Source organism: Mesorhizobium sp. CA8 (assembly GCF_020164955.1).
Lineage (GTDB): Bacteria > Pseudomonadota > Alphaproteobacteria > Rhizobiales > Rhizobiaceae > Mesorhizobium.
In genome coordinates this window covers 1-57,671 of the sequence record NZ_JAIUHG010000011.1, presented here as the reverse complement: position 1 = coordinate 57,671, position 57,671 = coordinate 1, and the positions used below count along the sequence as shown (strand labels likewise).

Sequence of the window (57,671 nt, the reverse complement as noted above, 5' to 3'; positions counted from 1 at the left end):
CGGCCGCCTCGCGCAGAAGCCGATGGTCGTGGCGATGCAGGAGCCGATGGCCGAGCCGGACGCCTCGCGTTTCGGCGGCACGCTCAAGGGCCGCTACATCTCTTCGGTGCCCAGCGCGCCGCAGGAAGCGTCGATGGGCTTCCAGTCGACGCCTGAGAATACCGACGCCATCGGCGCGATGATCGCCAGCCAGGATCGGCCGCTCGAAACCAACTGAACCCGATTTCATCCAATACAGGGCCTGCCATGGCAGCATGGCAGGCCCTGTGCCCTTGCTGGCTGTTCCAAACCGCTCTGAAAAATCCTAGATCAGGGCGATGTCGAAGAGAATCGCCGGTCCGGAAATCGAACGCCTGATCCAGCTCCTGGCCAAGGTGCCGGGGCTAGGGCCGCGTTCGGCGCGGCGCGCCGCGCTTCATCTCATCAAGAAGAAGGAGCAACTGCTCGAGCCTTTGGCCGCCGCCATGGGCGAAGCGGTCGACAAGGTGCGCATCTGCTCGACCTGCGGCAACGTCGACACCTCCGATCCTTGCATGATCTGCACCGACCCGCGCCGCGACGCCGGCACGCTGATCGTCGTCGAGGACGTCTCGGACCTTTGGGCGCTCGAGCGCGCGGCGGCGATGAACGTGCGCTACCACGTGCTCGGCGGCACGCTGTCGCCGCTCGACGGCATCGGTCCCGATCAGCTCAACATCCGTTCGCTGGTCGACCGGATCGCCGGCGGCGAGGTGAAGGAAGTCATCCTTGCCGTCAACGCCACGGTCGAGGGGCAGACGACGGCGCATTATCTGACCGATCAGTTGTCGGGTTTCGAGGTGAAGGTGACTAGGCTGGCGCATGGCGTGCCGGTCGGCGGCGAGCTCGATTACCTCGACGAAGGCACGCTGGCCGCAGCGCTGCGGTCGAGGACGGCGTTTTGACGGGATCGGGGAGAGGGACGGCTGTGACCGGAATGCATCCTTTGAAGCCGGGGGGTGTGAAGGAACGCTACCTCCGCGTATTCGCCGTTGTGTTCTTTCTGGCAGCGTTGGCTTTTTTGTTCACCCTCCCCTCCCACGCCGCCCCCATCGACGACCAGTTCCAGGCCTGGCTTCAAAACGACCTCTGGCCCGAAGCCAAGTCCAAAGGCATCTCGAAAAAGACCTTCGACGAAGCCTTCCTCGGCGTGAAGCCGAACCTGAAACTGCCCGATCTCGTCCTGCCCGGCGAGAAACCGACGACGCCGCAGAAGCAGCACCAGGCCGAGTTCGGCCCGCCTGCCGACTATTTCGCCGAGAAGATCATCCGTGCCGTCACCTTGGGCGGGCGCACACGCGAGGGCGCCAACGCCCGGGTGCTCGGGCTGATCGAGAAGCGTTACGGCGTGCCGGGCGAGATCGTGCTGGCGGTCTGGGGTCGCGAGACCGGCTTCGGCGCGGCCAAGATGCCCTACGACGCCTTCGAGGTGCTGGGCACCAAGGCGTTCATGTCGACCAAGAAGGATTTCTTCCGCACCGAGGTGTTGGCGGCGCTCGAAATCGTCGAGCGCCGGCTGGCGCCGGTCAACGCGATGAAATCGTCCTGGGCCGGCGCGCTCGGCCAGCCGCAATTCATGCCGACCTCCTTCTTGATGCACGCCGTCGACTTCGACGGCGACGGCCGGCCCGACATCTGGAATTCGACGCCCGACGTGCTCGCTTCGATCGCCAACTACCTCGTCCATTACGGCTGGGTGCGGGGGCGCGGCTGGGGGACCGAGGTGACGGTGCCGACCAATGTCTCCTGCTCTCTCGAAGGACCCGACCAGGGCAAGAAGATCGCCGATTGGGTGGCGATGGGCATCCGGCGCGTCGATGGTAAGGCGTTTGCAGCGAGCGAATTGAAGGCCGAGGGTTTCCTGCTGATGCCGGCCGGGCGCAGCGGCCCGGCCTTCATCGTCACGCCGAACTTCTATGTGCTGAAGCAATACAACAACAGCGATCTCTACGGCTTGTTCATCGGCCATGCCGCCGACCGCATCGCCAAAGGCGACGCCAACTTCGTCGGTGCCTGGGGCGCGGTCGGCGATCTCCACCGCTCCGATATCGCCGCTCTGCAGCGGGCACTGGAGGACAAGGGCTACGATGTCGGCAGCGCCGACGGCCTGCCCGGCTTCAAGACCCGCCGCTCGATCGGCATCTGGCAGGCAAAGAAAGGCAAGCCCGCCACCTGCTTTCCCGATGCCGCGCTGGTCGCCCAGCTAAAATAGCTGCCTCCTAGAGACCGATCCTGGTAGATTTTTGCGGATCGGCGGTTCAATTAGCCGGCGCATGGGCCGACTCATCGCGATCCGTTTGGTTCGATACAGTGTCTCGCAAAATGCGCGTTGCCGGTTCGAAAACCGCTGAATAGGGTGTTGACCAACTGGACAAAAAACACGACGGTAAGCGGTCAAAGCCGCAGCCGGCTTGCAAGAATAATACAGCCCTGAGCCGGGAACTCAGGTCAAACAAAACAGGGAACGATCACCATGATGCTGGAAAAGTTTGCTCTCCGCTCTCGCGCCTTGCTGGCGGGCGCCGCGCTGTCCGCGCTGCTCGTCGCGCCCGCCTTCGCGGTCACGCCCGCCGACACGCTGGTCGAGGGCTTTGCCATCGACGACATCATCTCGATGGACCCTGGCGAAGCGTTCGAGCTGTCGACGGCCGAAGTCACCGGCAACACCTATGATCTGCTGGTCCGGCTCGACCTCAGCGACACCTCGAAGGTCAAGGGCGACCTTGCCGAGAGCTGGACCGTTTCCGATGACGGCCTGACCTACACTTTCAAGCTGAAGCCCGGCATGAAATTCGCATCCGGCAATCCGATCACCGCAGCGGACGTCGCCTATTCCGTCGAACGCGCCATCAAGCTCGACAAGAGCCCGGCTTTCATCATCAACCAATTCGGTATCACCGGCGACAACGTTACCGAAAAGGCCAAGGCCGTCGACGACACCACCTTCCAGTTCGTCGTCGACAAGGCCTATGCGCCGAGCTTCGTGCTCAACTGCCTGTCGGCCACCGTTGCTTCGGTCGTCGATGCGAAGCTGGTCAAGGAGCATGTCGCCGCCGTCGCGCCGAGCGCCGACTACAAATGGGACAACGATTTCGGCAATGCCTGGCTGAAGACCGGCTATGCCGGCTCGGGACCGTACAAGCTGCGCGAATGGCGCGCCAACGAGGCCGTCGTGCTGGAGCGCAACGACAATTACAATGGCGAGAAGGCCAAGCTCGCCCGCGTCATCTACCGCAACATGAAGGAAAGCTCGGCACAGCGCCTGGCGCTTGAAGCCGGCGATATCGATGTTGCCCGCAATCTCGAGCCGAACGATCTCGACGCCATTGCCAAGAATGCCGATCTCACCACCACCAGCGCGCCGAAGGGCACGGTCTACTACATCAGCCTCAACCAGAAGAACCCAACGCTCGCCAAACCCGAGGTTCGGCAGGCGTTCAAATATCTGGTCGATTACGACGCGTTGAGCACCACCATCCTCAAGGGCATCGGCGAGATCCATCAGTCTTTCCTGCCCAAGGGCGACCTCGGCGCCATCGATGACAATCCTTTCAAGTTCGACGTCGCCAAGGCCAAGGAGCTTCTGGCCAAGGCCGGGGTGCCCGATGGCTTCAAAGTAACGATGGACGTGCGCACCGGTCAGCCGACCACCGGCATGGCGGAATCGATCCAGCAGACGCTCGGCCAGGCCGGCATCAAGCTGGAGATCATTCCGGGCGATGGTAAGCAGACGCTGACCAAATACCGTGCCCGGAACCACGACATCTATATCGGCAACTGGGGTCAGGACTATTTCGATCCGAACTCCAACGCCCAGACTTTTGCCTCCAACCCGGACAATTCCGACAACGCCAAGATCAAGACGCTGGCCTGGCGCAATGCCTGGGACATTCCGGACCTGACCAAGGAAACCGAGGCGGCATTGCTGGAGAAGGATGCGGCTAAGCGCGCCGATATGTACAAGGACCTGCAGCAGAAGATCATGGACACCAGCCCCTTCGTCATCATCCACCAGCAGCTGGAAGTGGCGGGGCTGCGCAAGAACCTCCAGGGCTTCAAGCTCGGCCCGAGCTTCGATACCAATTTCGTCTGGGCGGTCTCGAAGCAGTAACCCCGGGCGCCACGCGTGAGCGTAGCTGAAAACCAGGCGGCGGCCGGGCGCGGCAGCGCCCGCGCCGTCGCCATCCTATCGTCGCTCGGCCGCTTTCTGGTCATCGCGGTCACGACCTATCTCGGTCTGCTCGCGGTGACCTTCTTTATCGGCCGGGTCATCCCGATCGATCCGGTGCTGGCCGTTCTCGGCGATCGCGCGCCCACCGCCGTAGTCGAGCGCACGCGCCGGGAGATGGGCCTCGATCTGCCCTGGATCGAGCAGTTCTACCTCTATGTCAAAGCTGCGCTGAGGGGCGACTTCGGCACGTCGGTGCTGACCACCAATCCGGTGATGTCCGATATCCGCCGCGTTTTCCCGGCGACCATCGAACTGGCGACGCTGGGCACGATCATCGGCGCAGTAATCGGCGTGCCGCTCGGCGTGTTGGCCGCCGTCAAGCGCGGCAGCCTGATCGATCAGGTCGCCCGCATCGTCGGTCTCATCGGCTATTCCGTGCCGATCTTCTGGCTGGGGCTGCTCGGGCTGGTGCTGTTCTACGCCAAGCTGCAATGGATCGCCTTCCCGGCGCGGCTCGATGTCGTCTACGAATACACCTTCACGCCGATCACCGGCTTCTACCTGCTCGATGCTGCGATCCAGGGGCAGTGGGATGTCTTCTACGATGCCTGGCGCCACATTGTCCTGCCGGCCGCGCTGCTTGGCTATCTGTCGCTCGCCTATATCAGCCGCATGATCCGCTCGTTCATGCTGAACGAGCTGGCGCAGGAATACATCGTCGCGGCGCGCGCCAAGGGCCTGTCGGAGCGTCGCATCATCTGGGGTCACGCGCTGCGCAACGCCGCCGTGCCGATGGTGACGGTGATCGCGCTTTCATACGCCAACCTGCTCGAAGGCTCGGTGCTGACCGAGACCGTCTTTTCCTGGCCGGGCATCGGCCTCTACATCACCAATTCGCTGCAGAATGCCGACATGAACGCCGTGCTCGGCGGCACCATTGCCATCGGCTCGGTCTTCATCGCCATTAATCTTTTCTCCGATCTGCTCTACCGGCTGCTCGATCCAAGGACGAAGACCGGATGAGCGGAGGTGTCGCACTTCTAGGCTTGGCAGCGGCCAACCATCCCCACTCCGGTCGTTCGGGCCACCTCTCCTCGTGCCCGGGGGAGAGGAACGGCTGGCCGCACGCATGGCGCCTTTCCTCTCCACCGTCGAACGGGGAAGAGGTGGTCTGCGAAGCAGACCGGAGTGGGGATCGACAGCTTCACGAGTCACCCTCATGACCGCCTCCGTTGTCCTCTCCCGTCGCGAATGGTTGCTCAGTGACCGGCCGGCCTCGCGCCTGCAGGCAAGGCTCGGCCGCGCCTATGTCGCCTGGCGCCGCTTCTCCGCCAACCGGCTGGCGCTGGTCGGCATGCTGATTATTGTCGCGCTGCTGGTGGTCGCCGCGTTTGCCGACGTGCTGGCGCCTTATTCGCCGACCGTTGGTGATCTCAAGAACGCCCGCCTGCTGCCGCCCGGCGCCGCGCACTGGTTCGGCACCGACGACCTCGGCCGCGACATCTATTCGCGCGTCGTCTACGGCGCGCGCTGGACGCTTTATGTGGTGATCCTCGTCGCCATCATCGCCGCGCCCATCGGCCTGCTGGTCGGCACGATCGCCGGTTATGCCGGCGGCTGGACCGACACGATCCTGATGCGCATCACCGATATCTTCCTCGCCTTTCCGAAGCTGGTGCTGGCGCTGGCTTTCGTCGCGGCGCTCGGACCCGGCATCGAGAACGCCGTGCTGGCGATCGCCATCACCTCCTGGCCGCCTTACGCGCGCATTGCTCGCGCCGAAACGCTGACGGTGCGCAACTCCGACTATATCAAGGCGGTGCAATTGATGGGCGCCTCGCCCTTTCGCATCGTGCTGCGCCACATCATGCCGCTCTGCATCTCCTCGCTGATCATCCGCGTCACGCTCGATATGGCGGGCATCATCCTGACCGCCGCCGGCCTTGGCTTCCTCGGTCTCGGCGCGCAGCCGCCGCTGCCCGAATGGGGCGCGATGATCGCGTCCGGCCGCCGCTTCATCCTCGACCAATGGTGGGTTGCCGCAGCGCCAGGTGCGGCCATCCTCATCGTCAGCCTCGGCTTTAACCTGCTCGGCGACGGCCTGCGCGACGCACTCGACCCCCGGAGCGGCGACCAATGAGTGGCGATCAATGAGCGACACCCTCCTCGAAGTCGACGATCTGCGCGTCACCTTCCCGACCCGTACCGGCCTCGTTCAGGCCGTGCGCGGCGTCTCCTTCTCGCTCAGACGCGAGCGTCTCGGCATTGTCGGCGAGAGCGGCTCCGGCAAATCGCAGACTGGCCGCGCCATCATGGGCGTCACCCCGCCGCAGGCCGAGGTGTCGGCGAAGAAGCTCGCCTTCGACGGTATGGACTTGCTCTCCATGTCGCCGCGTGAACGCCGGGCGCTGCGGGGAAGCCGCATCGCCATGATCCTGCAGGATCCGAAATATTCGCTCGACCCGGTGATGACCATCGGCCGCCAGATTGTCGAGACGCTGCGCACGCACGAAAAAGTCTCCAAGGCCGAGGCGCGCGAGCGCGCTTTAGCCATGCTGCAGGCGGTGCAGATCCGCGATCCGGCCCGCGTCTTCGACCTTTACCCGCACGAGGTCTCGGGCGGCATGGGCCAGCGCGCCATGATTGCCATGATGCTGGTCACCGGGCCGGAGCTGATGATCGCCGACGAACCGACCTCGGCACTCGACGTCACCGTGCAGCTCGACGTGCTCAAGATCCTCGACAAGCTCGTCGCCGAGCGCGGCATGGGGCTGATCTTCATCTCGCACGATCTGCGCCTGGTTTCGTCCTTCTGCGACCGCGTCGTCGTCATGTATGCCGGCAAGGTCGTCGAGCAGATCAAGGCTTCGGAGCTGCGCGACGCTCAGCACCCTTACACGCGCGGCCTGCTCAATTGCATGCCGAGGATCGGCTTCGAGCGCCATCCGCTGCCGGTCCTCGACCGCAAGCCGGAGTGGGCGGCATGACGGCTTCCATCACTGTCGAAGGGCTGGAAGTGGTCTTCGACCGTTTTCGCGCGCTGAAGGGCGTCAGCCTCGAGGTCAGGGAAGGCGAATCCTACGGCCTCGTCGGCGAAAGCGGTTCCGGCAAGTCGACGCTGCTGAGAGCCATCACCGGCCTCGCGCCGGTTTCCGCAGGCACCATTACCGTCAACGGCAAGACGCTCGGCAAAACCCGCGACAAGGCGTTCTATCGCGAGGTGCAGATGGTCTTTCAGGATCCTTACGGCTCGCTGCATCCGCGACAGACGGTCGACCGCCTGCTGCAGGAGCCATTGGCCATCCACGGCATCGCCGACGGCGAGAAGCGCATCGAGCGCGCGCTGGACGAGGTTGGGCTTGGCAAGGGCTTCCGCTTCCGTTACGCGCACCAGCTCTCCGGCGGCCAGCGCCAGCGCGTGGCGATCGCTCGTGCGCTGATCCTGGAACCTTCGATCCTGCTGCTCGACGAGCCGACCTCGGCGCTCGACGCCTCGGTGCAGGCGGAGGTGCTGAACCTACTCGAGGAGGTGCGGCGGCGCCGCAAGCTCACCTTCCTGATGGTCAGCCACGACCTCGCCATCATCACCCATATGTGCGAGCGGCTGATGGTGATGCAGAACGGCGAGGCGGTGGAGACGCTGACCGCGAGCCAGCTGATCGGGCATCGGGTGAGCGAGGATTATACGCGCAACCTGCTGAGGGCGAGCGAGGGATTTGTGAGGGCGTAATATTCCGCCCGAACGGTGCACGCCGACTGAGGAGGACCTCGCTCGCCGCCAGGCCCAATCGACTGGGCCAACGTGCCAACTTGAGGAAAACGTGAAATAAGGTCAGAAGGATTTCGATCAACGGAACGGGCGCGATCCCGAACAGGGATGCCCGATGAGGGACGATATGAAGAATTCAGCCATTTCCGAACGCAAGAACCAGTCGATCTCGCGCGGCGTCGGCATGACGACGCAGATTTACGCCGATCGCGCCGAGAATTCGGAAATCTGGGATGTCGAAGGCCGCCGCTACATCGACTTCTCGTCCGGCATCGCCGTCGTCAACACCGGCCATCGCCATCCGAAGGTGATCGAGGCCGTCAAGCAGCAGCTCGACCGCTTCACCCACACCTGCCATCAGGTCGTACCCTATGAGAGCTACGTGCATCTCGCCGAGCGCCTCAACGGCATGCTGCCCGGCAAGTTCGATAAGAAGACCGTGTTCGTCACCACCGGCGCCGAGGCGGTCGAGAACGCCATCAAGATCGCCCGCAACGCCACCGGCCGTCAGGCGGTCATCGCCTTTTCGGGCGGCTTCCATGGCCGCACCTTCATGGGCATGGCGCTGACCGGCAAGGTCGTGCCTTACAAGGTTGGCTTCGGCGCCATGCCGGGCGATGTCTTCCACGCGCCGTTCCCGGTCGCGCTGCATGGCGTGTCGGTCGCCGATTCGCTTGCCGCGCTCGACAAGCTGTTCAAGGCCGACGTCGATCCGGGCCGCGTTGCCGCCATCATCGTCGAGCCGGTTCAGGGCGAGGGGGGTTTCTACGAAGCGCCGCGCGATTTCATGGCAGCGCTTCGCAAGATCTGCGACCAGCACGGCATCCTGCTCGTCGCCGACGAGGTGCAGACCGGCTTTGCCCGCACCGGGAAGATGTTCGCCATGGATCATCATGACGTAGCGCCCGATCTCACCACCATGGCCAAGAGCCTCGCCGGCGGCTTCCCGCTGTCGGCCGTCACCGGCCGCGCCGAGATCATGGACGCGCCCGGCCCCGGCGGGCTCGGCGGCACCTATGGCGGCAGCCCGATCGGCGTTGCCGCCGCGCACGCCGTGCTCGACGTCATCGAGGAGGAAAAGCTCTGCGACCGCGCCAATGCGCTGGGCGCGCGGCTGAAGCAGCGGCTGGTATCGATCCGCGAGGACGTACCGGAGATCGTCGACATCCGCGGCCCGGGCTTCATGAACGCCGTCGAGTTCAACGACGTGAAGAAGGGGCTGCCCTCGGCCGAGTTCGCCAACACGGTCAGGCTGAAGGCGCTGGACAAGGGCCTCATCCTGCTCACCTGCGGTGTCTACGGCAACGTCATCCGCTTCCTGTCGCCGATCACCATCCAGGACGGCGTCATGACCGAGGCGATGGATATTCTGGAGACCTCGATCCGCGAGGCGCGGGCGGCCTGAAGGGCGCGTCCTAGCCCGTCGCCCTCGCCGGTTCGTCCTGACTGAAGGCCGCAAGCGCGGCCTTCAGCGCATCCGGCCCGCCTGCCACCGTCTGCGGGGTCGGCGAGAAGCCGGCGCCGAGCATCTTGCGGCCAAGCATATGGTCGGCCGGGCGGTTGACGGATTCGATGCCGAGCAGCCGGTCGCCCGCATAGTGGTAGATCGAGAACTTGTTCTCGGCGAGATCGCCCAGTACGACATGGTGATCGCCGCCTTGGGTCAGGCCCACCATCTGCAGCTTCATGTCGCCGATATCCGACCAGAACCACGGCACGGCCGAGAAGGGCTCCGCATGGCCGAGGACGGTGCGTGCGGCAAGCCTGGCCTGGTCGGTGGCGTTCTGCACCGATTCCAGCCGCACGTCGCCGCCGGTGAACCAGTGCCGGTAGGAAGCCGCGTCGCCGACGGCGAGGATTTCGGGAACAGAGCTTTGCATATGCTGGTCGACGCGAATGCCGTTGCCGATGGCCAGGCCGGCGGCTTCAGCCAATTCGACATTGGGCACCACGCCGATGCCGATGATCACCATTTTCGCCGGCAGGCGCTCGCCGCCTGACGTGATCGCGGCTGAGACGCGGTCTCCTTCGCCCTCCAGGCGGGCAATGGTGGTGCCGGTCAGGATGCGCACGCCGATCACTTCCAGGCGCTGGCGCACATGCGCGGCGATGATGGGCGCCACGGCGCGGCCGAGCAGCCGGTCGACCGCCTCGACCACGGTGACGTTGCGGCCGGCGGCCCTCAGCGTTGCCGCGATCTCCAGGCCGATGAAGCCGCCGCCGAGAATGACCACGTCCTCGCTTTGTGCGCTGAGCTCGCGGATCAGGCGCGCATCGGCCAGCGAACGCAGCGAGACCACGCCGGCAAGGCCGGCGCCGTCGAGCTTGAGCAGGCGCGGCCGCGAGCCGGTCGCCAGGATCACCCGGTCGAAGGCGAGCGTTCCACCGCCTGCGACATTCAACCGGCTCGCGCGGGCATCGATGCTGTCGATGCGCACGCCCGGCCGGTAGTCGATGTTGTTGCCAGTGTAGAAGGCTTCGCCGCGCAAGGGCTGCGGCTTGGCCCCGGCGTCCTTGATGAAGGTCTTGGATAGCGGCGGCTTGTGATAGGGCAATTCCTGCTCGTCGCCGACCAGGATGACCGGCCCTTCATAGCCCTCTTCGCGCAGGCTGGCGGCGGCCTGCACGCCGGCATGGCCCGCACCGACAATCACTACCCCGTTCGTCATCGCAATCCTTTTGGTCAGCAAATCTAGGCTCTTGCGCCAGGTGGCGATTGTCTGCCGCCGCCGCAAGAGCCGCGGATCGGGTCGCACCCAGAATGGCTATCTGTCAATCGGTCCAGCGAGGCAGTCCCGGGCCTAAAAGTTGATAGTGGTAGTTTAGAATAATTCTAAAGTGTTGTTTCAATTGATTTTTTCTGTCTGCCAGTTGACTCCAAGCCTCTCCATCGCTTTATGACGAGCTGCGCGCAAAGCGCATTCCTTTGATGTCTGGGCCTTGAACCCTTTCGATTGGAGGCAACTGGGTGTCTTTTTATCGCGAACCGCGCATCGGTGCGGCCACCGTTTTTCCCGGCATGCTCATGCCTCGGCGGGGATGGACGCCTTTTATTGAATTTCCAAGGAACTGGAGACGGATGATGACGGCACGTAATGGCGGCAGGCTGGCTGCGATCTGCGCCACGGCTGCACTGACCGCGGCGGTGTTCGTGTTGCCGGCGAAAGCCGAGACCGACGCCAAGGCGGTGATCAAGACCTATGCCGACATCGCTTTGGCCAAATACGAAGATTCGCTGACCACTGCGCAGGCGCTGGATAAGGCGGTGGATGCGCTGGTCGCCAGCCCCTCGGCCGACACGTTGAACGCCGCGCGCGAAGCCTGGAAGGCGGCGCGCATTCCTTACCAGCAGACCGAAGTGTACCGCTTCGGCAACAAGATCGTCGACGACTGGGAAGGCAAGGTGAATTCCTGGCCGCTGGATGAGGGCCTGATCGACTATGTCGCCAAGAGTTACGGCACCGAGTCGGACGAAAACGCGCTCTATACGGCCAACGTCATCGCCAACAAGGAAATCGAGATCAACGGCAAGAAGGTCGGTGCCTCGAAGCTGACGCCCGAGTTCCTGTCCGGCACGCTGCAGGAGGCCGGCGGCGTTGAAGCCAATGTCGCGACCGGCTATCACGCCATCGAATTCCTGCTCTGGGGCCAGGATCTGCATGGCACCGGCCCTGGCGCGGGCGAGCGGCCCTATACGGATTACGACCTCAAGAACTGCACGGGCGGCAATTGCGACCGCCGCGCCGAATATCTGAAGTCGGCAAGCGACCTTCTGGTGTCAGACCTGCAGGAAATGGTCGACAACTGGAGGGCGGACGGCGCGGCGCGCAAGAACCTCACCGACGGCGATGCGAATGCCGCCATCTCCACCATCTTCACCGGCATGGGCTCGCTCTCCTATGGCGAACTGGCCGGCGAGCGCATGAAGCTCGGCCTGTTGCTGCACGATCCGGAAGAGGAGCACGACTGCTTCTCCGACAACACCTACATCTCGCATCTCTATGACGCGGTCGGCATCCGCGACGCCTACCATGCCAGCTACAAGCGGCTCGACGGTTCCGTGGTTTCGGGTCCATCGGTGTCCGACATGGTGAAGGCGGCCGATCCGGCGATCGACAAGGAGCTGTCGGGCAAGCTCGACACCACCGTCGCCAAGATGGAGGCCATCCAGGCGCGTGCTCTTGCCGGCGAGGCCTATGACCAGCAGATCGCCGAGGGCAATACCGAAGGCAACGCCACCGTGCAGGCGGCGATCGACGCCCTGATCGACCAGACCAAATCGATCGAGCGCGCCGTCGGCTCGCTCAAGCTGAACCAGATCGCTTTCGAGGGTTCCGACAGCCTCGACGCGCCCGACAAGGTATTCAAGTAAGATCGGGCATGATCCCAAAACCGGTTTTTTGGACAAGATCATGCAACTGAGAAACCAGCCAAGCGGCGCCGGAACGGCTCCGTCAGCCAGAGCAAGTAGATGCTGATCTGCCATTGCAACATCATCACCGAAAAGGAGATCGAGCAGACGATCGTCGGCCTGCTAGATCAGGATCCCTGGCAACTGATCGTGCCCGCGAAGGTCTACCACGCGATGGCCAAGCGCGGTCGCTGTTGCGGCTGTTTCCCAAATGTGGTGGAAACGATCATTCGGGTCACCGAGCACTACCACGCCCGCTCAGAGGTGGGGGGCGTGGACATCGTTTCACACCTGGATCGCGTGCGAGGCTTGCGCGGCCAATACGGGAGCAGAACCCATGAAAGGCGAACCGCAGGTCATCGAGCGGCTTAATGAAGCTCTGTTTCTCGAGCTTGGAGCCGTCAACCAGTACTGGGTGCATTATCGTCTGCTCGAGGATTGGGGCTACACCAAGCTGGCAAAGAAGGAGCGGGCGGAATCGATCGAGGAGATGCATCACGCCGACCGGCTGATCGCGCGCATCATCTTCCTCGAAGGCCATCCCAACCTGCATTCCGTCGCGCCGTTGCGCATCGGCCAGAACGTCAAGGAAGTGCTCGAATCCGATCTCGCCGGCGAATATGACGCGCGCACCGCCTACAAGCGCTCGCGCGAGATCTGCCAAGACGAAGGCGATTTCGTTTCGATGAAGCTGTTCGAGGATCTTTTGACCGACGAGGAAGGACATATCGACTTCCTGGAAACGCAGCTCGATCTGCTTGCCTCGATCGGCGAGGAAAAATACGGCCAGCTCAATGCCGACTCGGCCAACGAGGCGGAGTAAGGACATGCGGGAATGCGGCGCCCCGTAGATTTTTCGCGCCGCGCGTGGCGGGCCGGGATTCACGGCTTGCCGTCCCAGACGACCCCGCGATACCGGATTGGTCGCGGGGCATGGCTTTTGCTGGCGATCACGCTTTCCGCATCGGCCGTAGCCGGTGAGCCCGCCGCCCTGCCGACAAGCCGCGCCGATCTGACGCCGAAGGACCAGGCGCGGGTTCTGGCCGTCACCAGGCCAACGACCAATTTCACCAGGCCGGAGCCGTTCGAGCTGATGCAGGGTGGCGCCGGCACGTCGCGCAAGGACGCCAACCGCGATGCCTTCTCGCAATCCTCCGCCAATATCACCTTCGAGGAAGAGGCAACCTTCAAGCTCGGCAACGCGCTGTTTCGCAAGACCTGGGTGTCGTCGCCGTCCTCGACCCAGGCTTCGGATGGTCTTGGCCCGCTCTTCAACGAACGCGCCTGCCAGAACTGCCATCTGAAGGATGGCCGCGGGCGTCCTCCGGAAAGCGATGCCGGATCGACATCGATGTTCCTGCGGCTGGCGCGCGACGCCGGCAGCGCCGAGGAAAAGGCAGCGCTTGCCGACCATAAGCTGCTGAATTTTCCGGACCCGGTCTATGGCGCGCAATTGCAGGACCTTGCGGTTCCCGGACTCAAGGGCGAAGGCCGGATGCGCGTCGATTACCAGGAGCAAAAGGTGACGCTCGGCGACGGCGCCGTCGTTTCACTGCGCAAGCCGAGCTATACGATCGAAAATCTCGGCTACGGTCCGCTCGATCCGCGCACCACGCTGTCGCCACGCCTGACGCCGCCGATGATCGGGCTGGGCCTGATCGAGCAGATCGCGCCGGCCGATATCCTCGCCAATGCCGATCCGGACGATCGCAACAGTGACGGCATTTCGGGCCGGCCCAACATTGTGCGCGATGCGTTGAGTGGCGCGGTGACCTTGGGCCGCTTCGGCTGGAAGGCACAGACCGCGTCGATCCGCCAGCAAGCGGCCGACGCCTTTGCCGGCGATATCGGCATCTCCACGCCGGAAATGCCGAAGCATTGGGGCGATTGCACCAAGGCGCAAACGGATTGCCTCGTCATGCCGGACGGGGTGCAGCAACGCCTCGGCACGGCCGAGGCGCCACCGCCGGTGATGGACCTCGTCACCTTCTATTCGCAGAATCTGGCCGTGCCGGCGCGGCGCGATATTGGCAAGCCTGACGTGCTCGCTGGCAAAAAGCAGTTCTACGAGATGGGCTGCATCTCCTGTCACACGCCGAAATTCGTGACCATGCGCGGCACGCCCGACAAGGTGCAGGCCTTCCAGCTGATCTGGCCCTATTCCGACTTCCTGCTGCACGACATGGGCGAGGGGCTTGCCGATGGGCAGCGGGTGGGTGAAGCAAGCGGCAGCGAGTGGCGCACCCCGCCGCTCTGGGGCATCGGCCTTACCGCGACGGTCAACGGCAATGCTTTCTATCTGCATGACGGCCGCGCCCGCACGCTTGCCGAGGCGATCCTGTGGCATGGCGGCGAGAGCCAGAAGGCGCGCGACCGTTTCGCCGGCGCCGCCGCGGCTGATCGTGAGGCGCTGGTCAAATTCCTGGAGTCCTTATGATGCCGAAACGCGTCGCTCTGATGTCGAAGCGCCTTGCCCTTGCTCTTCCGTTCCTTCTGGCCGCTGTGCTGCCGGTGTCGGCCGCGGCCAAGGCTTCCGATGTCATCGGCCGCGCCATCGACGGTTTCGTCCGCCCGGCCTATGCCAGCCTCGGCGAACATGCGGCGCGCCTCACTAAGGCGATGCACCGGCTTTGCGAGGCGCCGTCTGGGCAAAATCTCGAAGGGGCGCGCGCGGCATTTTCAGGCACCGTCGAGGCCTGGTCGCTGGCCGAGATCATCGCCTTCGGACCGATCAAGGAAAACAACCGGCTGGAACGCATGCTCTATTGGCCGGACCGCAAGAGCATCGGCCTGAGGCAAGTGCAGGCCACGCTCGCATCCAAGGACCCATCCGCCACCGATCCGGCGCAACTGGCGCAAAAGAGCGTCGCCATGCAGGGCCTCGGCGCGCTCGAATATGTGCTTTACGGCGACGGCGCCGAAACGCTTGCCGCGAAAGACGATCCCTACCGCTGCGCCTATGGCGCGGCGGTCGCCGGCAACGTCGAAACGATAGCGGGCGAGGTGCGCGAAGCCTGGCAAAAGCCCGACGGCTTTGCCTCGCTCTGGGCCAATCCGGGGCCGAAGAACCCGCTCTACCGCGACGGCAACGAAGCGGTCACGGAACTGGTCGGCGTCTTCATCAACGAGCTGGAAATGATCCGCGACGTGCGGCTCAAGGGTTTTCTCGGCGCCAAGCCCGATGCCGACAAGCCGAAGCAGGCGATCTACTGGCGCTCGCAGAACACGACGACTTCGCTGGCCGGAAATCTCTCCGGCATCGACCAACTGTTTCAGGCCTCCAGGCTCGGCGACGCTCTGCCCGCCGATGCGCAATGGATGGCCGAGTCCATCCACATCCAGCTCAGCAACGGCGTGATGATAACGAAATCCGTCGCGGGCCCGATCGACAAGGCGCTCGCCGACCCTGCGCTGCGCGGCAAGCTCGAGCATTTCGCGCTGATCACCTCCAGCCTGTCGACCTTGATCGGCACCAGGATGACCGCCGAGTTCGGCCTGACCGCGGGCTTTTCGTCGCTGGATGGAGATTGATACATTGACAACCGCCCTCATAGACCGCCGCGATTTCCTGCGAGCCGCGGGCGTGAGCTTCGCAGCCGCGATGGCGCCGCGCGCCTGGGCCGAGACGCTTGCCGCGGACGCAGTGTTTGCCACGGCTTACGTCAAGCGCGACGGCAGCTTCGGTGCCGCCGTGCTCTCCGAGGCGGGGAAAATCCTGCACACGGTCGATCTGCCCGACCGTGGCCACGACGTCACTTTCGATCCGGTGTCGAAGCGTTCGGTGGTCTTTGCCCGCCAGCCCGGCACCTTTGCCGTGGTCTTCGACCATGCCGGCCGCGACAAGCCGCTGACCATCGCCAGCATCGCCGGCCGGCATTTCTTCGGCCATGGCGTGTTCTCGCCCGACGGCGCCTTGCTCTATGCGACGGAGAACGATTTCGACAACGCGGCAGGTGTCGTGGGCGTCTATGACGCGCGGGAGAAATTCAATCGCGTCGGCGAGTTCCCGACCTACGGCATGGGCCCGCATGAGCTGCTCCTGCTCGGCGACGGCCGCACTTTAGCCATCGCCAATGGCGGCATCGAGACCCATCCCGACTATGGCCGCGCCGAACTCAACATCGCGACGATGAAGCCGTCTTATACGCTGATTGACCGCATCACCGGCGACCTCATCGAAAAGCACGAATTGCCGCCGGCGCTGCATCAGCTTTCGATCCGCCACATGGATTGCGACCAGGCGGGCACCGTCTGGTTCGGCTGCCAATATCGCGGGCCGGCGACCGACCCGCCGGCGCTGGTCGGCCGCGCCGCGCGCGGCAAGGAGCTCGAGCTCCTGGAGATGCCGCAGGGCGTGCTCTCAGGCTTCCGCAATTACATCGGCTCGGTCGCCGCCAACGCCGCCACCGGCACTGTCGCCGTCACCTCGCCGGAGGGCAATTCGCTTGCCGTCCTCGACGCCGCCAGCGGACGCGTGGTCGCGACCAAAGCGCTGGTCGAGGTTTGCGGCCTCGCGCCCGACCGCGCCGGCTTCATGGCGACGACCGGCGCCGGCGAAATCGTCGGCGGCGCCGGAGCTACCCGTACCGAACCGGACTATGTCTGGGACAACCACATGCTGCGCATCGCGGCGTCGGCGTGATCGCCGCGCGTGGAAGCAAAGCCGCTTAACATTTCTCGACCCTGGCCCTTGCGGCGGCCGCCTATGCCGGGCAGAGGGAATTGTGTTTCGATCCAGTTCTTTAACCGGCCGTATGAAGCTGCCTAAATGAAACTGCTTGCCATCGATTGCGCTGCCAGTCTCTGCGCCGCTTGCGTCTATGACGCAGGCGCAGGGGAGGAGCTTGGCCGCGAGGTACGCGACCTCGGCAAGGGGCATGCCGAGCATCTGATGGCCGTCATCGAAACTGCCTTGCAAGCCGGCGGCATCGGCTATCCTGACCTCGACGCCCTTACCGTCTCGGTCGGGCCCGGTTCCTTCACCGGCCTGCGTGTCGGCGTCTCGGCCGCGCGCGGCCTGGCGTTGGCGCTGAAAATCCCGGCGATCGGCGTGACGACGCTGGATGCCCTGGCGGTGGAGGGGGCGAGCGCGTTTCCCGGACGCGCGGTGCTTGCCGCGCTCGACGCCGGCCGTGAGGAAATCCATGCCGCGCTCTATGACGAAGTGTTAGCTGAAGCTTACGGACCTTCCGTGGTCACGCTTTCCGGGGCGACAACCATGGCCGTCAACGCCGAAGCGGTGCTGGTCGGCACCGCCGCGCCGCAGATTGCCGAGATGGCGGACCGTGCCTTCGACACCGGCCCGGTCGCCGCCACCGCCGACATCGCGACCTATGCCAGGCTGGCCTCGATCAGGGGGCCGGGCGAAAAGCCCAAGCCGCTCTATCTGCGCGGCGCCGACGCCAAGCCGCAGGCAGGCTTTATTCTTCCAAGGCAGGCCCCCAAGGGTTCAAAGGCAGACCATGATCCCAAAAAGGGGGACCCGGTTTTTGGAAAAGATCATGGCCCAAAGAGAAAAGACTCCTGATGCGCATACCGTTCTTTCAGCCGCGCCGCAGGGATTATGCCTTGGAACCGCTGACGGTTGCCGACAGCGCCGCCGTCTCGAAGCTGCATCGCGAGGATTTCGTGCGGCCCTGGACCGATGGCGAGTTCGCAGCACTGCTCGAACAGGACACCGTGTTCGGCTATGCGGCGCGCGAAACCGGCCAAGGCGCCAAGCCGCCGGTCGGCTTCGTGCTGGCGCGGCTCGCGGCCGGCGAGGGTGAGATCCTGACCGTGGCCGTCGCCCGTAGCCATCGCCGCCAGGGCCTTGGCTGGCAATTGATGGACGCGGTATTGCGCGAATTGCATGCACAACGCGCCGAAGCGCTCTTCCTCGAGGTCGACGAGACCAATGCGCCGGCGATCGGCCTCTACCGCAGGCTTGGCTTTGTCCAGGTCGGCCATCGCCCGAACTATTACCGTTCGACCGAGCACGGCCCGACCGGCGCGCTTGTCATGCGCCGCGATCTTCGCTAGCCACAGTCGCGCATGACCCCGAAAATCGGCTCCGATTTTCGGAAAGGATCATGCGCCAAGCGAGAGTGTTACAGCGTCCTTTTGCGCGCCCTAAGGCGCGCGGCGCTGTAATGTTGGGGCCGGAGCGAATGATCAAGAAATTACGGATTTTCCTGGCGCTCGGCTATGTCGTCGTCTGTTCACTGGTGCTGGTGCCACTGCAGATCCTGTCGATGAAGACGGGGCTCTGGCCCGATACCTTCATCCTGAAAATCTGGCACCGCATGATCCTGAGGGCGCTCGGCATGCGGGTGCATGTGAAAGGTGCGCTTGCCAGGGAACGTCCTGTGCTGGTGGCGGCCAACCACATTTCCTGGACCGACATCATGGTGCTCGGCTCCTTTGTCGACGTGAAGTTCATCGCCAGGGCCGACATGGAAGGCTGGCCGCTGATCGGCATGCTGTCCAAGCTGCAGCGCACCGTTTACATCGAGCGCGAGCGCAAGCGCACCTCCGGCGACCAGGCAAGCGAGATCGCCAAAAGGATGGCAAAAGGCGACGCCATGGTGCTGTTCGCCGAAGGCTCGACCGGGGACGGCAACCTCGTGCTGCCGTTCAAGAGCACGCTCTTCGGCGCGGCCTCGATGGCGATTTCGGAAGGCGCCGCGGACCAGGTCTTCATCCAACCCGTGGCGATCGCATATACGCGCCTGCACGGCATGCCGATGGGCCGCCGTCATCGGCCGATGTCCGCCTGGATCGGCGACCAGGATCTGATGCCGCATCTGAAGACCCTGCTCGCCGAAGGCGCGATCGATGCCGAGGTGTATTTCGGCGAGCCGGTGCCGTTCTCGAAGGGCTCGAACCGCAAGGAAACGGCAAGGCTGATGGAAGCCAAGGTGCGCCAGATGATGCAGGCTATCCTCGCCGAGCCGGCCAAGAGCCGGTGAGTCCGGGGCCGCATGACGCGTCGCAAGGCAGAATCGGCTGTTTTTTGTCATCGAAAGGCGCTAGAAGCCGCCCGATGGAATTGAACACGATTGAAAGCCCCGACATCGGCGCTGCCGCCGAGCACTCGGCCGGCACCGACCGGACGGCGAAAAAGGTCTTCGTCAAGACCTATGGCTGCCAGATGAATGTCTACGATTCCCAGCGCATGACGGATGCGCTGGCTGCCGATGGCTATGTTGCCATCGATGCCGTCGAAGACGCCGATCTGGTGCTGCTCAACACCTGTCATATCCGCGAAAAGGCGGCGGAAAAGGTCTATTCCGAGCTTGGCCGCATCCGCGACATGAAAGCCGAGCGCGCCGAGGCGGGCCGCGAACTCCTGATCGGCGTCGCCGGCTGCGTGGCGCAGGCCGAAGGCGCCGAGATCATCCGCCGCGCCCCTGCGGTCGATCTGGTCATCGGGCCTCAGACCTATCACCGGCTGCCCGACGTGCTGGCAAGGGTCCGTGGCGGTGAGAAGGTCGTCGAGACCGAATACGCCATCGAGGACAAGTTCGAGCATCTGCCGCAGCCGAAGCGCGCCGAGCTTGCCAGGCGCGGCGTCACCGCTTTCCTCACGGTGCAGGAAGGTTGCGACAAGTTCTGCACCTTCTGCGTGGTGCCTTACACCCGCGGCTCCGAGGTTTCACGCCCGGTGGCGCAGATCGTCGCCGAGGCCGAGCGCCTGGCCGAGGCCGGCGTGCGCGAGGTGACCCTGCTCGGCCAGAACGTCAACGCCTGGCACGGCATCGGCGAAAACGGCGAGGAATGGGGCCTCGGCCGTCTGCTGTTCCGGCTTGCGGAAATCCCCGGCCTGGCGCGGCTGCGCTACACCACCAGCCATCCGCGCGACATGGACGACGAATTGATCGCCGCACATCGTGACCTGCCCGCCTTGATGCCCTATCTGCATTTGCCGGTGCAGTCGGGATCCGACCGGATTTTGAAGGCAATGAACCGCAGGCACACGGCACGTGACTACCTGGCGCTCATCGAGCGCATCCGCGCTGCGCGCCCCGACATCGCCATGTCCGGCGACTTCATTGTCGGCTTCCCCGGCGAGACGGACGAGGATTTCGAGGCGACGCTGAAGCTGGTGGGCGAGGTGAACTACGCCTCGGCCTTTTCGTTCAAATATTCGCCACGCCCCGGCACGCCGGGCGCCGAGATGGACGGGCATCTCGCCGAAGCGGTGAAGGACGAACGGCTGCAGCGTCTTCAGGCGCTGATCAACGAGCAGCAGCGGAATTTCATCGCCGGCCTGGTCGGCCGCACCGTCAGCACCCTGATCGAGAAGCCCGGCCGCCGTGCCGGCCAGATCGTCGGCCGCTCGCCATGGCTGAACCCGGTTATTGTTGACGACAAGGCCGGTGGAATCGGTGACATTATTGACGTACGAATCACGAAGACAGGCCCCAACAGCCTGTTCGCCGAGTTGGCCTGATGCATGTCGCTAGAAAGTGCCCGCGGTTTGGGACGGCGAGACGCATAGCCACAAGCCTCGGCAGATGAGGAGAGACGGTTGAGCGCTGCCGAACTGAAGAATCCGCCCCAGAACCAGGCGTCCGGGGCTTCCGACATGGCGCACATCGTACTGACCTTCGACAACAACAAGCTTGCCAGCGCCCTTTATGGTCAGTTCGACGAGAATCTGGCCCGGCTCGAGCAGAAGCTCGGCGTGGATATCCGCTCGCGCGGCAACCAGCTTGCGATCAAAGGCTCGGCTTCGGCCGCCGAACAGGCGCGCCGCGCGCTGGATACGCTCTACGGCATCCTGCAGAAGGGCGTCGACATCGGCCAGTCGGATGTCGACGGCGCCGTACGCATGGCGATTGCCGCCGACGACCAGCTGACGCTGCCGACCCTGGAGCGCAAGGGCAAGGTTTCGGCCGCCCAGATATCGACGCGCAAGAAAACGATCTACGCCCGTTCGCTCACCCAGGACGCCTATATGCGGGCGCTGGAGCGCTCGGAAATGGTCTTCGGCATCGGCCCTGCCGGCACCGGCAAGACCTATCTGGCGGTGGCGCATGCGGCGATGCTGCTCGAACGCGGCATGGTCGAGCGCATCGTGCTGTCGCGCCCCGCCGTCGAGGCCGGCGAGCGGCTGGGCTTCCTGCCCGGCGACATGAAGGAGAAGGTCGACCCCTATCTGCGGCCCCTCTACGACGCGCTCTACGATATGATGCCGGCCGACAAGGTCGAGCGGGCGATCGCCGCCGAGGTCATCGAGATCGCTCCGCTGGCCTTCATGCGTGGCCGCACGCTGGCGCATGCGGCGGTGATCCTCGACGAGGCGCAGAACACCACGCCGATGCAGATGAAGATGTTTCTGACCCGTCTCGGCGAGAACTCGCGCATGATCGTCACCGGCGATCCGACCCAGATCGACCTGCCGCCCAACACCAAGTCGGGCCTGGTCGAGGCGCTGCGTATCCTCGACGGCGTGCCTGGCATCGTCACCGTCCGCTTCAACGAAGGCGACGTGGTGCGCCATCCGCTGGTCGCCGAAATCGTCAAGGCCTATGACCGCGACGGCAAGCTGGCGCGAGGCCTCGGCGCCGAAAGCTGATCAAGGATCCATGGCTGACGGTCCGGAATTTGGCGGCGAGACGCCGGTCGATATCGATATTTTCGTCGAGGCCGGCGACTGGCCTGCCGAAGCCGAGCTGACGCCTCTCGTCGATCGCGCCGTTGCGGCCGCCTTTGCCGAGACCGGCGCCGGCGGGGCGTCCGAGCTCAGCATCGTTTTTTCCGACGATGCCCATATCCAGACGCTCAATGCCGAGTGGCGCGGCAAGGACAAGCCCACCAACGTCTTGTCTTTCCCGGCTTTTTCCTTCCCGAAAGGCGGCCGGCTGCCGCCGATGCTGGGCGATATCGTGCTCGCCTCCGAGACGGTGTCGCGCGAGGCCGCCCTGGAAGACAAGCCGATTGCGAACCATATCAGCCATCTCGTCATCCATGGCCTGCTGCATCTTTTGGGCTATGATCACGAGACCGACGCCGAGGCGGAGGAGATGGAAGCGATCGAGCGCGCCGCGCTTGCGAGGCTTGCCATTCCCGATCCCTACGCGTAACAAAAAAGCTCAATTGACCGATGGCGATGAACGACACCCCAGAAACTGCCGCCCGTCCGGACGCCGGCAGTGCTGCCAAGCCTTCCGAAAAGACGGAAGAGGGCTCCAGTCCGAGTATTCCCACCGGCAGCGCGGCCGCCGAGCCGACGCATGCCGGTCCTTCCCTCTTCGATCGCGTGCTTGGCCTGTTCCGGCACCGCAACGGCACCAGCCTGCGCGAGGAGATCGCCGGCGCGCTTGCCGAAACGGCGACCGATGCCGAATCCTTCTCGCCTGGCGAGCGCGCCATGCTCAACAACATCCTGCGCCTGCGCGAAGTGCGGGTCGAGGACGTCATGGTGCCGCGCGCCGATATCGAGGCGGTCGAGATCAACACGACACTTGGCGACCTGCTCGGCCTTTTCGAGCAATCCGGCCATTCGCGCATGCCGGTCTATTCCGAGACGTTGGACGATCCGCGCGGCATGGTCCACATTCGCGACGTGCTCGCCCACATCACCAAGGTCGCCCGCGTCAAGAAGGGCCGCACCAGAGCGAAGGCGCCGGTGACGACGGCGCTCGACCTCGCGCAGGTCGATCTCGCGCGCACCATCGGCGATCTCAATCTGATCCGCCAGGTGCTGTTCGTGCCGCCCTCGATGCTCGCCTCCGACCTGATGGGCCGCATGCAGACGACGCGCACGCAGATGGCGCTGGTCATCGACGAATATGGCGGCACCGACGGCCTCGCCTCGCTGGAAGACATCGTCGAGATGGTGGTCGGCGACATCGAGGACGAGCATGACGACGACGAGCCGATGATCACGCAGACCGGCGACGGCGTCTTCGTCGTCGACGGCAAGGCCGAGATCGACGAGGTCGCCAAGATGATCGGCGAGGATTTCGCCGCCGGCGAGCATGGCGAATATGTCGACACCATCGGCGGCATGATCTTCAACACGCTGGGACGTGTCCCGGCCAGGGGCGAGGTCGTGCAGGCCATTCCCGGCTTCGAGTTCCATGTGCTCGATGCCGACCCGCGCCGCGTCAAGCGCGTACGGATCGTGCAGAGCCAGAAGGGCGAGCGGCAGCGCCGCCGCGCGGCTCGCACCGAGCAGGCCTGACACAGTCGCGACATGTCCGTCGACGATCCATTCAAGCATGCCGTTCTCGGCTCAGGCGTTTTCTATAAAGATCCGCGCGCTGCATTGACCTGGCTGCGGGCGGCCTTCGGCTTCGAGCCGAGCATGCTGGTGAGCGACGCCGAGGGCCGGCTTGTCCATGCCGAAATGCGTTTTGGCGAAGGCTACATCATCGTCGATTCCGAATGGGCCGAGCATATCGCCAGCCCGACCTCGGTCGGCGGCAAGAACACCCAAGCCGTCTATGTCCGTCTGCGGCAAGATATCGACGCCCATTGCGAAAAGGCACGTGTGGCCGGCGCGGAAATTTTTCAAGAACCGACGGATCATTTCTACGGCGAGCGCCAATACCGCGCCCGTGATCCCGAGGGTCATGTCTGGACGTTCAGCCAGACCGTGCGCGTTGTCCCGAAGGACGAGGCCGAGCGGCTGAGCGGGCTGCGGATCGAGGGCTGGCACAGATAGCGCGACCGTGCATCAGGCTGCGCCTATCCGGGTTTGGATCGGGTGGCGCAGCCTGTTAAACCTCTAGCTCCTGATTCGCGCGACTTGGGAAGCTTGATGCAGCGCTTTGCCGGCCGAATAATTCTGCTGTGGGGGTGGCGGCGGGCGCTGGTGGCCTTTGCCGCCGGGGCGCTGGCGGTGCTCGCCCAGGCGCCTTACGACTTCTTCGCCGTCTGCTTCGTCTCGTTCCCGGTCCTGGTCTGGCTGTTGGATGGCGCCACCGGCGAGGCATCGGATGGCTGGCTCAAGCGCCTGAGGCCGGCTTTCGCCACCGGCTGGTGGTTCGGCTTCGGTTATTTCCTCGCCGGCCTGTGGTGGATCGGCCAGGCATTGCTGGTCGAGGCCGACAACTTCGCTTGGGCCTTGCCCTTCGCCGTTGTCGGCATTCCCTTCGCGCTGGCCTTCTTCTATGGCTTTGCCACCATTGTGGCGCGCCTGTTCTGGAGCAGCGATATCGGCCGCATCGCCGCCCTTGCCTTCGGCTTCGGCCTCACCGAATGGCTGCGCGACTTCCTCTTCACCGGCTTTCCCTGGAATGCCGTCGGCTACGCGGCGATGCCGGTGCCGCTCCTGATGCAGAGTGTATCGGTAACCGGGATGATCGGCATGAATGCGCTCGCCGTCTTCCTGTTTTCGCTTCCCGCGCTGGTCGCGGCGCGCCGGCATCTGAGGCTGGGTATCGCGCTGTTTATCATCCTCGTCGCCGCCCATGTCGGCTTCGGCTATTTCAGGCTCGTCACCCCGGTTGAGACGACACGCTCGATCGATGTCCGCATCGTCCAGCCCGCGGTCGATCTCAGCGAGAAATGGGATGCTTCGGTGCGCGACCGCATCTTCGCAACTTTGCTGGGGATATCCGGGAAAGCGCCGGAGGATGGGCATGCCAAGCCGCAGCTCATCCTGTGGCCGGAAACGTCGGTGCCGTTCCTCTTCACCGGGCGTCCAGACGCGCTGACGGCGCTGGGCGACATGCTGGCCGACGGCCAGATGCTGATTGCCGGCGTCGTGCGCGAGGAGGGCGGATCGGCGAGTGCCGGCAGCCGCTATTACAATTCCGTGGTGGCGATCAACGATAAGGGCGAGATCGTCGATGCCGTCGACAAAGTGCATCTGGTGCCCTTCGGCGAGTATCTGCCCTTCGCCGACCTTTTCGAACGCTTCGGCATCGGCCGGCTTGTTGCCGGACCGATGAATTTCGCCGCCGGCAACGAGCGGCATCCGATCGGCCTGCCGGGCGGCCTGCGCGCTGCTCCGTTCATCTGCTACGAGGTGATCTTTCCCGATCTCGTCGGCGTCGACTCCGCATCGTCTGACGTTATTGTGAACGTCACCAACGACGCCTGGTTTGGCGACACGCCGGGCCCGTATCAGCACTTCAGGCAGACTCAGATTCGCGCGGTGGAGAATGGAATGCCGCTGTTGCGCGCGGCCAACAACGGCATCTCCGCAGTCGTCGATTCGCGCGGCCGCATCGTCGATGCGCTTGCCGTCGACGCGCGCGGCGCGATCGACGCGCATGTGCCGGTCTCTGGGCGTGCCTTCCTGTCTCCCGACCAGCGGCGCATTAACGGATTACTGATCATGTTGGTGTTTGCGCTGGCGGCCTTCACATGGAATGTAAGGCAGCGGCTACGGGTGAATTGACAGTCGGCACATTAGAAACTCATACTGTAACGCCTAAAATTTTCTCGAAGTCGGTTGGAGGGTTCTGTTGGGGCAGGTGGCTCCGGCTTCATATGGGCGGAACATAATAGAAAAAGCCGGAAAAATTCGGCGAGGAAAAAATGACAGAAGAGAACAAGAAGAAGCCGAATCCGATCGACATCCATGTCGGGAGTCGCATCCGGCTGCGTCGCAATATGCTTGGGATGAGCCAGGAAAAGCTGGGCGAAAATCTCGGAATCACCTTTCAGCAGATACAGAAGTACGAAAAGGGCACGAACAGGGTTGGCGCCAGTCGACTGCAGGCGATCGCCTCCATCCTGAGCGTTCCCGTCGCCTTCTTTTTCGAGGATGCCCCGGGCGAGGAGCCCGCCGGCGGCGCCAGGGGATTTGCCGAAGACTCCTCGATGGCCTTCGCCATCGAATTCTGCGGCAGTCCCGAAGGGCTTCAGCTCAACCGGGCTTTCGTCAAAATCGGCGACGTCAAGGTGCGCCGCCGCATCATCGATCTGGTGAAGGCGCTCTCCGCCGAAGACGCCGATTGATTTTTACCTGTGCCGCCGGCGGCGCCCCGCTGCTGGTGGCATAGCCGGCCTTGCCTACATTCATGCCAGAACCGTCGCGCCGCTTGACGAGCGGCGCCCGGCACCGCTAACACGTGGCGCCAAAATCGGCAGCCCTGCCGATCTTTTTTCAAGAGGGGACACCCGTGACGCGGCAGAATTATCTCTTCACCTCGGAATCCGTCTCCGAGGGTCATCCCGACAAAGTCTGCGACCGTATCTCCGATGAGATCGTCGATCTGGTCTATCGCGAAGCCAAGAAGACGGGCATGGATCCGTGGAAGGTCCGCGTCGCCTGCGAGACGCTGGCCACCACCAACCGCGTCGTCATCGCCGGCGAGGTCCGCGTCCCCGACACGCTTTTGAAGAAGGACAAGGCGGGCAACGTCCTCAAGGATGCGTCCGGCCACCCCGTGGTCAACCCGACCAAGTTCAAGTCTGTTGCCCGCAAGGCGATCCGCGAGATCGGCTACGAGCAGTCCGGCTTCCACTGGAAGACAGCCAAGATCGACGTGCTGCTGCATGGCCAGTCGCCCGACATCGGCCAAGGCGTCGACAACGCCGCCGACCGCCAGGGCGAGGAAGGTGCCGGCGATCAGGGCATCATGTTCGGCTACGCCTGCCGCGAGACGCCCGATTTGATGCCGGCGCCGATCTATTACAGCCACAAGATTCTCGAATTGCTGGCCGCGGCGCGCCATGAAGGCGATGGCGAGGCCGGCAAGCTCGGCCCGGACGCCAAGAGCCAGGTCACCGTGCGCTATGCCGACGGCAAGGCGGCGGAGGTCACGCAGATCGTGCTCTCCACCCAGCATCTCGATGCAAGCTGGGACTCCAAGAAGGTCCGCAAGGTGGTCGAGCCCTATATCCGCGAGGCGCTTGGCGACTTGAAGATCGCCGAGGACTGCAACTGGTACATCAACCCGACCGGTAAGTTCGTCATCGGCGGGCCTGACGGCGATGCCGGCCTCACCGGCCGCAAGATCATCGTCGACACCTATGGCGGCGCGGCACCGCATGGCGGCGGCGCCTTCTCCGGCAAGGACACCACCAAGGTCGACCGTTCGGCGGCCTATGCTGCCCGCTACCTCGCCAAGAACGTCGTGGCGGCCAAGCTTGCCGACCGCTGCACTATCCAGCTCTCCTACGCCATCGGCGTCGCCCAGCCGCTGTCGGTCTATGTCGACCTCCACGGCACCGGCAAGGTCGAGGAATCGAAGCTCGAAGAGGCGCTGCGCAAGGTGATGGATCTATCGCCGTCGGGCATCCGCCGTCATCTCGATTTGAACAAGCCGATCTACGCAAAAACTTCGTCCTACGGCCATTTCGGCCGCAAGGCCGGCCGCGACGGCTCCTTCTCCTGGGAGAAGACCGATCTCGCCAAGGCGCTCAAGGACGCCGTCGCTGCCTGACGCCAGCGCACGCAAAGGACAGGCCGAGCCGGACGACCGAAGGATTCTTCGGTCGCCGGCATGGCAAAACTATACGCCCACAGCAGGCGATTGCCCTCGAAAGCGGCTTGCGCGAATACCGGATCGACCTGACGGCGGAAGCCCCGGCTGACCTCAAGACCTTGTTCAAGGCAGAGGTTTCGGCACTTCAGCTGGAAATCGGCTTCGGCGGCGGCGAGCATCTTCTGCATCGCGCCACGGAAGCGCCGCAGACCGGTTTCATCGGCGTCGAGCCCTTCGTCAACGGCATGGCCAAGATGATGACGGCGCTCGGCAAGTCGCCGCTTGCCAATCTCAGGGTCTATGACGACGATGCCACGCGCCTGCTCGACTGGCTGCCATCAGGCTCGCTCGACGGCATCGACCTGCTCTATCCCGATCCATGGCCGAAGAAGAAGCACTGGAAGCGGCGCTTCGTCAGCGCCGCCAATCTCGGCCGATTTGCCCGGGTGCTGAAAGCCGGCGGCAGGTTCCGCTTCGCCTCCGATATCGACAGCTATGTCAACTGGACGCTGCTTGCCTGCCGCGATCACGGCGCCTTCGCGTGGCAGGCCGAAGACGCTGCCGGCTGGCACCGGCCCTATGCGGGCTGGCCCGGCACACGCTATGAGGCCAAGGCCATCCGCGAGGGACGCTGGCCTGCTTACCTGACCTTCATTCGGAAATAGGCCGGCGTGTCTTGTATTGCATTTAGCGCTACAAACCGTTACATTGCCGGTGAGGAGACGGTTATGGCCGCCACTGTCGAACGCAAGGAATATCCGATCTCTATGCGCCTGCCGGAAGCGGACGTGGCGATGATCGATCGTGCCGCCAGTCTGCGCGGCCGGTCCCGCACGGATTTCGTCCGCGATGCCGCCGTGCGCGCGGCCGAGGATGTGCTGATGGACAACCGTCTTGTCCGCATGAGCCCGGAAGGTTTCGCGGAGTTCATGGAGGTTCTGTCAGCGCCGGCTGCCCCGGTTCCTGATATGGTCGAACTGGCAAAGCGGCCCGCTCCCTGGGAGGCGGGCTGCACGAGGAAGCGCTGACCGGTGGCGTTATCGGCCCCCGAACCGCTTACCGCAGTTCACGACGTATCGGGATTTTCCTGCGGGAAGCCTGCACTTGATCACTGGCTGAAAACCCGCGCGCTCTCCAATCAGGAGAACGGTTTTACGGCCGTTCTCGTTGTTCATGAAGCCGGCCGCGTGGTCGGATATTACGGGCTCGCGCCGACGGCCGTCTTGCCGTCGATCCTGCCTCGGTCGATCCGTACGGGACAACCTCCCGATCCGGTCCCGTGTCTTCTCCTCGGCCAGCTTGCGACCGACGTCGAATGGGCCGGGCTCGGCATCGGCACGGGCTTGGTGAAGCATGCTCTTCAGCGCTGCGTTCGGGCGGCGGAACTGATCGGAGGGCGCGCGCTGATGGTCAATGCAGTCGATACGGAAGCGGCGCAATTCTGGCATCGCCGGGGATTTTTTCCGACGAGGGACGATCCGCTTGTCCTGTTTCGTTCGATCGCGGCTATCGCCGCGTCGCTGGTGGAGGCCCGAAGGTGAGGTGAGGGGCACCCTCTGTGCCTGGAGGCTTGAAACGCCGGCGGCAATCGTCTATATCAGCCTCAAATTCTTGGTCGGTATGACGAAGAGTGGGTCCACCCGGTCCCGCTCTTTTTTATTACCCACCGGCCGGAAGCCAAAAACGACAGGGATCTGATGACTGCTGCGGCAAGCGAGGCCGACGACCGTATCATCCGCGAAAGCGGCATCGATGCACGCATCGCGCTGATCGTGCAGCCGGTGCTCAAGGCCATCGGCTTCCGTCTCGTGCGGGTGCAGTTGACCGGCCAGAACGGGCTGACGCTGCAGATCATGGCCGAACGCGAAGATGGCACCATGACCGTCGAGGATTGCGAAGAGGTCAGCCGCGCCGTGTCGCCGGCGCTCGATGTCGATGATCCGATCGAAAAGGCGTATCATCTCGAAGTGTCTTCGCCCGGCATCGACCGGCCGCTGGTGCGCAAATCGGACTTCACCGCCTGGACCGGCCATCTGGTCAAGCTGGAAACATCGGTTCTCATCGGCGACCGCAAGCGTTTCAAGGGTAAGATCGCCGAGGCTGACGCCGACGGCATCCTGGTCGAGCGCGACAAGGCGGCCTATGGCGAGGAGCCGACGGTACGCGTGCCCTATGACGCGATCGCCGAGGCCCGGCTCGTGCTGACCGACGATCTCATCCGCGATGCCCTGTCGAAGGACAACCGGGCGCGCAAGGATGCCAGGAAACGCCGCGGCGAAGCGCAAGACGCCGGCGCGGACGAAGAAAACGAAACCGAACAGGAAAGTTGATTGAGTAGCCGGGCCGTATGCCCGGTGCGAAATCGGGAGAAAGACAATGGTTGTAAGCGCCAACAGGCTTGAACTGCTGCAGATCGCCGACGCGGTCGCGCGTGAAAAGTCGATCGACAAGCAGATCGTCATCGCCGCCATGGCCGACGCGATCCAGAAGGCGGCGCGCTCCCGCTATGGCCAGGAGACCAACATCCGCGCAGACATCAACCCGAACACCGGCGAGATGAAGCTGCAGCGGCTGATGGAAGTGGTCGAGAAGGTCGAGGACTACGCGACGCAGATCGCGCTTTCCACGGCGCGCGAGCGCAATCCCGACGCCCAGCTCGGCGACTTCATCGCCGAGCAGCTGCCGCCGATGGATTTCGGCCGCATCGCCGCCCAGTCGGCCAAGCAGGTCATCGTGCAGAAGGTGCGCGAGGCCGAGCGCGACCGCCAATACGACGAATACAAGGATCGCATCGGCGAGATCGTCAACGGCACCGTCAAGCGCGTCGAATACGGCAACGTCATCGTCGATCTCGGCCGTGGCGAGGCGATCATCCGCCGCGACGAGCTGATCCCGCGCGAGAACTACAAATATGGCGACCGCGTGCGGGCCTATGTCTATGACGTTCGCCGCGAGCAGCGCGGCCCGCAGATCTTCCTGTCGCGCACCCATCCGCAGTTCATGGCCAAGCTCTTCACCATGGAAGTGCCGGAAATCTACGACGGCATCATCGAGATCAAGTCGGTCGCCCGCGATCCGGGCTCGCGCGCCAAGATCGCCGTCATCTCGCGCGATTCCTCGATCGATCCGGTCGGCGCCTGCGTCGGCATGCGCGGCAGCCGCGTCCAGGCGGTGGTCGGCGAGTTGCAGGGCGAGAAGATCGACATCATTCCGTGGTCGCCTTCGGCCGCTTCCTTCATCGTCAACGCGCTGCAGCCGGCCGAGGTCGCCAAGGTGGTGCTCGACGAGGATGCCGAGCGCATCGAGGTGGTGGTGCCCGACGACCAGCTGTCGCTGGCCATCGGGCGCCGCGGCCAGAACGTGCGCCTGGCCTCGCAGCTCACCGGCTGGGATATCGACATCCTGACCGAGCAGGAAGAGAGCGAGCGCCGCCAGAAGGAATTTGTCGAGCGTTCGGCGCTCTTCATGGAAGCTCTCGACGTCGACGAGATGGTCGGCCAGGTGCTTGCCTCCGAAGGCTTCACCAGCGTCGAGGAAGTCGCCTATGTCGATCCGGGCGAAATCTCCTCGATCGACGGCTTCGACGAGGACACCGCTTCGGAAATCCAGGCCCGCGCCCGCGAATATCTGGAAAAGATCGAGGCCGAGCATGACGAAAAGCGCAAGGCGCTGGGCGTCAAGGACGAGCTGCGCGAGATCCCCGGCGTCACCACCGCCATGATGGTCACGCTCGGCGAGGACGGCGTGAAGACCATCGAGGACTTCGCCGGCTATGCCGCCGACGACCTGATCGGCTGGAAAGAGCGCAAGGACGGCGAGACCAAGGTCTATCCGGGCGTGCTCGCCAGCCACGGCGTCTCGCGCGCCGAGGCCGAGCAGATGGTGCTTGCCGCCCGCAAGCAGGCCGGATGGATCACCGAGGAAGAGCTCGCCGCCGAAGAGACAGCGGCCGACGAAACCGTCGGTGCGTGAGGTGACCACCAATCGCAAAGCCCGTGGACGAGATGAACGATCGCACTTGCATCGTTACGCGCAGGCAGGCCGAAGCGGATGAACTGATCCGCTTCGTCGTCGGCCCGGATTCGGCCGTCGTTCCGGACATTAAGAGAAATCTGCCCGGCCGCGGTTGCTGGGTCACCGCCGATCGCCTACATATCGAGAAGGCAGCGGCGAAGAACCTGTTTGCCCGTGCTTTCAAGGCACAGGTGACCGTTCCGGCCGACATCGGCGCCATGGTCGACGGGCTGCTCTCCAGATCCGCTCTGGGCATGCTCGGTCTTGCTCGCAAGGCGGGTGCCGTCGTTCTTGGCGCCGCCAAGGTCGAAGGCGCGGTGCGCGACGGCCAGGCGCTGCTTGTGCTGCATGCGACCGAGGCTTCGGACGATGGCGTCCGCAAGATCAGTCAGGCGCGGCGGGCAACTGTCCATCTCGGCGGCCCCGCCATCCTTGCCTACAAACTTTTCCCCGAGGCCGAGTTGAGCTTGGCATTGGGGGGTACAAATGTGATACATGCTGCCGTCCTCGCGCAGGACGCGGGACTGGCGGTTGAGAAGCGCGTTGTTGCGCTCGACCGATATCGGGGCGGTACCCCGAACGATCTGGCAATGCTTGCGGCCGTTGCTGACGAAGATGATGCCGCAGAGGATATGGAATGAGCGATACGAAATCGGGCGACGACAAGACGTTGAGCGTTACGCCGAAGAAGACCTTGACGCTGAAGCGCCCCGGCCTCGAGCAGGGCACCGTGCGCCAGAATTTCTCGCATGGCCGCACCAAGTCGGTCGTCGTGGAGACCAAGAAACGCAAGTTCTCGCTGCCCGGCGACAAGCCGGAGCCGGTGGCGCCGTCCGTCTTCACGCCTAAGCCCGCCGCTGCTCCTGTCGCAGCAGCGCCTGCCGTACAGGAAGCGCCCAAGGCGCCGACTCCGCCGCCGGAGCGTTCCGGCATGGTTCTGAACGAACTCTCGCGCGGCGAGATGGAAGCGCGCCGCAAGGCACTGGAAGGCTCCAAGGCCCGCGAGGCCGAGGATCGCCTGCGCGCTCAGGAAGATGCCAAGCGCCGCGCCGAGGAAGAGGAACGCCGCAAGCGCGAGCGTGACGAATCCGCGCGCCGTCAGGCCGAGGAAGAAGCGCGCCTGCAGGCCGAGGCCGAATCCCGCCGTCGTGCCGAAGAGGAGGCTCGCCGGCGCGCGCCGCAGGCCGCCGACGTCGCCACGGCCGATGACGAGGAAGAGGCGAAGCCCAGGCGCACCGGTACCGGTGGCGCAGCCAGCGCACCGCCGCGCCGTCTTGCGACGCCGGAAGTGGCTCGCCCGGCCAAGCCGACCAAGGGAGAGGAAGATCGCCGCCGCGGCAAGCTGACGCTGAACTCGGCGCTGTCGGATGACGACGCGCGCGCCCGCTCGCTGTCGTCGATGCGTCGCCGCCAGGAAAAATTCAAACGCGCGCTTCATAATGAGCCGCGCGAGAAAGTCATGCGCGAAGTGATCCTGCCCGAAACCATCACCATCCAGGAACTGGCGCAGCGCATGTCCGAGCGCGCCGTGGACGTGGTCAAGTACTTCATGAAGCAGGGCCAAATCCTGAAGCCGGGCGATGTCATCGACGCCGACACGGCCGAGCTGGTGGCTTCCGAATTCGGCCACACCGTCCGCCGCGTCGCCGAGTCCGACATCGAGGAAGGCCTGTTTAACATCGCCGACCGCCCGGAAGACCTTGTGTCGCGTCCTCCGGTCGTGACCATTATGGGCCATGTCGACCACGGCAAGACCTCGCTGCTCGACGCCATCCGCAACGCCAATGTCGTCTCCGGCGAGGCCGGCGGCATCACCCAGCACATCGGTGCCTACCAGATCGAGAAGAACGGTCAAAAGATCACCTTCATCGACACGCCCGGCCACGCCGCCTTCACGGCCATGCGCGCCCGCGGCGCCCAGGTCACCGACATCGCGGTGCTGGTGGTGGCGGCCGACGACAGCGTGATGCCGCAGACGATCGAATCGATCAACCATGCCAAGGCGGCCGGCGTGCCGATCATCGTGGCGATCAACAAGATCGACAAGCGCGACGCCGACCCGCAGAAGGTGCGGACCGAGCTGCTGCGCCACGAAGTGTTCGTGGAATCGATGGGCGGCGAGGTGCTGGACGTCGAGGTTTCGGCGACCAAGGGCATCAATCTCGACAAGCTCTTGGAAGCTATCCTGCTGCAGGCCGAAGTCCTCGACCTCAAGGCCAACCCGGACCGCACCGCCGAAGGCGCGGTCATCGAGGCGCAGCTGGACAAGGGCCGTGGCCCGGTCGCCACCGTGCTGGTGCAGACCGGCACGCTGATGCCTGGCGACATCATCGTCGCCGGCAATGAGTGGGGCCGTGTGCGTGCGCTCGTCAACGATCGCGGCGAACATGTGCCGGAAGCGCCGCCGGCAATGCCGGTCGAGGTGCTCGGACTCCAGGGCACGCCCCAGGCAGGCGACCGCTTCGCCGTCGTCAACAACGAGGCGCGCGCCCGTGAGATCACCGAGTACCGTCAGCGCCTGGCGCGCGACAAGGCGGTGGCCAGACATGCCGGCCAGCGCGGCTCGCTTGAGCAGATGATGTCGCAGCTGCAGACGAGCGGGCTGAAGGAATTCCCGCTGGTCATCAAGGGCGACGTGCAGGGCTCCATAGAGGCGATCAATGCCGCTCTCGAAAAGCTCGGCAACGACGAGGTCAGGGTGCGGATCGTCCATTCGGGCGCCGGCGGCATCACCGAAAGCGACGTCTCGCTGGCCGAGACGTCCGGTGCCGCGATCATCGGCTTCAACGTGCGCGCCAACGCGCAGGCGCGCACCGCGGCGGCTGCCGCGGGCATCGAGATCCGCTACTACTCGATCATCTACAATCTCGTCGACGACGTGAAGGCGGCCCTTTCCGGCATGCTTTCGCCGGAGCGGCGCGAGACCTTCATCGGCAATGCCGAGATCCTTGAGATCTTCGACATCTCGAAGATCGGCAAGATCGCCGGCTGCCGCGTCACCGAAGGCAAGGTCGAGCGTGGCGCGGGCGTGCGCCTGATCCGCGACAACGTCGTCGTCCACGAAGGCACGCTGAAGACGCTCAAGCGCTTCAAGGACGAGGTTTCGGAAGTGCCGGGCGGCCAGGAATGTGGCATGGCCTTCCAGAACTACGAGGACATGCGCGTCGGTGACATCATCGAGTGCTTCCGCGTCGAGATGGTGAGCAGGACGCTCTAAATTCGGATATACTTGCCGAAATGAAAAACGGGCGGCGGCCGCAAGGCTGCCGCCCAAGGCCGCTCATGCATTTGAGACATGCGGCGTGGTCCCATCCCGCGCACGATTCAGGACCCAGGAAAAATGCCCCGTTCGACACCGTCAGGCCCCTCCCAGCGCATGCTGCGCGTCGGCGAGCAGGTGCGCCATGCCCTTTCCGAGACCTTGCAGCGCGGCGAGATCATCGATCCGGTGATCGAGAACAGCGTCGTCTCGGTCTCCGAGGTACGCATGTCGCCCGATCTCAAGATCGCCACCGCCTTCGTCTCGCCGCTTGGTGCGGCCGATACGGGCGCAGTGGTCGAGGCGCTCAACAAGCACGCGAAATTCATCCGCGGCCGCGCCTCCGGCGCGCTCAGGCAGATGAAGTACATGCCGGAGTTCCGCTTCCGGCTCGACACGTCCTTCGACAATTTCGCGAAGATAAACGAACTGCTGAAATCGCCCGAAGTCGCGCGCGATCTCGACGATGGCAAGAACAACGACAAGGACGAGGAATAGTGGCGCGTCGCGGCAAGAAGAAGGGGCGGCCGGTCTCCGGCTGGGTGGTGCTGGACAAGCCGGTCGGCATGGGCTCGACCGAGGCCGTCTCTAAGATCAAATGGCTGTTCCAGGCCGAGAAGGCCGGCCATGCCGGCACGCTCGATCCGCTCGCCTCCGGCATGCTGCCGATCGCGCTCGGCGAGGCGACCAAGACCGTTCCTTATGTGCAGGACGGCGCCAAGATCTACCGCTTCACCGTTGCCTGGGGCGAGGAGCGTTCGACCGACGACCTCGAAGGCCCGGTGACCAAAAGCTCCGATCGTCGCCCGTCCGAGGCTGAAGTGAGGGCGCTGCTGCCGAACTACACCGGCGTCATCATGCAGACGCCGCCACAATTCTCCGCCATCAAAATTGCCGGCGAGCGGGCCTACGATCTTGCCCGCGACGGCGAGACGGTCGAGATCCCGGCGCGCGAGATCGAGATCGGCCGCCTCGACATCGTCGAGCATGGCGCCGACAAAACCGTCTTCGAGGTCGAATGCGGCAAAGGCACCTATGTACGCTCGCTGGCCCGCGACATGGGTCGCGACCTGGGCTGCTTCGGCCACATCGCCGAACTGCGCCGCGTCGAGGTCGAGCCATTCACGCCGGAGGATTTCGTCACGGTTGCCGAGCTGGAATCAGCCCGCTTTGGCGACAAGACGGAAGCGGCCCCGGACGAAGCCGAGGCACCGATCGATTTCAGCGCCATCGACGCGCTGCTGGTCGAAACGGCGGTAGCGCTCGACTGCCTGCCACAGGTCGCCGTCAGCGACGACGCGGCAATGAAGATCCGCCTCGGCAATCCCGTCATCATTCGCGGCCGCGATGCGCCGGTCGAGGCCGAGGAGGCTTGCGCCACAGCGCGCGGCAAGCTCGTGGCCATCGGCGCCATCGAGCAGGGTATGTTCAAGCCCAAGCGGGTCTTTGCCGGGTGAATCCGGTCGTCTAAGCTCCGCTGAGTGCCGATACTTCAGGGATCTCATGGCCAAGGCTGACACTGGCAAGAAGCGGGCGCCGCTGAAAACCCGTCGACCACCTGTCGGCGCGTCGCCCGGCACGCTTATCGCCGATCCGGCGGCGCGGCGAAGCGAGCTTCGACTGACGCTGATCTCGCCGCAGAAATACGAAACCATCGATAATGCCTCGATCGACGATCTCAACACCCATTGCCAGAAATGGCCTGTCGTGTGGCTGGATTGCACGGGGCTCGCCAACATCCCGCTCATTGAGGAGATCGGCCGCATCTTCAACCTGCACCCGCTGGCGCTGGAGGATGTCGTCAACACCGGACAGCGGCCCAAGGTGGATTTCTACGAGAATCATGCCTTCGTCGTCATGCGCATGATCGACGACGTCACCTCGCATAGATACGAGCAGATCGCGCTGTTCTTCGGCGGCAATTTCGTCGTCACCTTCCAGGAACGCGAGGGCGATCCGTTCGATCCGGTACGCAAGCGCATTGCCGGCGCGATGCCCAACCGTCTGCGTTCGCGCGGCGCCGACTATCTCGCCTATGCGCTGATCGATGCCATCGTCGACAGCTATTTCCCGCCCATCGAGGCGGCGAGCGAAACGGTCGACGGCATCGAGGACGAGATGCTGAACAAGCCGCACAAGCGTCAGATGCGGCAGCTGCATGAACTGAGGCGCGACGCCAATGTGCTGAAAGGCGTTCTGTGGCCGATGCGGGACGCGCTAGCGACCCTGATCCGCAACGACGTGTCCTTCGTGAAGGCCGAGACCAAGATCTTCTTCAACGACACGCTCGATCATTCGCTGCGCCTGATCGAGCTGGTCGAGAACCAGCGCGACATGCTCACCGGCCTGATCGAGATGCATGTCTCGCTGACCCAGGCCCGCACCAACGACGTCATTTCCTACCTGACCATCGTCTCGGTGATCTTCATGCCGCTGACTTTCCTGGTCGGCGTCTGGGGTATGAATTTCGATCCGCAAAGCTCGCCCTGGAATATGCCCGAGCTGAAAGCCTATTACGGCTATCCCGCCTCGCTCATGTTCATGGCGATCGTTGCGGTCGGTCTGATTGCGTTCTTCAAATGGAAGAAGTGGCTCTAAAGCGCGTCCCGAGACGGATTCAGGCGACGCGCTTTAGGTCTTTGTTTTGATGCATGTCGTTTCTCCAGAGCCGCTGCACACTTCTGGGCGACATGCATTAGCCTTTGAATTCGCCTGTTTTCGCGACCGGAACCTGCGACAAGCCGGCTTGACAATTGGGCTGGTGTTTTTTCCGGAATTGCACTATATGCGCCGCAGCTTCGCGCCCTGACGCGTCGCTTGCACTGGCCTCTGCTGGACGACATCCCGGCTGTGGGCGTCCCGTTTCCTCCAACAGATAAGGAAAAGCACGATGTCGATCACTGCCGATCGCAAGAAGGAATTGATGACTGAATTCGCAACCGCCAAGGGCGACACCGGATCTCCGGAAGTCCAGGTTGCCATCCTTTCCGAGCGCATCAAGAACCTGACCGAGCACTTCAAGGATCACAAGAAGGATAACCATTCCCGCCGTGGTCTGCTTGCTCTGGTCTCCCAGCGCCGCAGCCTGCTTGACTACCTCAAGCGCAAGGATGACGCGCGCTATCAGACGCTGATCGACAAGCTCGGTCTGCGTCGCTGACGAATTGACCGGCGGGCTTTCCTCGGAGGGCCCGCCGGTCGCGCATTAGCGCATCGGATGATCCGGTGCGATAATGCCTGGGCGCGATGCGCTCTCGAAAATCGAATTCGCGCAGGGCGCGTTCCGGAAACAGCGGTTTCCGGCGTCATGCGCAAAGCCGGCCGATCAATCGGCCAAACCCGGTTCCGAACGCGCAGAGGGCCATTCGGAATCGCCCATGGACGGTCATGGGGCAGGATTGCAGGCTGCTCGCTATTTGATCGAGCACCCCGTTGTCTTGCCCGTGGCTGCCCGAAGGAAGCCAGGAAAGGGAGAACCCGTAGCCGTTAGGACGGCGCGGCCCTTCCGCATATGAAGGACAAGACATGTTCAATCATCACAAAGTAGAAATCGAATGGGGCGGCCGTCCGCTCATCCTGGAAACGGGCAAGATCGCGCGCCAGGCTGATGGCGCGGTGCTCGCCACCTATGGCGAGACCGTCGTTTTGGCCACCGTCGTTTCGATGAAGGAACCGAAGCCCGGCCTCGATTTCTTCCCGCTTACCGTCAACTACCAGGAAAAGACCTATGCCGCCGGCAAGATCCCGGGCGGCTACTTCAAGCGCGAGGGCCGTCCGAGCGAGAAGGAAACGCTGGTTTCCCGCCTGATCGATCGTCCGATCCGCCCGCTTTTCGCCGATGGCTACAAGAACGACACCCAGATCGTCGTCACCGTCGTCCAGCATGACCTCGAGAACGATCCCGACATCCTGTCGATCGTCGCCACTTCCGCCGCGCTCACGCTTTCGGGCGTGCCCTTCATGGGCCCGATCGGCGGCGCCCGCGTCGGCTACATCAACGGCGAATATGTGCTCAACCCGCACATCGACGAGATGCAGGAATCCAAGCTCGACCTCGTCGTCGCCGGCACCGGCGACGCCGTGCTGATGGTCGAATCCGAGGCCAAGGAACTCTCCGAGGATCTGATGCTCGGCGCCGTCATGTTCGGCCACAAGAGCTTCCAGCCGGTGATCGAGGCGATCATCAAGCTGGCAGAGGTCGCCGCCAAGGAGCCGCGCGACTTCACCGCGCCGGATTATTCCGCGCTCGAAGCCGAGATGCTGAAGGTCGTCGGCGACGAGCTTCGCGAGGCCTACAAGATCACCGACAAGCAGTCGCGCTATGCCGCGGTCGACGCCGTCAAGGCGAAGGTCAAGGCCGCATTCGCTCCGGCCGAGGGCGAGGAAGCCAGGTACACTTCCGAGCAGATCGGCAGCGTCTTCAAGGAGCTCCAGGCCAAAGTCGTGCGCTGGAACATCCTCGACACCGGCTCGCGCATCGACGGCCGTGATCTGAAGACCGTGCGCAAGATCGTCTCCGAGGTCGGCGTTCTGCCGCGCACCCATGGTTCGGCGCTGTTCACCCGCGGCGAGACGCAGGCGCTGGTCGTCGCCACGCTGGGCACCGGCGAGGACGAGCAGTATGTCGATTCGCTGACCGGCATGTACAAGGAGAAGTTCCTTCTCCACTACAACTTCCCGCCCTACTCGGTCGGCGAAACCGGCCGCATGGGTTCGCCGGGCCGTCGCGAGATCGGCCATGGCAAGCTCGCCTGGCGCGCCATCCGCCCGATGCTGCCCAGCGCCGACCAGTTCCCCTACACGCTGCGTGTCGTCTCCGAGATCACCGAGTCCAACGGTTCGTCGTCAATGGCGACCGTCTGCGGCACCTCGCTGGCTCTGATGGATGCCGGCGTGCCGCTGGCCAAGCCGGTTGCCGGCATCGCCATGGGCTTGATCAAGGAAGGCGAGCGTTTCGCGGTGCTCTCCGACATCCTGGGCGACGAGGACCATCTCGGCGATATGGACTTCAAGGTCGCCGGGACCGCCAACGGTGTCACCTCGCTGCAGATGGACATCAAGATCGAGGGCATCACCCAGGAAATCATGGGCATCGCGCTTGCCCAGGCCAAGGACGGCCGCTTGCATATCCTGGGCGAGATGGCGCATGCGATCTCCGGCGCCCGCGCCGAGCTCGGCGAGTTCGCGCCGCGCATCGAGGTCATGCATATTCCGACCGATAAGATCCGCGACGTCATCGGCTCCGGCGGCAAGGTGATCCGCGAGATCGTCGAGAAGACCGGCGCCAAGATCAACATCGAGGACGACGGCACGGTCAAGATCGCTTCGGCGAACGCCAAGGAGATCGAGGCGGCGAAGAAGTGGATCCACACCATCGTCGCCGAGCCGGAAGTCGGCGAGATCTACGAAGGCACCGTCGTCAAGACGGCCGACTTCGGCGCGTTCGTCAACTTCTTCGGCCCGCGCGACGGTCTCGTCCACATCTCGCAACTTGCCAATGAGCGGGTCGCCAAGACCTCCGACGTCGTCAAGGAAGGCGACAAGGTTTGGGTCAAGCTGATGGGCTTCGACGAGCGCGGCAAGGTGCGCCTGTCGATGAAGGTCGTCGACCAGGCGACCGGCAAGGAAATCGCCCAGGACAAGAAAAAGTCGGACGGCGAGGAAGACGCCGCCTGATCGGTTTGACCGGATAATTCAAGACGGGCGCGCCGCGAGGTCGCGCCCGTTTTGTTTCAGGGCACTGCAAAGAGTTCTACGGAGCAAGGTGAATGGTCGCCGAGCCGCTGAAGACGCTGTTCTACCCGTTCGAGGCCGAGGCGCTGCCTCTGCCCAGGAAGGATGCCCGCGTCCTTTTTCTCGGCGCGGAGCCCGGCTTCCGTTTGCCCGCCGGCTTCGAGGCGGCGCTGCATCTCGTGCAAGGCTTCCGGCCGCATTTTCGCGCCTTGCAGGCGTCCGGTTACACGATCACGCCGCGCGCGGAAGGTTCCGGCTTCGACATGGCACTGGTGCTTGCGGGCCGACATCGCGGCCAGAATGAGCGGCGTATCGCCGAAGCTATCGAGCGCGTCCTGCCGGGTGGATTGGTCATCATGGCCGGTGGCAAGGACGACGGCGTCGACAGCTTGCGCAAGCGGATCGACGCGCTGGCGCCGCTCGACGGTCATCTGCCCAAGCATCACGGCGTTGCTTTCTGGTTGCGGCGGACCGGCACGGAGGCGGCCGCGACGCTGCGCGCCGGCAACCCCGACCTTGTCGTCGAAGGCGGCTTCAAAACCCAGCCTGGCATGTTCTCCTTCGATCGGATCGATGCCGGTTCGAAACTGCTGGCCGTGAACTTGCCTCACAAATTCAAAGGCAATGTCGCTGATTTCTGCGCCGGCTGGGGTTATCTGGCGGCGGAAGTCCTGAAGCGCTCGCATGGCCTCACTGCGCTCGATCTCTATGAAGCGGATTTCGAGGCCCTGGAAGCAGCCAGGCTGAACGTCCACGGGGGGGGCATCGAGCCGCGCTTCTTCTGGATAGATCTGCTCACCGAGGCGGTCGAACGGAGCTACGACGCGATCGTCATGAATCCGCCTTTCCACAGCGGCCGTGCTGCAGAACCTGGAATCGGCGCCGGCATGATCCGCGCCGCGTCGAAGGCCCTGAAACCGGGCGGCCGCCTGTTCATGGTCGCCAATCGCCAGCTTCCTTATGAACAGGTGCTCTCGGCGGCCTTCGCCAGCCATGCCGAGATCGCCCGCGACGGCATGTTCAAGGTGTTTTCGGCGCGCCGCTGAAGCAATCAAGGAAAAGCGTGCAGCGGGGTGGATTCGGCGCCTTCGCCGTAGCCTTGGATCCACAATCGCGGCGGGAAGAATACTTGTTCTATTGCAGGCTGACGATGCGGGCCGGCTCGTGCGTGCCGAAGGCGGACCGCGCTTCGCCAAGCTCGACCTTGAGCGGCGCCGGCCGGCCGAACAGATAGCCCTGCACCACCTCGCAGCCGGCCGCTCGGAGCAGGGTGGCCTGATTCTCGGTCTCGACCCTTCGGCGATGATGCCCACGCCCAGCGCCCGCGACAGGCCGACAATGGTCGAAACGATCGCGCCGGAGCTGGAATCGGTGTCGATGCGGCTGACGAAGGAACGGTCGATCTTCAGCTTGCCGAAGGAGAAATCGATCAGGTAGCTCAAATTGGAATAGCCTGTGCCGAAATCGTCGACGGCCACAGAGATACCCATCTCGGCAAGCTGTTCCAGGATGGCTGCGGCGCGGTCGCGGTCCTGCATCATCGCCGTCTCGGTGACCTCAAGCTCAAGCCGCGAGGGCTTGATGCCGGTCGATTCCATCGCCTCCCGCACGATGCCGACGAAATCCCTGGTCATAAACTGGACAGGCGAGATATTGACGGCGACGAAGCATTCCTCCGGCAGGTACCGGGCGTCGCTGCAGGCCTTGCGCAGCACCCACTCGCCGATCGGATTGATCATGCCGGTTTCCTCGGCGATCGGAATGAATTCCATCGGCGGGATCATGCCGCGCTCCGGGTGCTTCCAGCGGATCAGCGCCTCATAACCGACGATGCGGCCGCTCGGCAGGTCGAGCTGCGGCTGGTAGTGAAGACTGAAGTCGCCTCGGTCGAAAGCGGTCTTCAGCTCCGACTCGATCCATTGCCGATAGTCCGCAACGCGGCCCATGTCGGCGTTGAAGACAGACCAGTTGCCGATGCCGCTGGCGCGCGCGTTCTGCAGCGCCAGGTTCGAGCGGCGCAGGACCAGGACCGGGTCGACGCCGTCCTTTGGCATCGCCACGATGCCGACCGACAGGCTGACCGACTGCAGATGCGTCTGCAGCTGATAGGGCTCCATCATCTCGTTGATGAGCTTCTCGATCAGCCGCTCGATCGAGCCCCTGATCTGGCGGTCCGGCAAAAGCACCGCAAATTCGCCGGCGCCGATACGGCCGATCACCGCATCCTCCGGCATATTCTCCGTCAGCCTGCTGGTGAAGGCGCAGATCAGTTCGTCGCCCTGGCTGTAGCCGATGGCGTCGTTGATCTGCTTGAAGCGGTCGATATCGATGTCGATCAGGAATACCGGATCGCCGGTTCGGATCGTCCCAGAGGCGGCCTCGGCTATCTTGCCGACCATGGCCGGCGCGACAAAAGGCCGGTCAGCTTGTCGAAATGGGTTTCCTTGAAGACATAGGCCGCCGATTCGTCGACCCCGGCAAAGAACGAGAATGCTGCTCCGCCGGCGGCAAGTGCGCAGAGAGCGGCAATGACGCCCGCCATCGTTTCGGCCGGCATGCCGGCCATGCCGTCGCCGAAGCCGAACCGCAGCCCCCATAATCCAAGGATGAAACTGCCCATCCCCGAGCTGGCGATGGTGATCAGCCGGAACAGCGGAGTCCGTTTGGGATTGCTGACTGCGGGCATGCATGGTCCCCGGATTACTGGGCCTTATAGCGGACGTCTCCTTAAAATGAGTTTCCCCCGATGCATGCAATTTTACTGGAAGGCTACTTTCGCGGCCGCAAACTATTCGCGCATGCCGTCGTTCTGCTTCAATTCCTCCAGTGCCGGCATCGAAACGATGTGATAGCCGGAATCCACATAGTGGATCTCGCCGGTAACGCCCGACGAGAGGTCGGAGAGCAGGTAGAGCGCCGAGCCGCCGACTTCGTCGATGGTCACGGTGCGCCGCAAAGGCGAATTGCGCTGCTGGTAGGAGAACATGTGGCGGGCGTCGGACACGCCGGAGCCGGCCAGTGTCCGCACCGGCCCGGCCGAGATGCCGTTCACCCTGATGCCGCGCGGACCGTAGTCGTTGGCGAGGTAGCGCACGCTGGCCTCCAGCCCGGCCTTGGCGACGCCCATGACGTTATAGTTCGGCATCACCCTGACGGAGCCGGCATAGGTGAGCGTAATCATCGAGCCGCCATTGCCCATCAGCGCAGCGGCGTTGCGGGCGATCTCGGTGAAGGAATAGCAGGAGATCACCATGGTGCGCACGAAATTGTCGCGGCTGGTGTCGGCGTAGAGGCCCTTCAGCTCGTTCTTGTCGGAAAAGCCGATGGCGTGCACCACGAAATCCAGCCCGCCCCAGGCTTTACGGAGGGTTTCGAAAGTCGCGGTGACCGAGGCGCTGTCCTCGACATCGCAGGGCACGACCAGCGAGGCGCCCACCTTCTCGGCCAGCGGCTTGACCCTGCGCCCGAAGGCGTCGCCCTGGTAGGTGAAGGCGAGCTCCGCCCCATGTTCCGACAGCTTCTTGGCGATGCCCCAGGCAATCGAATGGTCGTTGGCGACACCCATGACAAGCCCGCGCTTGCCCTTCATCAACCCGTCCATAAAAGGCAATCCTTATAAAAACGCCGGCTTTATGCGGAATAGCGCTGGAAAATCAGCGTTGCGTTGGTGCCACCGAAACCGAAGGAGTTGGACAGGACGGTGTCGATCTTGGCGTTGTCGATACGCTTGCGCACGATCGGCATGCCTTCGAATTCCGGATCGAGCTCTTCGATATGGGCGCTCTCGCCGATGAAGCCACCCTGCATCATCAGGATCGAGTAGATCGATTCCTGCACGCCGGCCGCGCCCAGCGAATGGCCGGTGAGCGACTTGGTCGAGGTAATGTAAGGCATCTTGTCGCCGAACACCTCGCGAATGGCGCCCATTTCCTTGGAATCGCCGACCGGCGTCGAGGTGCCGTGGGTGTTGATATAGTCGACCGGCGATGGCACCGTGGCAAGCGCCTGCCGCATGCAGCGGATAGCCCCTTCGCCCGAAGGAGCGACCATGTCGTAGCCGTCGGATGTCGCGCCATAGCCGACGATCTCGGCATAGATCTTGGCGCCGCGCGCCTTGGCGTGTTCCAGTTCCTCAAGCACCAGCACGCCGGCGCCTCCGGCGATGACGAAGCCGTCGCGGTTGACGTCATAGGCGCGCGAAGCGGCCGACGCATTGTCGTTGAACTTCGACGACATGGCGCCCATGGCGTCGAACAGGTCAGACATGGTCCAGTCGAGGTCCTCGTGGCCGCCGGCAAACATCACGTCCTGCTTGCCCCATTGGATCAGCTCACAGGCATTGCCTATGCAATGCGCGGAGGTCGAGCAGGCCGACGAGATCGAATAGTTGACGCCGTGGATCTTGAACCACGTGGCCAAGGTGGCCGACGCCGTCGACGACATGGCCTTCGGCACGGCGAACGGGCCGATGCGCTTGGGGCTGTTGTTCTTGATCGTGGTTTCGGCCGCTTCGACGATGGTTCGGGTCGAAGGCCCGCCCGAGCCCATCACGATGCCGGTCCGCTCATTGGTGATGTCGCCTTCGCTTAAGCCGGCATCGGCGATCGCCTGGTCCATGGCGACGTGGTTCCAGGCCGCGCCCTGGCTCAGGAAACGCATGGCACGACGATCGATCATCGGGGTGGGATCGAGCGTCGGCGCGCCCCAGACCTGGCAGCGGAAGCCGTGTTCGGCGAAGGAATTGGAAAAGCTGATGCCGGATTTGGCATCGTAAAGCGAGCTCTGCACCTCGTTGGCATTGTTGCCGATCGACGACACAATGCCGAGCCCTGTCACTACGACCCGTCTCATTCGCAACTCCTTCCGGCGTATTCGGGCGAAAAACCTAGCCGGTTTTCGCTTTTGATCATACGCAAATAAACTGGCGTGGCGCCCGTTGACTACGCGACGCCGTGGCGAAAACGGTCAGGCGGCCGGCTGCTTGGACAGACCGACCTTCAGATCCGTAGCCGCGTATATGGGTTCGCCATCCGCCTTGAGCCAGCCATCGGCGATGCCGAGCACCAGCCGGCCCCGCATCACGCGCTTGAAGTCGACGCCATATTCGACCTTCTTCACCGACGGCGTCACCATGCCCTTGAACTTCACCTCGCCGGTCGAAAGCGCCATGCCCTTGCCGGGCTCGCCTAGCCAGCCGAGATAGAAACCAGTCAACTGCCACATGGCGTCGAGGCCGAGACAGCCCGGCATGATCGGATTGCCGATGAAGTGGCAGGCAAAGAACCAAAGATCCGGCTTGATGTCGAATTCGGCGCGGATGAAGCCCTTGTCGAAGGCGCCGCCGGTCTCGCTGATCTCGGTGATGCGGTCGAACATCAGCATCGGTGGGTAGGGCAGCTGGGCATTGCCCGGGCCGAACAGCTCGCCGCGGGCGCAGGCAAGCAGTTCCTCGTAATCGTAGCTGGACTTTTGATCCGCCATCAAATTTCTGTCCCCGTGTTCTTTCGCGGGCGGCAGGGCGCCCATCTCGTTGGTTTCCTAACACACTCTGTTTGCGGCCGGAAACCGGCGTTTGCGCTTAACCCGTGCGCCTGCCCGGGTCAATGCGCGCTATTGATCGCATTCGGACTACAGAATATATGTCGACTGATGTCCGGTTTTGGCTTTTGACGTCTTTTTGCCATTCTGGACCTGTTGATGGGCTGGGCAGCAAGCTTCGACGCGAAGAGATGGATTCGGGCTACCGGAAGGAAAATGTCGCTGTGGACAAGCGGGTTCGCGAAGCCGGCCTGAGGCCGACGCGTCAGCGCATTGCGCTGGCCGACCTGCTTTTCGCCAAGGGCGACCGCCACCTTTCGGCCGAGGAACTGCACGAAGAGGCGATCGCCGCCGGCGTGCCGGTCTCGCTGGCGACAGTCTACAACGCGCTCCACCAGTTCACCCAGGCCGGCCTGCTGCGCATCCTCGCGGTCGAAGGCTCGAAAACCTATTTCGACACCAACACGTCCGATCACCACCACTTCTACATCGAAGGCGAGAATCGCATTTTCGATATTGAAAGCGGACCGGTGACTGTCTCCAACCTGCCGGCTCCTCCGGAAGGCATGGAGATCGCCAATGTCGACATCGTCGTGAGGCTTCGCCCGAAACGCGGCGATTGAGCCCGTGGCGATGCGGCCCGTCGATTTGATTGTCCGGTTTGAATGGGCCATCGTCGCTGCATTGGCTATCGTTTGCTATGCGATCTCCGGTTTTTTCCTGGTGGCTGTTTGCGCTGCTCATCCTTGCGCCAGACCTGTCGATGCTGGGCTATCTCGCCGGGCCAAGCGTCGGCGCCGTCACCTACAACGCCTTGCATATCCTGATCGCCCCGCTCGTGCTTCTGCTTGCGGGCGCGTTGCTCGCCGGCCCGATCACGACCGCCGTGGCGCTCATCTGGATCGCGCACATCGCCATCGACCGTGCCCTCGGCTACGGCCTCAAGCTGCCCACCGGTTTTCAGGATACGCATCTCGGCCGCATCGGCCGCCAGCAGGACGGTGTATCCAGTTAGGCTGTGTTGAGATTTAGGTCAGGCCGAGTCGAGAATGGCGGTTTCGAGAACCGGAGCGGAGCGTACTTATCGTACGTGAGCACCGGAAGCGCAGAAAGCCGCCCATTCGCAGACCGGCCTCACCTGAATATCGACACAGCCTAGTTCTTGACCTTCTCGCCGGGATAAGCGCCCCACACCTGCGACTGCGCCATCCAGCCGGTGTGGCCGTCGAAGGTCATCTCGCACCATTGGCCGTCGCATTTCTTGATCGAGCCGATCACGCCCGGCTCGATGATGGCGACGACACCCGCATCCTTGTCGGGCTCGTCGAGCAGGTTGATTCGCCCGCCCTTGCCGCGCTGCCAGGGCGCGACGATCGCGGTACGGCGGCCGGAGAGCAGCGACTGGTTGATCCAGCCTTCCGCTCCGTCGGCATCGCGCACGCGGCGCCAGGTGTCGAATTCCTGGATGACCTCCATCGGCAGCCCGGCCTTCAGATACATCCAGTTGACGGAATAATTGGCGCCGGGGCCGACGCGAGAATTGACGCGGGCCGGCTTCAGGCTGACGAAGCGCGGCAGCGGCAGGCCGCTCGGCCCAAGCGTTATGGTTTGGGCCGGCGCGGCCGCGCCTTGCGCCAAAGCCTGCGGTGCGCAAAGCAGCGCGCCGAGAATGGCTGCGCTGAAGGCCAGGCGAAGCGACGCGAAACCAGACACTTTCGTTCCTTTCGGCGCCGGTCCGTCGGGATGAGCGCCCCTTTTTCTTTGTCTTCGGCGGCACCGCTTGTTACAGGAGTGGGCTGATGCCGCGACTGGCTACAAGTTTCGCCGGTCTTGGTTAAAGAGGTCTCAACGAGATCGGTTTCGAGAGCATGATCCCGAAAGTGGGAACCGGTTTTCGGAAAAGATCATGCTCCTACAAAGAGTAGGATCAGGATGACGATTCGACGAAACGTCATCCTGATCGAAGAAGCTTCGGGGATAAAATGGCAGGCAAAAAACGGCCCCTCGTCGTCATCACGCGCAAGCTGCCCGATCCGGTCGAAACGCGCATGCGCGAGCTGTTCGACGCAAGGCTGAATGTCGAGGACCGGCCGATGACGCAGCCGGAGCTGGTCGCCGCGGTCAAGGAAGCCGATGTGCTGGTCCCCACCATCACCGACCATATCGACGCCGCGCTGATCGCCCAGGCCGGCGAAAACCTCAAGCTGATCGCGAATTTCGGCAACGGCGTCGACAAGATCGATGTCGCGGCCGCCGCCAAGAAAGGCATCACCGTCACCAACACGCCCAACGTGCTCACCGAAGACACTGCCGACATGACCATGGCGCTGATGCTCGCCGTGCCGCGCAGGCTCGCCGAAGGCGCCAATGTGTTGACGGGCGAGAAGAAATGGGCCGGCTGGTCGCCGACCTGGATGCTCGGCCGGCGCATCTGGGGCAAACGTCTCGGCATCGTCGGCATGGGCCGTATCGGCACGGCGGTCGCCAGGCGGGCCAAGGCCTTCGGCCTGTCGATCCACTACCACAACCGGCACCGCGTGCTGCCCGCCGTCGAGGAGGAGCTGGAGGCGACCTATTGGGAAAGCCTCGACCAGATGTTGGCCCGCATGGACATCATCTCGGTCAACTGTCCGTCGACGCCGGCGACGTTCCACCTTTTGTCCGGTCGTCGCCTCGCGCTGATGCAGCCTTCCGCCTATATCGTCAACACCGCGCGCGGTGACATCATCGACGAGGAATCGCTGATCAAGCTCATCCATGACGGCAAGATCGCCGGAGCCGGCCTCGACGTCTACGAGCATGAGCCGGCGCTGAACAGCAAGCTCTTGAAGCTCGCCGCCAAGGGCAAGGTGGTGCTTTTGCCGCATATGGGCTCGGCCACGCTCGAGGGCCGCATCGACATGGGCGAGAAGGTGATCATCAACATCCGCGCCTTCTTCGACGGCCACCGTCCGCCGGACCGCGTGCTGCCGCTCAGGACCTGAGGCTTATTCGCCTGAGACGGCGAGAGCGCCATCCTCGGCTATTCTCACCCTGCCGCCATAGGTTTCGAACGTCTCTCGGCCAAGCCGCACCGCCATCGGCGTTTCCCAGCCCATCTCACGGGCAACGATCAGGCCAAGCAGCAGGATGGCGTCCGGCTCGTGCAGCACTAGGCCGGCCGGCGGCCGGCCATTATGGACCAGTTCCATCAGCACCGCCGAAGCGGATGACGAGCCGATCGTGCCCGGCAGGAACAGCACCCGGCCGGCGATGATTTCGCCATGCTGCGGATGGCGGACATCGGCGATGCGGCCTGTTTTCGGGTCGACGCCGCCCCAGAAGCTGATCGGCGCCGTCAGCACCAGCGCTTCGCCTTCGCCGGCCTTGCCCGGCACCAGGATTTCGGCGGCTGTGCTCATGCGGCGATATCCGTGAAGACTGGCTTGCCGAGGACCGCGCTTTCGACGCAATCGGCGAGCGAGCCATAGAGCACCGCATAGCCGGTGTTGCCCGGCGCGTAATGCGCGAACTTGCCCGAATTGGTCATCAGCACGCCGTTGCCGAGCTCCGGCATGATCGGCGTCACCACCACACATGTATCGGCGACGATGAAGACCCCGCTCGCTTCGAGCCGTTTTCGCCGGCCGTCCCGCTCCAGCAGTGCAAGCGCGTGACGGCCGGTGCAGGCATAGATCGGGACAGAGAGCCGCCGCCCGGCGATCAGCCGTTCCAGGCTGTCGAACTCGGCGTTCGACAGATGCGGGCTGCCGATCGCCACCGCGTCGATGGTCTTGGTCGCTGCCGCGGTCGACAAGCCCGCGCGGGTTTTGGCGACCATGTCGGACGTCACGCGGATCACCGCTTCCGGCTCCGGCCCAGCCAGAATTGCTTCGGCGTCTGGAGCCTCGGGCGTCATACCGGCAATGTGGAACAGGCCGACCGCGCCCGACGATGCGGCCGCCGCGCCGAAGGCTTTCAGCGCGTCTTCGCCGGGATGAGCCGTCACGCCGGTGACGACGCCGATCGCATTGCCCACCTCGCGGCCATAGAGGCTGCCCAGCACTGGCCAGGCGATCTCCGAGGCAAGGAAGGATGGCGAGAGGCCCGAGACATCGAAAACGAGACGCGCGCGGCGATTGTCAGGCCGGTGCAGGCCGTAATCCGGCGCGCGGCCTGTGATAGCGCAGGCAATGTCCAGGAAATCGCCATAGCGGTTGGTCCGCGCGCCCAGCACCGAATTGCAGAAGACGACCGCGTTGGACTCGCCCCAGGCCACGTCGCTGCCCAGCGCGGGCCTGTGTCCGGCCTGGTAGGGGGCGCAGGTCCAGCTCTGCTCGCAGCCGAGCTTGCGATAGGCCTCCATCATCCGCCGTGCCATGCCGCGCTGCGGCTCTTCCAGGCGGATACGCGAACAACCCATAAGGTCGAGCGCCCCCACATTGAGGGTCGAGCGCACCACAACCTTCGCGCCGCCTTCGACCAGTTTTTCGGCGAACAGCGTGCCGGAATCGCCGTGATACAGCGCGCCATCGATATGGGTGGAGGCGATCGGGATCAGCCGCGGCGCGCCGAGCAGGCGAGCGCTTTCGGCGACGATGCGCATCGCCATGCCTGCGCCGTCCTGCTTGGCGGCGATCGCCTGTTCTTGCGGGCTGAGCGAAAGGCTCAAGACAGCACCTTGCGCATAGTGATGGAGGTCGGCCTGTCATAGCCCTCATGCGCCGTGCGCTCAGCCTCGCGAAAGCCGAGCCGGGCGAAGGCTGCATGGTTTGCCGTCAGTTCGATGCGGGTCTGCAGCTCGATCGCATCCTTGCCGCGTTCGCGGGCTAGATCCTCGACCGACCGCATCAGCCGGGTTCCGATGCCTCGGCCCTGGAGCCGCGGCTCGACCGCGAGCTTGCCGACATAAAAATCTCGCGCCCGTTCCAGCGCGAAGATGCAGCCGACGATGCGGCCGTTTTCGAGGGCCAGAAATCCGATTTCCCTTTTCGCCTTCGCGGCAAGCGCCTCGGCAGTCAAAAGATGCGCCGAGGAGGGCGGGTCGATGACGCCATCCATATAGGCAAAGGCGCGCCGGATCAGCGCGAGGAGGTCGTCCCACCGATCGAAATCCGCTGGAAGGCCGGTTATGGAGATGCCGACGTTCTGGTCCATGCGCTCAGACGGCCCTGTAGCGGATGGTGTCGAAGCGGGCCGTCAGCCCGTCATAGAGCAGCAGCCGACCGATCAGCGGCTCGCCTATGCCGGTGATCAGCTTGATCGCTTCCATCGCCTCCAGCGTGCCGATGACGCCCGTCAGCGCGCCGAGGATGCCGGCAACGGCGCAGGACGGCACCAGCCCTTCGGGCGGCGCTTCCGGAAACAGGTCGCGATAGCTCGGATTGCGTTTGCCGTCCGCGCCCGTCTCGAACGGCTTTAGCACCGTCACCGAGCCGTCGAAGCGGCCGACGGCGGCCGTGACGAGGGGTTTCTTCTCATTGGCGCAGGCATCGGCGGCCGCGTAGCGCGTTTCGAAATTGTCGGAGCCGTCGACAACGACGTCGTAGCGGGCGACGAGGGCAGGGGCGTTCTCCTCCGTCAGCCTCAGGCGATGCGATTCCACCGTGACGTTGGGGTTGATACGCATGATCGCCGCGGCGGCGCTGTCGGTCTTGGCCATGCCGATCGTGTCGCTGCCATGGATCACCTGCCGCTGCAGGTTGGATAGCGAAACTGTATCGTCATCGACGATGCCGAGCGTGCCGACGCCGGCGGCGGCAAGATATTCGAGCACCGGCGCGCCGAGCCCGCCGGCGCCGATCACCAGCACCCGCGCCCGTTTCAGCTTCTGCTGGCCCGGGCCGCCGATCTCCGGCAGCACGATGTGGCGGGCATAGCGTTCGAGCTCTTCGTCGGTCAGGGCGGCGTCGGTCATGGCTGGACCTTATAGCGGCGAGAAAATCTTGTCATGCACATGCAAGGCAGAGACTTGGTCCTCAAAAACCAGTCGTCCGCTCGACGCTGCCGTGATCGACCGTCAGGAATTGCGCTCTGCCTGCAAGGTTCGAAAACAAGGCGGCATCCGTGCCGGTCATGAAGGCCTGGCAGTTCAGTTCTTCCAGGATCGAGAACAACGCCGCGCGCCGGCCCGCGTCGAGATGCGCGGCGATCTCGTCCAGGAGAAGGATCGGCGTCAGTCCCGACATCTCGCCGGTCAACCTGGCATGCGACAGCACGATGCCGACCAGCAACGCCTTCTGCTCGCCGGTCGAGCACAGTTCGGCCGGCATCGACTTCGGCCGGTGCCGCACCACGAGATCGGAGCGGTGCGGACCGTCCAGCGTGCGGCCGGCGGCACGGTCGCGCTCGCGGCCGTTGGCAAGCGCGCGGCGGAAGCGTTCCTCGATATCGACGGCCGGCGCGACGGCGACCTCGCTCTCCAGGTCCCCCGAGAGACTGATGTCGGCCTGCGGAAACGGCCCGCTGCCGGGCAATCTGTCGACCATGGCGGCAAGCAGCCGCACCAGCTCGGCCCGCGCCGCGGCGATCGCCACTCCGGTCTCGGCCATCTGCGTCTCGATCGCGTCGAACCAGGCGCCGTCGCGCGAACCTTCGGTAAGCAGGCGATTACGGCCGCGCATGGCTTTCTCATAGTCGAGCGCGCGCTGGCCATGGCCGGGGTCGATCGCCAGCACCAGCCGATCGAGGAAGCGGCGGCGGTCCGCAGCCGGCCCGGGAAACAGCCCGTCCATCGCCGGCGTCAGCCAGACGACCCGCAGCCATTCCAGCATATCCTCGGCCGATCGCGCCGGCGCGCCGTTGATCCGCACCTTCCTGCCGCCTTCGCCGGCGGCGTCGCCGCCGGGCATGCCGGTGCCGATCTCGACCTCTCCTTCCGGTCCCTCGATGCGCGCATGCAAGGCGAAGCCGCCGTCGCCGCCTTCGCGCGCGACATCCGCATAGGGCGCGCGACGCAGGCCCCGGCCGGGTGTCAGGAACGAGATCGCTTCCAGGAGATTGGTCTTGCCCGCGCCATTGTCGCCCGACAACACCACCGCGCCAGGCGCAAGGTCAAGCGAAAGCGCCGCGTAGTTGCGGAAGTTCGTAAGTGTTAGCTTACTTAAATAGCTTTGCTGCCGAAGCTGTTTCGCATCCGCGGTCACGGCGACACATCGGGTTCGCTAGAGCAATTCCAGGAAAAGTGCACAGCGGTTTTCAGTCCGGAATTGCGCCGACAAAGACACCCTAGACCCGCATCGGCATCAGCACATACAGCGCGGTTTCGTCGGCCATGTCATGGATCAGCGTCGGCGAACCGGCGTCGGCCAGCATGAACTTGGCCTCGGAACCGGTGAGTTGGGCGGCGACATCGAGCAGGTATTTGGCATTGAAGCCGATCTCGATCGGGTCCGACGAGTAGTCGGCCGCCAGTTCCTCGGTGGCGCTGCCGGAGTCGGGATTGTTGACGGCTAAAGTCAGCTGGCCGTCATTGATCGACAGTTTCACCGCCCGGCCGCGTTCGGAGGAAATGGTCGAAACGCGGTCTACCGCCGCGGCGAAGCTCTGGCGGTCGATGATCAGCTTCTTGTCGTTGCCGGTCGGGATGACACGCTGATAGTCGGGGAAAGTGCCGTCGATCAGCTTCGAGGTCAAAACCACACTGCCGATGGTGAAGCGGATCTTGGTGTCCGACAGCTCCGTGGTCACCGCCACATCGGGATCGTCGACCAGCTTCTGCAGCTCGCTCACCGTCTTGCGCGGAATGATGATGCCGGGCATGCCTTCGGAGCCTGCCGGCGCGTCGATCTCGGCCCGCGCCAGGCGATGCCCATCGGTCGCCACCGAGCGCAGCTTCAATTTGCCGCCCACCTCATGCGTGTGCAGGAAGATGCCGTTGAGATAGTAGCGCGTCTCCTCGGTGGAGATGGCGAACTGGGTCTTGTCGATCAGCCCCTTGAGCGCCGCCGATTCCAGCCGGAAGATATGCGAGAACGAACCGGCTGAAAGCTCCGGGAAGTCGGATTGCGGCAGGCACTGCAGACGGAAGCTCGAGCGGCCGGAGGTGACGGTCATCGCGTTGCCGTCCTCGTCCGTCTTCAGCATCACCTCGGCGCCGTCCGAAAGCTTGCGCACGATATCGTAGAGCAGATGCGCCGGCACCGTCGTCGCGCCGCCGCGCTCGACTTTGGCGGGCGTCGCCTCCGTCACTTCGAGATCGAGGTCGGTGGCCTTCATCTCAAGGCTGGCGCCCTCGGCGCTGAGCAGCACGTTGGACAGGATCGGTATGGTGTTGCGCCGCTCGACCACGCGGTGGACGTGGTTGAGGGACTTCAGGAGATTTGACCGTTCCAGGATAACACGCATGACGAACAGGCTCGCTTCAATGAATGAACGGGTCACCGGCAGGCGGTATCCCGCGAAAGCCCTGAAAGACTTTCAGAATCCCCGTAAGCTGACAGTAAAAAGCCTGCAAAGGCAAGCCCGCGACGCCGGTTCCGGCCGGCAGCGCGGGCTTTCTGGGGATAAAGCCGGCGAAGCGTGCCGCCGGCTGTTTGTGCGCTCCTTCAGGCCTGGTCGTTGATCAGCCTTCTGAGCAGTTCCAGTTCCTGCGCCAGCGTGTTGTCCCCGCCCGAAAGGTCCTCGATCTTGCGCACGGCATGCAGCACCGTCGTGTGGTCGCGGCCGCCGAAGCGCCGCCCGATCTCCGGCAATGAGCGCGGCGTCATCACCTTCGACAGATACATCGCCACCTGCCGCGGCTTGACGATCGTGCGCGTGCGCCGGTTGGACAGAAGCTCCGTCTTCGACACGTTGTAGTGGCGCGCCACGATGCGCTGGATATCCTCGATGCGCACCCGCTTCGGCTCGCCGGAGCGGTAGATGTGACCGAGGATCTCGTCGATGCGGTCGATAGTGATCTGCGGCTCGAAGGACTGGCGGAACAGAAGCTGGTTGAAGGCGCCTTCGAGCTCGCGTCCGCTGCCAGTCACCGTGCGCGCGACATGCTCCAGGATTTCGTCGGAAATATCGAGCGAGGTGTCATCGGTCTTGGCGGTGGCGCGGCGCAGCTTCAGCATGCCGAGCCGCATGGCGAAATCCGGCGTCGACATTTCCAGCGCCACGCCGCCATTGAGGCGCGAACGCACGCGCGGCTCCAGCGATTCCAGTTCCGACGGCGGCCGGTCGGCCGCGACCACGACCTGTTTGGCGCTGTCGAGCAGCATGTTGATGAGATGGCAGAATTCGTGCTGGATCGACTTGCCCTGCAGGAACTGCATATCGTCGATGATCAGGAGATCGATGTCGCGCAGCTGCTCTTTCAGCGTCAGCGCGTTGTTGTCGCGGATCGCGGTGGCGAAGCGCCACATGAAATATTCCGCGGTCAGGTAGACGACGCGCGATTTCGGGTTTTGCCGCAGCGATTCCGCCGCGATCGCTTGCAGCAGGTGCGTCTTGCCGAGCCCGACGGTCGCATGCAGGAAAAGCGGGTTGAAACGGACCGCGCTCGACTGCGATTCCGCCACCGCCCTGGCCGCCGCGAAGGCCACTCTGTTCGACGGCCCCTCGATGAAGGAGGCGAAGGTGTAGCGGGGGTCGAGCGGCGACCCCAGCACATTGTGGCGGAACTCCGGTTCCGCGGACGCGCCCTGGCGCGGCGCCGGCGCCCGTTGTTCCACGCGCCCGGTGCTCGCGGTGCCGTTGGCGAGCGCGGTATGCGTGTGCTTTGTCATCTTGCGCGCCGGCGCCACTTCCGGCTCGACAGGGTTGCGCCCCTGGCGCGTCGCGGTGCGCACGACGATCTCGATCTTGAGGACGCCCGCATCCTCATGCCGCCACAGCTCCGCGATGAGTTCGAGATAATGGCCGTTGATCCAGGACCGCAGGAAGGCTGTAGGCACGGAGATGCGCACAACGCCGCGGGACGCCTCGGCGACCTTCATGCGACCGAACCAGCTCGAATAGACTTCGGCTCCAAGACGCGCCTTCAGCTGTGCCTTGACCCGTTCGAACTTCTGTTCCGCGTCGCTGGATACCGCCACGTCGCCCCCTCCGACAAAAGTTGCTGGAAATGGGAGCTCGCCCGCTATCTCCCTCTCGATGCCGCTTTGCATGATCCAAGTCCCTTGTTCTTCTCGTACCCTTTTCCACCGGGGATGCGCCTCCTGCATCCTTGGTCCGGCGACCTCATTCAGCCGCGATGCCATTGCCGCCGCGGCAATGTCGTCGCAACTCGCGCAAGGGACCAGCTGCCGGCTCCGCACGCCGGCTTCCGACAGCGACAAGGCAATGCATCACCCTCCGGCGGAAACGCCGGTGAGACATCGACTGCCATGTACAATTACGCCAGTCCCCTACCCGCACCGAAGAGACAAACCAAGCCGCACGCGGAATTGCTCCACGTCATGAATTCCGCCATTTTGTGCTGGCCAATTCAGGCTGGGTCAGGGGCTAGAGCCCGTCCCTTCGATGGAGGGACATTACCGAAATCGCTGTGGATAGGGCAAGGCCACATCTAACGGTTTTTTAACGAATCTGGTTACCGGAAATCGGGTGCCGGCACGGCATGTTTTGACAAAGCCATTGTGATTCAAACCCTTTTCCGGCGAATATGAAAAAGGCCGCCTGAAACGAAATATTCTGAAATAATTCTCTTGACAGCTACTTCTCCCCCGCCGCTCGGGCGTGCGTTGAACAAGCTGTGGATGACCCGTCGTAAGCCGCTGAAAAAGCTACGGATTTTTTGCCAGGCAAATTGGGGCAGCTGCCGCGGGGAGGGCGTGCCGATATCAACAGCGTTGAATATGCCGGCAAAACATTACTGGCATTGGAAATCGCGTCACAAGCGTTGCTCGCGAGCAACTTTTTTAAGTACTTGCCGGCAAACGAAAAAACCCGGCCTGCGCGGCCGGGTTCCACGTCGACGAATCGAGGATCAGTTCGGTCAGGCCGACAGCGTCTTGACCCGCTGGGCCAGCCGCGAAACCTTGCGGGAAGCCGTGTTCTTGTGGACGACCCCCTTGGTGGCGGCGCGCATCAATTCCGGCTCCGCTGCCTTGAAGGCTTCCACCGCCGCGGCCTTGTCGCCGGCGGCCAGCGCCTCTTCGACCTTGCGGACATAGGAGCGGACGCGCGAGCGGCGGTTCTTGTTGACCGCCGCGCGGCGGGCGATCTTGCGCGTTGCCTTTTTGGCCGAAGACGTGTTGGCCATGATGCCTCTCTTCTGATCTGGTGGGCGCCAGCGGGGTGCCGCAGGGCGCAAAAAACAAACGGGCAGCCACGGGCCGCCTCGGTTGGTGCGGCTTATAGTTCAGCTTTTCCGGCGCGTCAACGTCACTTGGCGGTCTTTGTCGTAAGCGCATGAGTTGTCCGGGTTAGGTAGCACATGAGTTGTCCGGTTTTATCGCCAGCGAATGGAGGCTGGG

Annotated in this window: 54 protein-coding genes and 2 pseudogenes (1 of these 56 running past the window's edge); 42 read left to right on the top strand and 14 right to left on the bottom strand. The window is 63.9% G+C overall.

The annotated features are described in order from the left end of the window. From LB553_RS14315 to LB553_RS14275, 9 genes are all read left to right on the top strand, one after another. On the top strand, nt 1-217 hold the end of the coding sequence (locus LB553_RS14315; RefSeq protein ID WP_224514129.1) for a cell wall hydrolase. It extends 764 nt beyond the left edge of the window; only the last 217 of its 981 coding nucleotides appear in the window; its start codon lies beyond the left edge, outside the window; it ends in the stop codon at nt 215-217. Between the two features lie 100 nt (nt 218-317). Then, complete coding sequence (recR, locus tag LB553_RS14310; protein ID WP_224514127.1) at nt 318-923, top strand: recombination mediator RecR; 606 nt, start codon at nt 318-320, stop codon at nt 921-923. Nucleotides 924-955: 32 nt separating this feature from the next. Beyond that, nucleotides 956-2,230, top strand: a complete 1,275-nt coding sequence (locus LB553_RS14305) for a lytic murein transglycosylase (RefSeq protein WP_224514308.1) — start codon at nt 956-958, stop codon at nt 2,228-2,230. A gap of 261 nt (nt 2,231-2,491) precedes the next feature. Beyond that, entirely contained in the window at nt 2,492-4,129 is a 1,638-nt protein-coding gene (locus tag LB553_RS14300; protein ID WP_412033337.1) for an ABC transporter substrate-binding protein, read from the top strand. 15 nt (nt 4,130-4,144) lie between these two features. Further along, nucleotides 4,145-5,212, top strand: coding sequence for an ABC transporter permease (locus LB553_RS14295; RefSeq protein ID WP_224514126.1), 1,068 nt, complete (start codon nt 4,145-4,147; stop codon nt 5,210-5,212). A 196-nt stretch (nt 5,213-5,408) separates the two neighbouring features. After that, nucleotides 5,409-6,329: a nickel transporter permease gene (nikC, locus tag LB553_RS14290; RefSeq protein WP_224514125.1), complete on the top strand. Its 921-nt coding sequence runs from the start codon at nt 5,409-5,411 to the stop codon at nt 6,327-6,329. A gap of 10 nt (nt 6,330-6,339) precedes the next feature. After that, a complete protein-coding gene (locus LB553_RS14285) occupies nt 6,340-7,176 on the top strand; it encodes an ABC transporter ATP-binding protein (RefSeq protein ID WP_224514124.1) in 837 nt (278 codons plus the stop codon). After that, entirely contained in the window at nt 7,173-7,919 is a 747-nt protein-coding gene (locus tag LB553_RS14280; RefSeq protein WP_224514123.1) for an ABC transporter ATP-binding protein, read from the top strand. Before LB553_RS14285 ends, LB553_RS14280 begins: the two co-directional genes overlap by 4 nt. Before the next feature lie 166 nt (nt 7,920-8,085). Then, nucleotides 8,086-9,363: a 4-aminobutyrate--2-oxoglutarate transaminase gene (locus tag LB553_RS14275; protein WP_224514122.1), complete on the top strand. Its 1,278-nt coding sequence runs from the start codon at nt 8,086-8,088 to the stop codon at nt 9,361-9,363. Nucleotides 9,364-9,373: 10 nt separating this feature from the next. Here the strand turns inward: LB553_RS14275 and LB553_RS14270 are convergent, their stop codons facing one another. Then, complete coding sequence (locus LB553_RS14270) at nt 9,374-10,627, bottom strand: NAD(P)/FAD-dependent oxidoreductase (RefSeq protein WP_224514121.1); 1,254 nt, start codon at nt 10,625-10,627, stop codon at nt 9,374-9,376. Nucleotides 10,628-11,040: 413 nt separating this feature from the next. On the opposite strand from LB553_RS14270, the gene LB553_RS14265 reads away from it, so the two are divergent. The 30 genes from LB553_RS14265 (at nt 11,041) to LB553_RS14120 (ending at nt 41,795) form a co-directional block, all read left to right on the top strand. After that, nucleotides 11,041-12,330, top strand: coding sequence for an imelysin family protein (locus LB553_RS14265; RefSeq protein WP_224514120.1), 1,290 nt, complete (start codon nt 11,041-11,043; stop codon nt 12,328-12,330). Between the two features lie 99 nt (nt 12,331-12,429). Further along, nucleotides 12,430-12,741, top strand: coding sequence for a (2Fe-2S)-binding protein (locus LB553_RS14260; RefSeq protein ID WP_224514119.1), 312 nt, complete (start codon nt 12,430-12,432; stop codon nt 12,739-12,741). After that, nucleotides 12,707-13,192 carry a bacterioferritin gene (gene bfr, locus LB553_RS14255; RefSeq protein WP_224514117.1) on the top strand — a complete coding sequence of 162 codons (486 nt, stop codon included), beginning with the start codon at nt 12,707-12,709 and terminating at the stop codon, nt 13,190-13,192. The genes LB553_RS14260 and bfr overlap by 35 nt, the downstream gene beginning before the upstream one ends. Before the next feature lie 12 nt (nt 13,193-13,204). After that, nucleotides 13,205-14,806 carry a di-heme oxidoredictase family protein gene (locus LB553_RS14250; protein ID WP_224514114.1) on the top strand — a complete coding sequence of 534 codons (1,602 nt, stop codon included), beginning with the start codon at nt 13,205-13,207 and terminating at the stop codon, nt 14,804-14,806. 20 nt (nt 14,807-14,826) lie between these two features. Continuing rightward, nucleotides 14,827-15,900 carry an imelysin family protein gene (locus LB553_RS14245; RefSeq protein WP_224514305.1) on the top strand — a complete coding sequence of 358 codons (1,074 nt, stop codon included), beginning with the start codon at nt 14,827-14,829 and terminating at the stop codon, nt 15,898-15,900. A gap of 4 nt (nt 15,901-15,904) precedes the next feature. Beyond that, nucleotides 15,905-17,011 carry a DUF1513 domain-containing protein gene (locus LB553_RS14240; protein WP_224514112.1) on the top strand — a complete coding sequence of 369 codons (1,107 nt, stop codon included), beginning with the start codon at nt 15,905-15,907 and terminating at the stop codon, nt 17,009-17,011. 126 nt (nt 17,012-17,137) lie between these two features. Then, nucleotides 17,138-17,896, top strand: a complete 759-nt coding sequence (tsaB, locus tag LB553_RS14235) for a tRNA (adenosine(37)-N6)-threonylcarbamoyltransferase complex dimerization subunit type 1 TsaB (protein ID WP_224514111.1) — start codon at nt 17,138-17,140, stop codon at nt 17,894-17,896. Next, nucleotides 17,896-18,390, top strand: coding sequence for a GNAT family N-acetyltransferase (locus tag LB553_RS14230; RefSeq protein ID WP_224514109.1), 495 nt, complete (start codon nt 17,896-17,898; stop codon nt 18,388-18,390). The genes tsaB and LB553_RS14230 overlap by 1 nt, the downstream gene beginning before the upstream one ends. A 128-nt stretch (nt 18,391-18,518) precedes the next feature. Then, nucleotides 18,519-19,319 (top strand): lysophospholipid acyltransferase family protein, encoded by an 801-nt coding sequence (locus LB553_RS14225; protein ID WP_224514107.1) that lies wholly within the window; start codon nt 18,519-18,521, stop codon nt 19,317-19,319. Nucleotides 19,320-19,393: 74 nt separating this feature from the next. Beyond that, nucleotides 19,394-20,803, top strand: a complete 1,410-nt coding sequence (gene miaB / locus LB553_RS14220) for a tRNA (N6-isopentenyl adenosine(37)-C2)-methylthiotransferase MiaB (RefSeq protein ID WP_224514105.1) — start codon at nt 19,394-19,396, stop codon at nt 20,801-20,803. A 135-nt stretch (nt 20,804-20,938) separates the two neighbouring features. Then, entirely contained in the window at nt 20,939-21,931 is a 993-nt protein-coding gene (locus LB553_RS14215) for a PhoH family protein (RefSeq protein ID WP_224514303.1), read from the top strand. 10 nt (nt 21,932-21,941) lie between these two features. Next, the gene (ybeY, locus tag LB553_RS14210) at nt 21,942-22,439 is read left to right on the top strand and encodes an rRNA maturation RNase YbeY (protein ID WP_224514102.1); all 498 of its coding nucleotides are present in this window, start codon (nt 21,942-21,944) and stop codon (nt 22,437-22,439) included. Nucleotides 22,440-22,465: 26 nt separating this feature from the next. Further along, nucleotides 22,466-23,542, top strand: coding sequence for a hemolysin family protein (locus LB553_RS14205; protein ID WP_224514100.1), 1,077 nt, complete (start codon nt 22,466-22,468; stop codon nt 23,540-23,542). A gap of 12 nt (nt 23,543-23,554) precedes the next feature. Continuing rightward, a complete protein-coding gene (locus LB553_RS14200) occupies nt 23,555-24,025 on the top strand; it encodes a VOC family protein (protein ID WP_224514098.1) in 471 nt (156 codons plus the stop codon). 96 nt (nt 24,026-24,121) lie between these two features. After that, nucleotides 24,122-25,708: an apolipoprotein N-acyltransferase gene (gene lnt, locus LB553_RS14195; protein WP_224514096.1), complete on the top strand. Its 1,587-nt coding sequence runs from the start codon at nt 24,122-24,124 to the stop codon at nt 25,706-25,708. A gap of 140 nt (nt 25,709-25,848) precedes the next feature. Next, on the top strand, nt 25,849-26,271 hold the full coding sequence (locus LB553_RS14190; protein ID WP_224514094.1) for a helix-turn-helix domain-containing protein: 423 nt from the start codon (nt 25,849-25,851) through the stop codon (nt 26,269-26,271). 164 nt (nt 26,272-26,435) lie between these two features. Then, complete coding sequence (gene metK / locus LB553_RS14185; protein WP_224514092.1) at nt 26,436-27,701, top strand: methionine adenosyltransferase; 1,266 nt, start codon at nt 26,436-26,438, stop codon at nt 27,699-27,701. After that, nucleotides 27,698-28,408, top strand: a complete 711-nt coding sequence (trmB, locus tag LB553_RS14180; RefSeq protein WP_224514301.1) for a tRNA (guanine(46)-N(7))-methyltransferase TrmB — start codon at nt 27,698-27,700, stop codon at nt 28,406-28,408. Before metK ends, trmB begins: the two co-directional genes overlap by 4 nt. A gap of 63 nt (nt 28,409-28,471) precedes the next feature. Next, nucleotides 28,472-28,771: a DUF1778 domain-containing protein gene (locus LB553_RS14175; protein WP_224514091.1), complete on the top strand. Its 300-nt coding sequence runs from the start codon at nt 28,472-28,474 to the stop codon at nt 28,769-28,771. Nucleotides 28,772-28,774: 3 nt separating this feature from the next. Next, nucleotides 28,775-29,284, top strand: a complete 510-nt coding sequence (locus tag LB553_RS14170; RefSeq protein WP_224514089.1) for a GNAT family N-acetyltransferase — start codon at nt 28,775-28,777, stop codon at nt 29,282-29,284. Between the two features lie 156 nt (nt 29,285-29,440). Beyond that, nucleotides 29,441-30,073, top strand: coding sequence for a ribosome maturation factor RimP (gene rimP / locus LB553_RS14165; protein ID WP_224514087.1), 633 nt, complete (start codon nt 29,441-29,443; stop codon nt 30,071-30,073). Nucleotides 30,074-30,119: 46 nt separating this feature from the next. Next, complete coding sequence (gene nusA, locus LB553_RS14160; RefSeq protein ID WP_224514085.1) at nt 30,120-31,715, top strand: transcription termination factor NusA; 1,596 nt, start codon at nt 30,120-30,122, stop codon at nt 31,713-31,715. A gap of 32 nt (nt 31,716-31,747) precedes the next feature. Then, complete coding sequence (locus LB553_RS14155; RefSeq protein WP_224514300.1) at nt 31,748-32,398, top strand: RNA-binding protein; 651 nt, start codon at nt 31,748-31,750, stop codon at nt 32,396-32,398. Continuing rightward, nucleotides 32,395-34,974 (top strand): translation initiation factor IF-2, encoded by a 2,580-nt coding sequence (gene infB / locus LB553_RS14150; RefSeq protein ID WP_224514083.1) that lies wholly within the window; start codon nt 32,395-32,397, stop codon nt 34,972-34,974. Before LB553_RS14155 ends, infB begins: the two co-directional genes overlap by 4 nt. A 123-nt stretch (nt 34,975-35,097) precedes the next feature. Next, nucleotides 35,098-35,514, top strand: coding sequence for a 30S ribosome-binding factor RbfA (gene rbfA, locus LB553_RS14145; protein ID WP_224514081.1), 417 nt, complete (start codon nt 35,098-35,100; stop codon nt 35,512-35,514). Further along, entirely contained in the window at nt 35,514-36,473 is a 960-nt protein-coding gene (gene truB, locus LB553_RS14140) for a tRNA pseudouridine(55) synthase TruB (RefSeq protein ID WP_224514079.1), read from the top strand. The genes rbfA and truB overlap by 1 nt, the downstream gene beginning before the upstream one ends. A 46-nt stretch (nt 36,474-36,519) precedes the next feature. After that, nucleotides 36,520-37,614, top strand: a complete 1,095-nt coding sequence (gene corA, locus LB553_RS14135) for a magnesium/cobalt transporter CorA (RefSeq protein ID WP_224514077.1) — start codon at nt 36,520-36,522, stop codon at nt 37,612-37,614. Nucleotides 37,615-37,906: 292 nt separating this feature from the next. Beyond that, the gene (rpsO, locus tag LB553_RS14130) at nt 37,907-38,176 is read left to right on the top strand and encodes a 30S ribosomal protein S15 (RefSeq protein ID WP_027165894.1); all 270 of its coding nucleotides are present in this window, start codon (nt 37,907-37,909) and stop codon (nt 38,174-38,176) included. Nucleotides 38,177-38,541: 365 nt separating this feature from the next. Beyond that, the gene (gene pnp / locus LB553_RS14125; protein ID WP_224514075.1) at nt 38,542-40,692 is read left to right on the top strand and encodes a polyribonucleotide nucleotidyltransferase; all 2,151 of its coding nucleotides are present in this window, start codon (nt 38,542-38,544) and stop codon (nt 40,690-40,692) included. Between the two features lie 92 nt (nt 40,693-40,784). After that, nucleotides 40,785-41,795, top strand: a complete 1,011-nt coding sequence (locus LB553_RS14120; RefSeq protein ID WP_224514072.1) for a class I SAM-dependent methyltransferase — start codon at nt 40,785-40,787, stop codon at nt 41,793-41,795. A gap of 88 nt (nt 41,796-41,883) precedes the next feature. On the opposite strand, the pseudogene LB553_RS14115 reads toward LB553_RS14120, so the two are convergent. From LB553_RS14115 to fabA, 4 genes and pseudogenes are all read right to left on the bottom strand, one after another. Beyond that, nucleotides 41,884-43,435 (bottom strand): annotated as a pseudogene (locus LB553_RS14115) (putative bifunctional diguanylate cyclase/phosphodiesterase). Nucleotides 43,436-43,537: 102 nt separating this feature from the next. Beyond that, nucleotides 43,538-44,350, bottom strand: a complete 813-nt coding sequence (fabI, locus tag LB553_RS14110; protein ID WP_224514071.1) for an enoyl-ACP reductase FabI — start codon at nt 44,348-44,350, stop codon at nt 43,538-43,540. A 29-nt stretch (nt 44,351-44,379) separates the two neighbouring features. After that, entirely contained in the window at nt 44,380-45,600 is a 1,221-nt protein-coding gene (gene fabB / locus LB553_RS14105) for a beta-ketoacyl-ACP synthase I (protein ID WP_224514069.1), read from the bottom strand. A 114-nt stretch (nt 45,601-45,714) separates the two neighbouring features. Continuing rightward, complete coding sequence (fabA, locus tag LB553_RS14100) at nt 45,715-46,230, bottom strand: 3-hydroxyacyl-[acyl-carrier-protein] dehydratase FabA (protein ID WP_224514067.1); 516 nt, start codon at nt 46,228-46,230, stop codon at nt 45,715-45,717. Nucleotides 46,231-46,478: 248 nt separating this feature from the next. On the opposite strand from fabA, the gene irrA reads away from it, so the two are divergent. Then, on the top strand, nt 46,479-46,910 hold the full coding sequence (gene irrA, locus LB553_RS14095; protein ID WP_217575399.1) for an iron response transcriptional regulator IrrA: 432 nt from the start codon (nt 46,479-46,481) through the stop codon (nt 46,908-46,910). Nucleotides 46,911-46,920: 10 nt separating this feature from the next. Further along, nucleotides 46,921-47,302, top strand: a pseudogene (locus LB553_RS14090) (DUF4260 domain-containing protein). Between the two features lie 140 nt (nt 47,303-47,442). On the opposite strand, the gene LB553_RS14085 reads toward LB553_RS14090, so the two are convergent. Beyond that, nucleotides 47,443-48,000, bottom strand: a complete 558-nt coding sequence (locus LB553_RS14085) for an SH3 domain-containing protein (RefSeq protein WP_224514064.1) — start codon at nt 47,998-48,000, stop codon at nt 47,443-47,445. Nucleotides 48,001-48,269: 269 nt separating this feature from the next. Between LB553_RS14085 and LB553_RS14080 the strand changes: the two genes are divergently transcribed. Further along, a complete protein-coding gene (locus LB553_RS14080) occupies nt 48,270-49,271 on the top strand; it encodes a 2-hydroxyacid dehydrogenase (protein ID WP_224514062.1) in 1,002 nt (333 codons plus the stop codon). 3 nt (nt 49,272-49,274) lie between these two features. Here LB553_RS14080 and LB553_RS14075 read toward each other — a convergent pair whose 3' ends face one another. The 8 genes from LB553_RS14075 to rpsT form a co-directional block, all read right to left on the bottom strand. Beyond that, on the bottom strand, nt 49,275-49,688 hold the full coding sequence (locus LB553_RS14075) for an aconitase X swivel domain-containing protein (RefSeq protein ID WP_224514060.1): 414 nt from the start codon (nt 49,686-49,688) through the stop codon (nt 49,275-49,277). After that, a complete protein-coding gene (locus LB553_RS14070) occupies nt 49,685-50,938 on the bottom strand; it encodes an aconitase X (protein ID WP_224514058.1) in 1,254 nt (417 codons plus the stop codon). The genes LB553_RS14075 and LB553_RS14070 overlap by 4 nt, the downstream gene beginning before the upstream one ends. Next, nucleotides 50,935-51,423 (bottom strand): GNAT family N-acetyltransferase, encoded by a 489-nt coding sequence (locus tag LB553_RS14065; RefSeq protein WP_224514056.1) that lies wholly within the window; start codon nt 51,421-51,423, stop codon nt 50,935-50,937. Before LB553_RS14065 ends, LB553_RS14070 begins: the two co-directional genes overlap by 4 nt. A 4-nt stretch (nt 51,424-51,427) precedes the next feature. Further along, the gene (locus LB553_RS14060) at nt 51,428-52,183 is read right to left on the bottom strand and encodes a molybdopterin-synthase adenylyltransferase MoeB (protein WP_224514054.1); all 756 of its coding nucleotides are present in this window, start codon (nt 52,181-52,183) and stop codon (nt 51,428-51,430) included. A 61-nt stretch (nt 52,184-52,244) separates the two neighbouring features. Next, on the bottom strand, nt 52,245-53,411 hold the full coding sequence (recF, locus tag LB553_RS14055; RefSeq protein ID WP_224514051.1) for a DNA replication/repair protein RecF: 1,167 nt from the start codon (nt 53,409-53,411) through the stop codon (nt 52,245-52,247). An 82-nt stretch (nt 53,412-53,493) separates the two neighbouring features. Further along, nucleotides 53,494-54,612, bottom strand: a complete 1,119-nt coding sequence (gene dnaN, locus LB553_RS14050; RefSeq protein ID WP_040994017.1) for a DNA polymerase III subunit beta — start codon at nt 54,610-54,612, stop codon at nt 53,494-53,496. 200 nt (nt 54,613-54,812) lie between these two features. Next, nucleotides 54,813-56,288 carry a chromosomal replication initiator protein DnaA gene (gene dnaA, locus LB553_RS14045; protein ID WP_412033336.1) on the bottom strand — a complete coding sequence of 492 codons (1,476 nt, stop codon included), beginning with the start codon at nt 56,286-56,288 and terminating at the stop codon, nt 54,813-54,815. Nucleotides 56,289-57,190: 902 nt separating this feature from the next. Next, nucleotides 57,191-57,457 (bottom strand): 30S ribosomal protein S20, encoded by a 267-nt coding sequence (rpsT, locus tag LB553_RS14040; RefSeq protein WP_095819340.1) that lies wholly within the window; start codon nt 57,455-57,457, stop codon nt 57,191-57,193. Between the last annotated feature and the right edge of the window lie 214 nt (nt 57,458-57,671).

Bases quoted from the DNA above. Each gene is read 5' to 3' on its own strand.
- recR (WP_224514127.1), top strand. From the start codon at position 318: ATGTCGAAGAGAATCGCCGGTCCGGAAATCGAACGCCTGATCCAGCTC.
- LB553_RS14305 (WP_224514308.1), top strand. From the start codon at position 956: ATGCATCCTTTGAAGCCGGGGGGTGTGAAGGAACGCTACCTCCGCGTA.
- LB553_RS14300 (WP_412033337.1), top strand. From the start codon at position 2,492: ATGATGCTGGAAAAGTTTGCTCTCCGCTCTCGCGCCTTGCTGGCGGGC.
- nikC (WP_224514125.1), top strand. From the start codon at position 5,409: ATGACCGCCTCCGTTGTCCTCTCCCGTCGCGAATGGTTGCTCAGTGAC.
- LB553_RS14285 (WP_224514124.1), top strand. From the start codon at position 6,340: ATGAGCGACACCCTCCTCGAAGTCGACGATCTGCGCGTCACCTTCCCG.
- LB553_RS14280 (WP_224514123.1), top strand. From the start codon at position 7,173: ATGACGGCTTCCATCACTGTCGAAGGGCTGGAAGTGGTCTTCGACCGT.
- LB553_RS14275 (WP_224514122.1), top strand. From the start codon at position 8,086: ATGAAGAATTCAGCCATTTCCGAACGCAAGAACCAGTCGATCTCGCGC.
- LB553_RS14270 (WP_224514121.1), bottom strand. From the start codon at position 10,627: ATGACGAACGGGGTAGTGATTGTCGGTGCGGGCCATGCCGGCGTGCAG.
- LB553_RS14265 (WP_224514120.1), top strand. From the start codon at position 11,041: ATGACGGCACGTAATGGCGGCAGGCTGGCTGCGATCTGCGCCACGGCT.
- LB553_RS14260 (WP_224514119.1), top strand. From the start codon at position 12,430: ATGCTGATCTGCCATTGCAACATCATCACCGAAAAGGAGATCGAGCAG.
- bfr (WP_224514117.1), top strand. From the start codon at position 12,707: ATGAAAGGCGAACCGCAGGTCATCGAGCGGCTTAATGAAGCTCTGTTT.
- LB553_RS14250 (WP_224514114.1), top strand. From the start codon at position 13,205: ATGCGGCGCCCCGTAGATTTTTCGCGCCGCGCGTGGCGGGCCGGGATT.
- LB553_RS14245 (WP_224514305.1), top strand. From the start codon at position 14,827: ATGTCGAAGCGCCTTGCCCTTGCTCTTCCGTTCCTTCTGGCCGCTGTG.
- tsaB (WP_224514111.1), top strand. From the start codon at position 17,138: ATGAAACTGCTTGCCATCGATTGCGCTGCCAGTCTCTGCGCCGCTTGC.
- LB553_RS14230 (WP_224514109.1), top strand. From the start codon at position 17,896: ATGCGCATACCGTTCTTTCAGCCGCGCCGCAGGGATTATGCCTTGGAA.
- LB553_RS14225 (WP_224514107.1), top strand. From the start codon at position 18,519: ATGATCAAGAAATTACGGATTTTCCTGGCGCTCGGCTATGTCGTCGTC.
- miaB (WP_224514105.1), top strand. From the start codon at position 19,394: ATGGAATTGAACACGATTGAAAGCCCCGACATCGGCGCTGCCGCCGAG.
- LB553_RS14215 (WP_224514303.1), top strand. From the start codon at position 20,939: ATGGCGCACATCGTACTGACCTTCGACAACAACAAGCTTGCCAGCGCC.
- ybeY (WP_224514102.1), top strand. From the start codon at position 21,942: ATGGCTGACGGTCCGGAATTTGGCGGCGAGACGCCGGTCGATATCGAT.
- LB553_RS14205 (WP_224514100.1), top strand. From the start codon at position 22,466: ATGAACGACACCCCAGAAACTGCCGCCCGTCCGGACGCCGGCAGTGCT.
- LB553_RS14200 (WP_224514098.1), top strand. From the start codon at position 23,555: ATGTCCGTCGACGATCCATTCAAGCATGCCGTTCTCGGCTCAGGCGTT.
- lnt (WP_224514096.1), top strand. From the start codon at position 24,122: ATGCAGCGCTTTGCCGGCCGAATAATTCTGCTGTGGGGGTGGCGGCGG.
- LB553_RS14190 (WP_224514094.1), top strand. From the start codon at position 25,849: ATGACAGAAGAGAACAAGAAGAAGCCGAATCCGATCGACATCCATGTC.
- LB553_RS14175 (WP_224514091.1), top strand. From the start codon at position 28,472: ATGGCCGCCACTGTCGAACGCAAGGAATATCCGATCTCTATGCGCCTG.
- rimP (WP_224514087.1), top strand. From the start codon at position 29,441: ATGACTGCTGCGGCAAGCGAGGCCGACGACCGTATCATCCGCGAAAGC.
- nusA (WP_224514085.1), top strand. From the start codon at position 30,120: ATGGTTGTAAGCGCCAACAGGCTTGAACTGCTGCAGATCGCCGACGCG.
- LB553_RS14155 (WP_224514300.1), top strand. From the start codon at position 31,748: ATGAACGATCGCACTTGCATCGTTACGCGCAGGCAGGCCGAAGCGGAT.
- infB (WP_224514083.1), top strand. From the start codon at position 32,395: ATGAGCGATACGAAATCGGGCGACGACAAGACGTTGAGCGTTACGCCG.
- rbfA (WP_224514081.1), top strand. From the start codon at position 35,098: ATGCCCCGTTCGACACCGTCAGGCCCCTCCCAGCGCATGCTGCGCGTC.
- corA (WP_224514077.1), top strand. From the start codon at position 36,520: ATGGCCAAGGCTGACACTGGCAAGAAGCGGGCGCCGCTGAAAACCCGT.
- rpsO (WP_027165894.1), top strand. From the start codon at position 37,907: ATGTCGATCACTGCCGATCGCAAGAAGGAATTGATGACTGAATTCGCA.
- pnp (WP_224514075.1), top strand. From the start codon at position 38,542: ATGTTCAATCATCACAAAGTAGAAATCGAATGGGGCGGCCGTCCGCTC.
- LB553_RS14120 (WP_224514072.1), top strand. From the start codon at position 40,785: ATGGTCGCCGAGCCGCTGAAGACGCTGTTCTACCCGTTCGAGGCCGAG.
- fabI (WP_224514071.1), bottom strand. From the start codon at position 44,350: ATGGACGGGTTGATGAAGGGCAAGCGCGGGCTTGTCATGGGTGTCGCC.
- fabB (WP_224514069.1), bottom strand. From the start codon at position 45,600: ATGAGACGGGTCGTAGTGACAGGGCTCGGCATTGTGTCGTCGATCGGC.
- fabA (WP_224514067.1), bottom strand. From the start codon at position 46,230: ATGGCGGATCAAAAGTCCAGCTACGATTACGAGGAACTGCTTGCCTGC.
- irrA (WP_217575399.1), top strand. From the start codon at position 46,479: ATGGATTCGGGCTACCGGAAGGAAAATGTCGCTGTGGACAAGCGGGTT.
- LB553_RS14080 (WP_224514062.1), top strand. From the start codon at position 48,270: ATGGCAGGCAAAAAACGGCCCCTCGTCGTCATCACGCGCAAGCTGCCC.
- LB553_RS14075 (WP_224514060.1), bottom strand. From the start codon at position 49,688: ATGAGCACAGCCGCCGAAATCCTGGTGCCGGGCAAGGCCGGCGAAGGC.
- LB553_RS14065 (WP_224514056.1), bottom strand. From the start codon at position 51,423: ATGGACCAGAACGTCGGCATCTCCATAACCGGCCTTCCAGCGGATTTC.
- LB553_RS14060 (WP_224514054.1), bottom strand. From the start codon at position 52,183: ATGACCGACGCCGCCCTGACCGACGAAGAGCTCGAACGCTATGCCCGC.
- dnaN (WP_040994017.1), bottom strand. From the start codon at position 54,612: ATGCGTGTTATCCTGGAACGGTCAAATCTCCTGAAGTCCCTCAACCAC.
- rpsT (WP_095819340.1), bottom strand. From the start codon at position 57,457: ATGGCCAACACGTCTTCGGCCAAAAAGGCAACGCGCAAGATCGCCCGC.